The sequence below is a fragment of the Janthinobacterium sp. FW305-128 genome (genome assembly GCF_020858135.1).
Classification (GTDB): Bacteria; Pseudomonadota; Gammaproteobacteria; order Burkholderiales; family Burkholderiaceae_D; genus Janthinobacterium.
In genome coordinates this window covers 226,854-281,310 of record NZ_JACYMK010000003.1, presented here as the reverse complement: position 1 = coordinate 281,310, position 54,457 = coordinate 226,854, and the positions used below count along the sequence as shown (strand labels likewise).

Below are 54,457 nucleotides of genomic sequence, written 5' to 3'. Positions count from 1 at the left end.
CCGCAGGGCGTCACCACCGGCACGGCCTACGAGCTGATGCTCTACAAGCTGGCCGACGACCGCCGGCACCTGAAATCCATTCAGTCCGTTGAACGCAAGATCGAGGTCAAGGCCACCTTGCTGCCCGACTATGCGCAGTGGATCGACGGCGTGCTGGCCGGCGGCAAGGGCGCCCAGGATGACGTGTTCGCCACCCTGCTGGTGTGGCATATCGACACGGGCGAATACGCGCGCGCCCTGGTCATGGCCGCCTATGCACTGGAACACAAGTTCACCCTGCCCGACACCTACAGCCGCGACATCGCCACGCTGATGCTGGACGAATTCGCCGAAGGCTATTTGCACGGCAAGCTGGCCGCAGATCCGCAGCACGCGGCCCAGGTGCTGGGCACCGTCGAGCTGCTGACGGCCGCCAGCGACGCGCCCGACCAGGCGCGCGCCAAGCTGCACAAGGCCATCGGCCTGGCACTGATCGCCGTGCTGGATCAAGCCGACGACACGGACATCGCCCCGGCGCAGGTGGCGCAGGCGGAAAACGCCATGGCCCAGTTGAAGCGCGCCCGCTCCCTGTCCGAGTCGTGCGGCGTCAAGAAAGATATGGAACGGCTGGAGCGGCGCCTCAAGCGCGCGGCCGGTTCCACGTAAAGAGCATCCCCCGCAGCACGGCGGCACGGGGGGATTCTGGCTAATTCATTTGCCTGATGAACCCCGTCCACCGCCCCATTTTTGAAAGCTCCCGTATGTCCTTCATGGCCCTGCCCCCGTCCATCCCGCCCGGCACCACCCCGGCGGCGCCCGCGCCGGCCGTCGGCATCATCGAGAACGACGGCTGGTTTCCCGACATCATTCTCACCGATATGCGCGACGCCATGCGCCTGGATGGCACCGTCACCGACGCGCGCCTGGTGCAAGCCGTGGTCGATGCCATCCTGCAGGTCAACCGCGAGCTGGCCGACTGGCAGGGCAAGCAGGCCGCTGCCGGAGTCCCTGCCCTGGTGGACGTGCCAGCCACGCGCATCAACCGCGAATCCCGTCTGCTGGCGCAGTACCGGCGCGCCGTCTACAGCACGGCGAAGGCCGACCTGATCGAGCGTTACCGCGACTACGACAGCACGGCCACGTCCGTCAGCGACAAGAAAAGCATGGAGTGGCTGGACGAGGCGCCCGGCGCGCAGCGGCGCAACGCGCAATGGGCCATCGCCGATATCGTCGGGCGCACGCACCTGACCGTGGAGCTGATCTGATGCAGGTGCGCACGCGGCAGCACGACACGGTAGACGCCCTGGTATGGCGCTACCTGGGCGACGGCGCGGGATACGTCGAGCAGGCCTTGGCCCTGAATCCCGCGCTGGCGCGCCACGGCGCCGTGCTGCCGGCCGGGCTGGTCGTCACCCTGCCGGAACCTGCCGCCAGCGTGGCCGCCGTTGCCGATCTTGTGCAGCTATGGGACTGACTTTTTAAACAACACCTCTACTTATCCTCATCATGGAGAAACAAGCAATGTCCGCAGAATCGTTTGGTGGTTTCGCCACCCTGGTCAAACTGTACGGCTTCAAGGCGGCGCTGGGCATGGTCGGCGCGGCCATGCTGTACATCGTGCTGCCGCCGCTGAACAGCGACGGCACCTTCAACAAGGGCGAGTTCGTCGCCCGTCTGGCCTGCGCGGGCGTGTTCTCGTGCCTGCTGGGCGGTACCGTGTATCAGCTGCTGTGCGCCCAGCTCCCGGCCATCGGCGCCATGGTCAACGCCTCCGCCATCGACCTGATCGTCGGCGCGCCCGGCTGGTGGGTATCGCGTGCCGTGGCCCTGTGGTTCCAGCGCCGCAGCGACAAGGACATCGCCGAGCTGGTCAAAGACGCGAAGGAACACTGATGGCCACCCTCGACAATCCACTGATCGCGCGCACCATCGACGCCATCCTGCGCGCCGAAGGCGGCTATGTGAACGACCCTCTTGATGCGGGCGGCGAAACCAACTTCGGCATCACCGTGGCCGTGGCGCGCGCCAACGGCTATCAAGGCCCGATGCGCGATATGCCCGTGGCCATGGCACGCGCCATCTACACGGCGCGCTACATCACGGAACCCAAGTTCGACCAGGTGCTGGCCCTGCATGCCAGCATCGGCGCCGAAGTGATCGACACGGGCGTGAACATGGGGCCGCACCGCGCGGCCGAGTTCCTGCAGCGCTGGCTAAACGGGTTCAACGACACGGGCGCCCGCTATCCCGCCCTATTTGTCGATGGCCGCCTGGGCGCGCAGTCGCTGAGCGCGCTGGCCGCCTTCCTGAAATGGCGCGGCCAGGATGGCGCCGCCGTGCTGCTGCGCGCCCTGAACGGCCTGCAGGCGGCGCGTTACCTGGAAATCACCGAAGCCAATAAAACCCAGCGCCGTTTTCTGTTCGGCTGGATCAAGGAACGGGTGACCATGTGACCGCAACCACCTGGCGCCCGCTGGTCGCTGTTCTCCTGTGCAGCGCCATCGCGGGCTGGACGATGCAGGGCTGGCGCAAGGACGCGGCCATCGCCGCACTGCAGCGGGCGGCGGCCACCAACAAAACCACCGCCGCCACAGCGCTGGCCCAGGCCACCGCCCGCGTGCTCACGCTGGAGCGCGCCGCCGGCGCCGCCCTGGCGCAGCGCGCCGACCACCTCAACCAGGAGCAAACCCATGCGAAAACTGAACGTGACCGTTTTAACGCTGACGTGCGCAGCGGCGCTGTGCGCCTGTCAATCCCCGTTGCCAGCGGCCAATGCGCCGCAACTGCAGATACCGCCTCTGCCACAGGCCATCGGATTGAAGCGCGCGCCGAACTTGACCCGGCGACTGCGGCAGCTCTTGACGCCATTGCCGGCGACGGCGACGACGCCACCCGTCAGCTGAACGCCTGCATCGACGCCTACAACACCGTGCGAGAGACCTACCATGTACAAACCGAATAGCCTGCGCCAGCACCTGGCCGCCGCCATCCCCGACCTGCAGCGCGACCCCGACCGCCTGCTGGTCTTCGCCGACGAAGGCAACGTGGTGGCATCGGCCACCGCCTCCCTCTCATTCGAATACCGCTTCAAGCTCAACCTGATCGTGACCGATTACGCGGGCGACGCCGACGCCATCATGGTGGCCCTGATCGCCTGGCTGAAAGTCCACCAGCTCGACCTGATGGCCAACGAGGAAACGCGCAAACACGGCATCGCCTTCGAGGTGGATTTTAATAACCATGAGACGGTCGACATTTCCATCAAGCTGGACCTGACCGAGCGTGTGGCCGTCAAGGCCGGCGAAGCGGGCCGTCTCGACATCAAGCACCTGGCCGAGATACAGCACATGCCCGCCTACGCGGACGAGTTCTGGAAGCTGTATGACGGCGAGACCCTGCTGGCCGAATGGCGCACGCCCGAGGCCACACCATGAGCGAAGACCTGCACGCGTTGGCAACCTGGGCCGGCGCGCTGCTGGCCAAGCTGCAGCCAGCCCAGCGCCGCGCCATCAATCACAAGGTTGCCGTCGACCTGCGCCGTAGCCAGGCGCAGCGCATCAAGGCGCAGCAGGGGCCGGATGGAGCGGCCTACCCAGCGCGCAAGCGGCGCAAGGAATTCAAGGGAAAGGATGGGCGCATCAAGCGGCAGAAGGCCGCCATGTTCGCCAAGATCCGTACCGCCAAACACCTGAAGGTGAAGGCGACCGGCGACCAGATCGAAGTCGGCTTCTTTGGCTGGGTGGCACGCGTGGCGCATGTGCATCAGTTTGGCCGGCAAGACCGAGTGTCAAAAAAAGGGCAGGCGTACAAGTACCCTGAGCGGCCGCTGCTAGGAATTAACGAATCGGATCGTGCACTGATAAGAGAGTCATTAATTCGCCACATACAAACAAACTAAGCTCAGTTATGCAGTGGCAAGCTGACACTCAGTGGAGAATGAGTTAAAGTCATCTAACGCTGAGCATCATCGGTCAATATATTAAATATCTAGGCACTGACTGCTCGTATCCCAACAGAATAAATGACGGTAAAAAATCTCGATGACAGCAACACCCACTGACGATTTTTCAAAGCTGTTAGGCAAGCTTGGTACTCTCATCAATATACCGCCGAAAAGCATGCTCACTCGTGAAAACGGTTGGAAAAACCACGGACAGTTGATGGTTATCAAAGCCTATTGCCACTTACAGTCCATTGCACTATTAGCTGAAAGTACAGCTGGAGAAAAATCTTCACAGATAAGTCACATCGATCACGGATCGATTGCTGTGATCGCACGCGCGGCTTATGAAACCTTCGTGTTATTTAATTTCATATTCCTTGAAGAAGATCCCGAATTGCGGCAGTTCCGGCATCAGGTATGGCGTCTGAGTGGACTTATGAGTCGAATGAAATTGAACCGTGTACCGGGACTTCCTAGTGAGCGTTTAGAGCAAATCAAAATCGAAACTAATGAAATTGCTCGACTGCAGCCGATCATCGAAGGGAGCCGATACTTTACAATGCTCAGCAAGCAAGCCAAGAAAAATGTGCGCCAGGGAGATGGCGTCCGCCTCGGTGCCGCATTAATTGATTTAGCTGAACAGGCCGGATTGCCACGCAAATACGTTGCCGACATGTACACACATTTTTGTAACTCCTCTCACGCCAATGCTATTAGTGCATTTCAATTAAGCGAAACTCTTAAGGACGGCACATCTCCGATAGTAGCTCGTGGCATGATCGGTTTTTGTTGCATTTTGCTGACCCAAATGATTTTCGCTTATGCCAAATTTTTTGACGAGGTCCAAGATTACGTAGTTACAGACACCGAATTAGTAGACCTTCTTACAGTTTGGGCAACATTAGGCGAGGCATTCAGTGCGATGTATGAAGATTAGAAAGAACTATTACTTAAAACAAAATTGCCCCCACGAGGAATAATAAGCTATTCTTCAGAATATTATTCACAACGACAGACACCACCAAAAATAAATTGAGAGCCTATTTTGAATCAAACATTTACTGCCCTATTAAAAGAAAAAATTGAGCTTTTTAAATATTCATTCAGTTCTTCGGCAAGACAAGCCTTTGTCCATCCTGAGACTGGAAAGCTCTTTCATCCAGGCGAATTCGGCACATATAGAGAGAGTATTTTTCGTGAATTCTTAAAGTTATGTGTACCATCTAGACTCGAAATAGGATCGGGATTTCTAATAAATTCCAAAGGAGATGTCTCAACACAAGCCGATATTGTCATTTATGATCGCTCAGCAATTCCCCGAGTAGAATCCAATGAACACCAACGTTTTTTTCCAGTCGAGGGAGTATGTGCGATAGGTGAGGTAAAAAGCCGCCTTTCAAAAGCCGGTTTGCGCGAAGCACTTAATAAACTAGCAAGATTAAAAGCAATCGCTGATCATGTTTCATCGACCATTCCGATATTTCGAGACAGAACATACAATCAGCATGATTTCAATCGTGAAATGCTTTGCTACGATCAAATATTCTCATTTCTTGTATGTGAAAGCTTTGATTTCGACTCCACATCTTTACCCTCTGAAGTCTCAACGTGGTATGACAGCGATGTGAAAAATCATCATAAGCACAACATGGTTCTGAGTATAAAGGATGGATTACTACTTTACGTTGATGAAAAGAATAAAACTTGGATGTATCCTCCATCTCGTTACATTCCATCAAAGAATAGACTTCTAACCCCAGGAGATAACGAAGCAATCCATTTCCACTATTTTGTTTCTTACATGTTTATGTCAACAACAAGCACAACAATTTTATTTCCGGAAATGACTGAATACATGCCAAGCTTAGTTGGGGGGTTTAACTGCGACGAACAATAATATTATGTAGATTTACATGCAAAAGAATTTGTATCGCAGTAAAAATTCAAGAATAAAAAATATCATAATGAAAAGATCAACATAATATTTAGAACAGCATCATAGTTATTAAGCCACATATCAACCCGCCCCCGCGTGCATCCGCACGCGGACTTCGGCAACATGCATTGCATGAACGCCGACCTGTCCGACCTCCTCCGCTTGCTGCAAAACCTGATCCGCCTGGGCACCATCGCCGAGGTCAAAGGAGCCAAGGCGCGCGTGCGGCTGGGGCCAACCCTCACCACAGAATGGCTGAGCTGGGCCACACGACGCGCTGGCAATACGCGCACCTGGTCGGTACCTACCTTGGGCGAACAGGTGATCGTCTTTTCCCCCGGCGGCGACCTGACGCGCGGCATCATCGTACCGGCCGTGTACTCGCAGGCGTTTGACGCCCCCGAATCCAGCCCCACCATTCACACCACGCATTACCCTGACGGCGCCGTGGTGCAGTACGACCACGCGGCCCACACCCTGACGGCCACCCTCCCCGGGGGCACCGCCACCATCACGGCCGACAAGGTCACGTCGAACGCACCGAGCACCATCTGCACGGGCGACCTGACCGTCATGAAAAATCTGATCGTCAAGCAGTCCACCACCGTGGAAGGCGCCACCACGCTGAACGGCGGCGTGAACGCCAAGGCCGGCGCCGCAGGCGGCGTGGCCATGGCCGTGCAAGGGAGCATCAAAGCGACCGAGGACGTGCTGGCCGGCGCCATCAGCCTGGCCAAGCATCCGCACGGCGGCGTCAAGGCAGGCGGCGACCAGTCGGGCGGGCCGCTGCCATGATGGGCATGCACGCCGCCACCGGGCGCAGCCTGACGGGCCTGGGCCACCTGCGCCAGTCGGCCACCGACATTCTCACCACGCCCATGGGTTCGCGCATCCGGCGCCGCCGCTATGGTTCCGAAGTGCCCGAGCTGATCGACCAGCCCCTGAACAGCGCGACGCAATTGCGCATCTACGCGGCCACCGCCTTTGCCCTGCGCCGCTGGGAGCCGCGTTTGCAGCTCGCCAGCGTGCAGCTCACGCGCGACACGGACGGCGCCATCACCCTGCTGCTCGACGGCACGGCCAACGGCCAGGGCATCACCCTGTCCGTACCCGTCAAGCAAGGCGGCATCGTATGAGCACGCCCATCGACCTGACCCAATTACCCGCGCCCAGCGTGGTCGAGGTGCTGGACTTCGAAGCCATCCTCAGCACGCGCAAAGCCCACCTGGTGAGCCTGTTGCCGGAAGCCGAACGCGCGGCCGTCACGGCCCTCCTGGCCCTGGAATCGGAACCGGCCACCAAGCTGCTGGAAGAAAACGCGTATCAAGAAACCATTCTGCGCAACCGCGTCAACGAGGCCGGCAAGGCCGTCATGCTGGCGTTCGCCCTCGATGGCGACCTCGATCAGCTGGGTGCCAACGTCAACGTGGCGCGCCTGACCATCACGCCGGCCAATCCCAACGCCCTGCCGCCTGTGGCCGCTGTCATGGAAGACAACGACGCCTACCGCCTGCGCATCCAGGAAGCACCGGATGGCCTGTCCGTGGCCGGCCCGAAAGCGTCCTACGAATTCCACGCCCGCAGCAGTGACGGCCGCGTCAAGGATGCGAGCGCCACCAGCCAGGCGCCGGCGCATGTCACCGTCACGGTTTTGGCGAACAATGACACCGGCATCGCCGACGACGCGCTCTTGGGCACCGTGGCGCGCGCGCTCAACGCCGAGGAAGTGCGCCCCCTGGGCGACCGCCTCACCGTGCAGGCCGCTCAGGTCATCGACTACCAGATCGAGGCCACCTTGTTTATCGGCGTCGGCCCGGAAGTGCCGATTCTGCTGGACGCCGCGCGCGCCAACGCCGTGCGCGTGTCGCAGCCGCGCCGCCCGCTGGGCCACAGCATTTATCGTTCCGCCTGCAGCGCGGCCGTCCACGTCGAAGGCGTGCGCAAGGTCGTCTTGACCAGCCCGGCGGCGGACATCGAACTGAACGCCACCCAAGCCGCGCGCTGCACCGCCATCCATTTGAATGTGGTCGTGCTCGATGAATAAGACCGTGCCGACCCTGCCGCCCAACACCACGGCGCTGGAGCGCGCCATTGCCGTGGCCTGCGCCGAGCTGGTCAACGTGCCCGTGCCGCTGCGCGAGCTGTGGAACGCCGACCGCTGCCCCGTTGCCCTGCTCCCATTCCTGGCCTGGGCCTGTTCCGTCGACCGCTGGGACGATGCCTGGCCCGAATCGGTCAAACGCGGCACGATCAAGGCGTCTTACTTCATCCACAAGCACAAGGGCACGATTGCCTCCGTGCGCCGCGTGGTCGAGTCCCTGGGCTATTTGATCCGCATCACCGAATGGTGGCAGACCACGCCGCCAGGCGTGCCGGGCACCTTCCGCCTCGACGTCGGCGTGCTGGACTCCGGCATCACGGACGCCATGTTTCAGGAAATGGAACGCCTGATCGCCGACGCCAAGCCCGTCAGCCGGCATTTGACGGGCCTGGCGCTGTATCTGGAAACCCGTGGCCAGGTGCGGATCGGCTTGAGTACCTATCACGGCGATGCGATGACGGTCTATCCATGGATCGCCGAAGAAATCGAAGTGCGCGGCACGCTGGTACAAGGCGGCGCACCCCATACCATTGACACCATGACCATCTATCCATGAGCACATACTTTGCCATTCTGACGCAGGTGGGCGAGGCCAAGCTGGCCAACGCCATCGCCCTGGGCCACACCCTGAAACTGAAAAAAATGGGCGTGGGCGACGGCAACGGCGCCCTGCCGATCCCGGACCGCTTGCAAAAGGCGCTCGTGCATGAAGTGCGCCGCGCCGACCTGAACCAGCTCGCCATCGACCCGGCCAACGCCAGCCAGATCATCGTCGAGCAAGTCTTGCCCGAGGACGTGGGCGGCTGGTGGCTGCGCGAAATCGGCCTCTACGACGAGGCGGGCGACCTGTGCGCCGTGGCCAACTGCCCGCCCAGCTACAAGCCCTTGATGGTCGAGGGCAGCGGCCGCACGCAGGTTGTGCGCGTGGTGCTGATCGTCGCCAGCACGGCCGCCATCGAGCTGAAAATCGATCCGGCAGTGGTGCTGGCCACGCGCCGCTATGCCGACGAGCAGGATATCGAAGTGCGCGCCGAGGCGCGCGCCTATGCCGACACGCTGCTGGCCCAGCACCTGGCCGCCGCCGACCCGCACCCGCAGTACAAGCCGAAAGAGCTGGCCATGTTGAACAAGTCCGTTGCCGGCAAGGTCGACGTGGTGCTCACCGAGGCGGAAGCAAAGGCCGACGTGCTGCAGTTCACGGGCGCGCTCACCGGCAATATCAACGTCATCGTGCCGGCAGCGGCGCGCAGCTGGACCGTCCACAACAAGACCACGGGCGCTTTCACTCTGACATTCAAGACGGCAAGCGGCAGTGGCCTGGCCATCGGCCAAGGACAAACGCGCGCGCCCTACTGCGATGGCGTCGACGTGCTCTCACGCATCAGCGAGGTGAATACCGCGCCCCAGTTTGACGACAGCACCAGGATCGCCAGCACCGCCTTCGTGCGCCGCATCGGCTTGCAGGCCGCCGCCCTGTACACCCTGGGCGCGGGCGCCATCAAGCTGACGCCTGCCGACGTGGGCAAGACGATCGCCTGCGATGGCGGCAATGCGCCTGCCGTCACTCTGCCCAACGTGGCGCTGTGCCCGCCTGGCAGCCGCCTGGAATTTGTCTGCGGATCGACGCATCAGGCAGGCATGACCATCAATACCCTGGGCGGCGACCTGCTGGGCATGAGCAGCGTCAGCGTGGCCGCTATCACCCTGCTCGATGGCGACACGCTCACGCTGGAATCGAATGGCGTCGGTGCCTGGGTTGCCGTGGGCGGATCGGTGCAGTTGCGCTATTCGTCCATGTTTTCCGCTTCCCTTGACCAGAGTGGCCATCAGCGCCTGCCCAGCGGCTACATCCGGCAATGGGGCGTGGTCGGCAGCGTGCCGCAAGGCGGCAGCGTCTACGTAGCCTTTCCGATGGCATTTCCACGCGAAGTCTTTGTCGTGATTCCGGCAGTGGCGGGCCAGGGCGTGGCGTCGCCAACGCCGTTCTCACCGGGCGCCAGCACGCCCAGCCTGAGCGGCGTCACCCTATTCAACAACGGATCGAATGGCGCCATGCAGGTCGCCTACGAAGTCACCGGGAAATAACCATGCAAAAACTGTTCTCTCTGACCCAAATGGGTTTCTACCCGGCCGACATGCGCGCCGAATACGTCGCCGCCGGTAGCTGGCCCGACGATGCCGTCGAAGTCAGCCAGGAGGTCGAGGCCGCCCTGCGCAAAGCCATTGAATCGGGCTGCAGCATCAACCAGGGAAAAGGCGGCGTATGGAAAATGACGCCCCCGGCGGCGGCGCCGTTTGCGGCACTGGCGGCGACCTATCTGGACACCGTGCGCAAGACGCGCGACGCCATTCTGAACCGCCTGGCCGGCATCGGCTTTGCGGCGATGTCCGATGGCGACAGCGCCACCGTCGCCGCGATTGCCGCCGCGCGCCTGCGCCTGCTCGACATCACCGCCTGCGCCGGCGTGCTGGCCGCTGGCGACCTCGACGCGCTGCGCCTGGCCATTGCCGACGAATACGCGCAGATCGCCGCCACCCTGCCGGAAGAGGCGCAGCGCGCCTTTGCCGAAAACCTGCAGTAACCACCCGAAACTTTTTTCTACCAGGAGAGCCACATGGCCACCGACTACCACCATGGCGTGCGCGTCATTGAAATCAACGAGGGTTCGCGCCCGATCCGCACCGTCTCCACTGCCGTGCTGGGCCTGATCGCCACGGCCGACGACGCCGACCCGGCCGCTTTCCCGCTCGACACGCCCGTGCTCGTCACCAACGTGCTGGCCGCCATGGGCAAGGCCGGCAAGACGGGCACCCTGTACCGCGCGCTGGAAGCGATTGCCGCGCAAACAAAACCCCTGACCATCGTCGTGCGCGTGGCCGAGGGCGAGACGGAAGCGGACACCACCAGCAACGTGGTGGGCGGCGTGTCGCCGGACGGCAAGTACCTGGGCGTGAAAGCCTTGCTGGCCGCGCAAAACAAACTCGGCGTGAAGCCGCGCATCCTGGGCGCGCCGGGCCTGGACACCAAAGCCGTCACCAACGCCCTGGCCAGCGTGGCGCAGCAACTGCGCAGCTTCGTGTACGCCTCCGCGTATGGCTGCAACAACGTGGTCGCCGCCACCACCTATCGCGGCCAGTTCGGCCAGCGCGAGGTCATGATCATCTGGCCCGATTTTGTGAACTGGGATACCGCCATCGACGAGGAGGCGAGTATTTCCGCCGTGGCCTACGCCATGGGCCTGCGCGCCAAGATCGACGAGGAAACGGGCTGGCACAAGACGCTGTCGAACGTCGTCATCAACGGCCCGACCGGCTTAACCCAGGACGTATTTTTCGACCTGCAAGACCCGGCCACCGACGCCGGCGTGCTCAACGCCAAAGAAGTGACCACCCTGATTAACATGGGCGGCTACCGATTCTGGGGTTCGCGCACCTGCGAGGCGCCGGGCGGCTTCTTCTATTTCGAGAACTACACGCGCACGGCCCAGGTGCTGGCCGACACCATCGCCGAGGCGCATTTCACCTTTGTCGACCTGCCCTTGCACCCGTCCCTGGTGCGCGACATGCTTGAAAGCATCAATGCCAAGTTCCGCGACCTGAAATTGCAGGGCTACATCATCGACGGGCATGCCTGGTATGACGAGCAGTACAACGACAAGGACACGCTCAAGGCGGGCAAGCTGGCCATCGATTACGACTACACGCCCGTGCCGCCGCTGGAAAATCTGCGCTTCCAGCAGCGCATCACCGACCGCTACCTGGCCGACTTCGCCTCGCGCATCGCCGCTTAACCGACCCCGTGCCCGCCGTGCGCGGGCGCAACTGACCACTGGAGAACGCTATGGGCATGCCCCACAAACTTAAACAATTCAACGTATTTCAAAACGGCGTGCTGTTCATGGGCATGGTGCCCGAAATCACCTTGCCCAAGCTGAGCCGCAAGATGGAAGAGTACCGCGCCGGCGGCATGAGCGGCCCCGTGTCCGTCGACTTCGGCAATGAAGCACTGTCACTGGAATGGAGCGCAGGCGGTCTGATCGCCGAAGCCTTAAAGCAGTACGGCGCGCATGCGCACGGCGCCGTGATGCTGCGCTTCGCCGGCGCTTACCAGAACGACGAAGACGGCAACGTGGCCGCCGTCGAAGTCGTCGTGCGCGGCCGCTACAAGGAAATCGACATGGGCGGCGCCAAGATGGGCGACGACACCACCCACAAGTACACCATGGCTTGCAGCTATTACAAGCTGATGATCGACGGCGCCACCGTCATCGAACTGGACTTCATGAGCGGCATCGAGAACATCGGCGGCGTCGATACCAATGCGGCCATCCGCAAGGCCAGCGGCCTGTAATCCCCCTTTTACTTTTCACCACCACCCTACAAGGACAACACCATGAACAGCGAAAACAACAATCAAGCCGTCATCGAACTGGACGAGCCGATCAAACGCGGCGACACCTTCATCACCGCGCTGACCGTGCGCAAGCCCAAGGCGGGCGCCCTGCGCGGCATTTCCCTGATCGAGCTGGCCAACCTGAACGTGTCGGCCTTGCAGATCGTGCTGCCACGCATCACCGAACCGACCTTGACCGCGCATGACGTCGCCAACATGGACCCGGCGGACCTGCTGGCCGTGGGCGCCGAGGTTGCCGGTTTTTTGGCGAGCAAAGCCGATCGCCTTTCGGTATCCCCGGCGAAGTAGAAGACGCCATGGCCGACATTGCCGGCGTCTTCCACTGGACGCCGGCCGCGATGGACGGTTTTACGATTGATGAACTGATGGCCTGGCGCGAACGCGCCCGGCAACGAAGCGGAGCGGAATAGATGGCTGGTCGGGATCTGAAATTACAGGTGGTATTTGCGGCACTGGACAAGATTACCGGCCCGCTGAAAAAAATCATGGGCGGCTCGAGCGACACGGCCAAGGCCTTGAAGGCGACCAGCGACCGCTTGCGCGACCTGAACGCGCAGCAAAAGAACATCGGCAAATTCCGCGAACTGCACGGCGGCCTGGACGCCACCCGCGCCAAGCTGGAAGCGGCCCAGCAGAAGGTGGCCAGCCTGGCCACCAAAATGAAACAGACGGAAGCACCCACGCGCGCCATGACGCGCGAGTTGAACGCCGCCGTCAAAGCGGCCGCCGCCCTCAAGACAGCCGGCCAGCAGCAGGCCCAGCAACTGCAGGTCATGCGCGAACGCCTGGCGGGTGCCGGCATCGGCACCAAAGACCTGGCCAACCACGAGCGCACCTTGCGCCGCGAGATCGAGGCCACCAACAAAAGCATGATATTGCAGCAGCAGAAGCTGGCCAACGCGGCGGCCAAGCAGCAGCGCGTCACCAATGCCACTCAGCACGCGGACAAGCTGCGCAACAAGGCGGGCAATCTGGCCATGGCCGGCGCCGGCGCGACCGCCACGGGCGCCGTGCTGGGCGCGCCCATCGTCAAGGGGCTGGACGAGGCCAAGCACTATCAAACGGAAGTGGGCCGGGTCAATGCGCTGGGCCTGGGCGACAAGGTATCAGCCGAGGCCGTCGCCTTCGCGCGCAACATGAAAACCTACGGCACCAGCCAGCTCGACAACCTGCAGTTGATGCGCGACGGCATGAGCGCCTTTGCCGACGTGCACCACGCGGAAATGGTCGCCCCTACTCTGGCAAAAATGAAATTTGCCAATCATGCCTTCTTCGGCGAGGCCGAGGGTGCCGACAACGAACGCAAGTTCATGGACATGCTCAAGGTCATCGAGCTGCGCGGCGGCCTGGAGAGCAAGGAAAAGTTCGAAGCCCAGGCCAACATCGTGCAGCAGGTCATCACCGCCACCGGCGGGCGCGTCGGGCCGAATGAATGGCTGAACATGATTAAAACGGGCGGCATCGCGGCCAAGGGCCTGAAAGATGACGCCTTTTACTACCAGATGGAACCGCTGGTGCAGGAGATGAGCGGCAACCGCGTCGGCACGTCCCTGATGAGCGCCTACCAAAACTTGTACCAGGGCCGCACGACCAAACGTTCGGCCAAGAAACTGGAAGAATTTGGCTTGATCGGCGACAAAAGCAAGGTCACGCATGATAAAGCGGGACAACTTTCCTTCCTCAATCCTGGCGCGCTGCTGGGTTCTGAGCTGTTCCGCGAAAATCAGTTTGAGTGGATGGAAAAGGTGCTTTTGCCGCAACTGGCCAAGAAAGGCATCAAAGACAAGAATCAGGTGCTCGACGCCATCGGCAGCATCTTTTCGAACCGCACCGCGTCGAACTTGTATTCGCAGATGTACCTGCAGCGCGGGCAAATCCACAAGAACGAAAAGCTCAACCGTGGCGCCGCCAATATTGGCCAGCTGGAAAAGCTGGGCCGCGACTCGGCCGCCGGCAAGGAACTGGAAGCGCAGTCGAAGCTGGCCAACTTGAAACTGACCATGGGCGAAAAAATCCTGCCGCTGTATGCGCAGGGACTGGAAATGGCCATCAGTGCCATCACACGCCTGAATGCCTTCATGGAACGCAACCCGACCGTGGCCAAGATCATGATTACCGCCTTTGCCGTGCTGGCCGGCATGCTGCTGGTGCTGGGGCCGCTGATGCTGGGCATTGCCGCCATGATCGGCCCGTATGCCATGCTGCACGTCATGTTCGCCAAGATGGGCGTGACCGGCGGCGTGCTCACGCCCATCCTGCGGGGCCTGGGCGGCGCCTTCATGTGGGCCGGGCGTGCCGTGCTGTGGCTGGGCCGTGCCTTCATGCTCAACCCGATTGGCCTGGCCGTGACGGCCATCGCCGGCGCCGCTTACCTGATCTACAAATACTGGGAGCCGATCAAGGCGTTTTTCAGCGGCATCTGGTCGCACATCAAGACTGCCTTTGCCGGCGGCATAGGCGGCGTCAGCAGTCTGATCGTCAACTGGTCACCGCTGGGTCTGTTCTATCGCGCCTTCGCGGGCGTGCTGGGCTGGTTCGGCATCGCGCTGCCGGCCAAGTTCACCGACTTCGGCGCCAGCATCCTGCAGCGCATCACCGCATCCTGGCAACCTATCGCCGCCTTCTTTGCCGACATCTGGTCGCGCCTGCGCACGGTCTGTGCCGGCGGCATGGGCAGCATCACGGCCCTGATTATCAACTGGTCGCCGGTCGGCGTGTTCTACCAGGCGTTCGCAGGCGTCATGAGCTGGTTCGGCATCAAGCTGCCGGCCCAGTTCACCGAGTTCGGCGCCAACATCCTGCGCGGCCTGGTCAACGGCATCACCGGGTCCATGGGCGCCGTCAAGGACGCCATCAGCAATGCCGGTTCCAGCACCATTGCCTGGTTCAAGGAAAAGTTGGGCATCCACAGCCCGAGCCGCGTGTTTGCCCAGCTGGGCGACTACACCATGCAGGGCCTGGCCGTGGGCCTGGACCGCAGCGAAGGCGCGCCGATTGCCAAGGTATCCGGCCTGGCGCAGCGCCTGACGCAACTGGGCGCCGGCATCGCCATCGGCACGGCCACCGCCCTGCCCGCCAGCGCCTTCGACACGCGCGCCCCGCTGTCACAGGGCGCGTTCGGCGCTGGCATGACCATCCAGGGCGACAAGATCGAAATCACCTTCCATGTACAGGCCGGCACCGATCCGCAGGCCATCGCGCGCGCCGTGAGCGTGGCGCTCGATCAGCGCGACCGCGAAAAGGCGGCACGCATCCGCTCGTCCCTGCGCGACCACGATTAAGAAAGAAAAGCACCATGATGATGATTTTAGGAATGTTCGTGTTCAGCCTGCCGACCCTGGCCTATCACGAGCTGCAGCGGCAAACGGAATGGAAGCATGCCAGCACGGCGCGCGTGGGCCTGCGCGACGCGCACCAATACGTGGGGCCCGGCGACGACACCATCACCCTGTCGGGCTGGGTGGCGCCGGAACTGACCGGCTCCCTGTATTCGCTCGATGCACTGCGCATGATGGCCGACACGGGTAAATCATGGATTTTGATCCAGGGCACGGGCCGCATTCTCGGCTCCTACCGCATCACCAGCATGACGGAAGGCCGCACCATCCTCGACGGCAGCGGCGGCGCGCGCCGCGTCGAGTTCTCGATTGCGCTCAAGCGCGACGACGACGGCGTGCTGGCCATGCTTGGCCTGGGCGATATCGGCGACCTGAAAAACATGCTCAGCATCGACGGCATGACCAGCAGCATTGCCGGCGCGGCCAGGAATGCCGTGGGCAGCGTGGTCGGCAATGTGGTCGGCGGCATCACGTCGAAATATGGCGGCGTGGTCAGCGAGATGAAAGACAAGATCGGCGGCGGCATCAGCGGCGCCATCGGCAGCGCGGCGGGCAAGTTCAAATGAGCGAGCATATCCCCGCCTTCAAGGTCAGCATCGAGGACAAGGATTTGACGGCCATCGTCTCGCCGCGGCTGATCAATCTGACGCTGACGCTGTGCCGTGGCGACGAGAGCGACCAGCTCGATATCTCACTCGATGACAGCGACGGCAAGCTGGCCATGCCGCCGCGCGGCGCGCAGATCGCCCTGGCGCTGGGCTGGCAAGCGTCCGGCCTGGTGGACATGGGCAAGTTCACCGTGGACGAGGTGGAGCACAGCGGCGCGCCCGACACCATCACCCTGCGCGCCAGGTCGGCCAACCTGATCGACACCTTCAAACAGCAGCAGGAACACAGCTTTCACAAGACCACCCTGGGCGCCATCATCGAGGCCATCGCCTTCCGCAACGAGCTGGCCTCTAGCGTTTCCGCGCGCCTCCGCGACACCGCCGTCGAGCACATCGACCAGACCCACGAAAGCGATGCGGCTTTCCTGCGCCGGCTGGGCAGGAAATACGACGCGGTGGCCACCGTCAAGAATGACACCTTGCTCTTCATCCCGATCAACCAGAGCCGCACCGCCAGCGGCAAAACGCTGCCCGTCATCCCCATCACGCGCGCCCTGGGTGACGGCCACCGCTACCACAGTGCCGAGAGCGACGCCTACACGGGCGTGCGCGCCTTCTGGCACGACGAGCGCTACGCGCGGCGCCGCAGCGTTGTGGCCGGCGTGCCCGGCAACAGCAAGCGCCTGCGTACCACCTTCGCCAACGAAACAGACGCGCGCGCGGCGGCCGTGGCCGAATGGCAACGCATCCTGCGCGGCCTGGCCACCTTTGAAATGAGCCTGGCCCTGGGCAACCCGGCCGTGTTCCCGCAATCGCCCGTGACCGTGACAGGCTTCAAGCCCGAGATTGACGCCACCGAATGGCTATCGGTCAAGGTCACGCACACCCTGGGCGGCAACGGCTTTACCACGCGGGTGGAGTTCGAAACGAAGACGGAAGCGGTCGAGGCCGAGCGCGAGGAAGAGAAAGACCCGGACGAAGGCGTCACGGGCGTGGTGGCCAAGTGGAAGGACGTGGCGGCGAAAAAGAAAAAGTCGGGGCAGGAAATGGCCGGGGCCAAAGACACACTCAAGACGCTGGAGCACACTTACAAGAGTAAGCAGGCCGCGAAGCGGGCGGCACTGCATGCGTGGCAGCATATCGAAGAGGTGCGGGACATCATCCGCGAGAATAGCGAGGAGCCTTGGATGCCTACGCATGCCGTAGCCGGCGCAGAAGCGACATGAAAGTGCGTTTTCTACGTCTGCTCAACGGCTGCTATCGCCCCATAGCAGAGGCATTCTCCAACTAGTTTCAGGGATTTACCTCTGGCAACAATCATTTCGGGAAAAGTTGCCAACCACAGGTATCAAGAGCGCGCATAAAAATATTTATTATCCATCTCTTCCTTCATACCCTGAACAGAGAAAATATAATTTAACACATAAAAAGCTTCGTCTTCAATGTACGAAGCCAAATATGAAAGACTGTCTTCAATACTGAACCTGTAGTAACTATGAACAAGGACATTTCGAATATCATATAACATAGCTGACTTATTGGTTGAAGTGTAATAAACCTCCTCCTTCAGGTCTTCAAAAATACTCTTTGCTACTGCTGCCAAAGATGGATCATTTTTATCCATACCCATTTCGGCATACAATACTGCAATCAACTTCCCTTCAGAATTATATTCCTCAATTTTTTTTCTAATAATACCCAGATGACTCCTAGCTATCTTTAACTCATTGACTTTTTTATAAAAAACCATTTCCATCGCAAGCTCATAAATTTGATAGAAAAACATAAACCTTGCGTAGCCATTTCGTTCAGCCGGAAGTAAATCATCTACTAAAAATTTAAAAAAACCTACTGAAAAATCAAAGTTAAAACTTTTTGCAACCACCAACTTACTTATAACCTTAATTTTATGCTGAACATCAACAATCGATCTATACTTGCAATACGGATAGATTCCATACAGCACGAATGAAAAAGACAACTCCCCATCGGACGTCACATCTGCCGCGTCGAGCAGACGCTTACTATAAACCAGAACGTACATACTCTCATGAAGCTCCTTCCCATTAAGAAACTTCATGGCTTCATATACATGCTTTCTAAAATAGACATTCTCAGAATACTCATGCTCTAAAGAAATCATTGAGAGAACAGGAATCATCCACCCAACACGTATTTCCGAATGATTATTTATATAAACCTGCGCAATTTCCTTCTCATCAGGCACAGATTTGGTATAAAGCTTCACACCATACAAAGTCTGCACGCCAGGTAAGGAATCCTCCCGATATGATAAAGGTACGCTTTCTTCCGAAAGCGTTATCAGTTCATCCATAAATCAGACCTCAGCCATTGCACGATTTTTCGCTCTCTCCAGGGAATCCGAGACTTTTAAAAATGAACTACCATCATGATCAAGTAAGTACTTGAAGAAAAGCTTAAAAAATATCCTCTGTCCATTACCAATCTTTTTAGCCTCACCTCGAATATCGTCCAAGAACTTATTTATACGGATTAGATCATTTTCTTCAAATTCCAGATTTGGAACCAGTGATTTTATATCGTCAAGCCCTTTAATAGTTCCAGAGCTAATCAACTCAGCAATAGCAGCACCGAACCCGCTCAATGGTTGACTCTTGTTGAAAATTTTATAAACTTCACGACCGAATGGGTTGGCAGCTGTACGCATATCCTCATCCACATCGTCAGGATAACTCCATCCAGAGAAGCGAACGTCAAATGCAAGAGACAACGCGCGGTATGAATTTACAAAGTCAGAAAACTCCATTTTTTCAAAACCTTCATCCGAAATAAATTTTATAGTCCTTACTGTCTGCAGAATATCAACTCGATCAATCGGAAGCTCATTCTTTTCCAAAAACGAAGTATAGCCATCAATCAAATCGGAAAACCTGTAGTCATTTATAGACCTTACCGACGAATCATCCACCTCACGCAAAATTTTGACACCATCAAACTCGCCATCTGCATACTTTGAAAAAAGTATCTCCAACTGATGACGCAGCGTCATAGGAGTTTGCCCGGTATTAAGAGTCAACATGCGATACAAAATACCCGAATCACTTATTGAAAGATATGCCTCAATCCTAATAAAATATTTCTCTGTAAGACCATCAAAATGAGCACGATTATTGTTATACACATCAATAATCGATAGTGTTCTCTGCAGGCCGTCTAGAATCTTTAAATTTGCATAATCGGCCAATACCTCTTCCAATAAATCATCTGGAGAACTTCCCGGCATTAATTTCGAAGTGGATGCCAAAACAATAGGAGGAATAATACATTCCTTAAGAATATCCTCTTTCAGCAAATTATATATACTGCCACTTTTACTCACTCTGTTTCGCTGATAAGGATTATTATTAATAATATTTCCCGCAAGCTCTGCATAGCTTCCTATATCCATCACAAATTGGATATTCTGAGAATTGACCTTCTTATCCAGTAAAACGTACGTAATAAATTTCATAATTTTCCTCAAATATTAGAAAATAAAATAGATAACTTTTTATATATTTTATCTTAGTCCGGTTTTTAGCACATATTTACTGGATGACGGAAATTTCCATCGAGCACAAAACTATAATCTGCCGTAACGAATGTAGTTAACTCCATTTCCCGCTCACCCATGTCGGAAAACCATCAGAAACAGCGGTGACACACTCGCACTTGACACCTTGCGCCGTCTCGATGACGATACCGACGGTGTAAGCTTTCCCATCGTAATAGCAGGAATTTCTGATGAACCTGCTGGCAACGACGGTCATAATTTCGCACCTATATTGCGGCCAGCAACAAGCAAAGAGCAATGGGGCGAGAGCGGCAACTTTCCAATTGCCGACACTTTTTAGCAACGAGAAATGCCCTTTCCGCCAGGATTTACGTCGGTGATTTTTTTTTGCGACCAACGTTGATCGTTTGGGGTGCAGTAATATCGCCATGAATCTGCTGGCCAACTTTGCCGTGGAAAACCATTTGCGTATTGCGTTCGACTGATCTGGATGCAGGGGCGGCTGTAGGCTCAAGACTTCCCTCAACTACACCAAGGACCCTCGCTTTCGCACGAATATCCAGCTTGCGATAGCCAGTCAACAGTTCATGCTCGTCCGCAGGCAACGCAGACAGCGCATGTTCTCCTGTCAGCAAATACAACACATCAACTCCAGCCGTAGCAACGGCCGCCAAATAGTCAGAATCTGGCGTTCGGGAGCCGTTTTCATAGTTGAACTGGGCCCCCTTTTTTACCCCACCAAGGGCAGCGAACTCGTCCTGATTGAGGCCGAGGCGCTTCCGTTCTTCCTTGAGACGATCAAAAAAATACTTCATTTGAGTACAAATACCTTTCCAAATCACTCAAATGAGTGATATATTTACGCCATTCCGTAGCGATTACAGATCATAACATTATGAATAATTTGTCAAAAGTCGGTCGTACTGCCAAGGGCGTCACGTCACGCCCCCTTGGCGTCCGCTTGACCCCTGCTGAGGTGGATGAGGTCGAAGGCTATGCAGAGAAACTTGAACGCTCCCGTGCCTGGTTTCTCCGCTTCCTGATCCTGCGCGGCCTCGCCGACTACAAGCGCGAACTCGCCTCCAAACCCACCCACTAAGGACAACGTCATGTACCCCGATGCAAAACGTATCCGCAGCCACCGCGTCATGCTGCGCCTGGACGATTACGAGCACCAGCTCGTTTCCTCGATCGCCAACTACCAGGGCGAAGAGCTTGCGGTGCTGGTGCGCCAGATCGTGATGCGTGAAGCCTTGGCCGTGATCGCCTTGGATGACGCCACCATCGACAGCGTACAGCGTCGCAGCGTTTAAACCGAGTCACTTTTGAGCAACTCTAAAGTTACAGAAAATGCCAGACCATCAAATTAACCTCAATGACGAAGAGCGCGCGGTGCTGGAACTCGTGCGCCAACGCCAGGGGCTGGCAAGTATCGATCAGGCGGCTGAATGGCTCGTCAAGTCGCGCTTACGCATACAGTCGAAAAACATGACAGGTCGCGGTCGCGCCCTGTACCAAGTGGAAAGAAAGCTGAAATGAGAGTCATCGGCCTGCCCTGCCCGCATTGCACCTACACCGTCCGCGCCGTCAAAAGCCGCATGATGTCCGCCATGTTCAAGGAAATCACCTATATGTGCCAGAACCCGGACTGCGGGCACGTCTTCGTGGCAGGCCTGGAAGTACTGCGCACCCTCTCGCTGTCCGCCAAGCCCAAGCCGGATATCCGCATCCCGATGTCCCAGCATGCGCGCACGGCAGCCACCAGCCAGCTGGCCCTGGACCTGACTGCGGGCTGCTGATGATTATCTCGATCCTCGCGCCGCCATAACCCGGCAGCCGTAACTCCCCTCTTTTGCTGTGCCCTGCAGCGCTCCCTTTTGAGCGTGAGGGATTCGTTCAACCTGAAATAAGGAAAATCGATGGAAAACACGCTGCACGCCACCAGTCATGCCGATAATTCCCCGGCGCCAACCACGCCCCGCCCGGCCCTGCAAAAATGCGTCGTGCCGGTGGCGCCGACCTGCTTCCTTCTGCACGCCAACGCTGGCACCAGCGTCAAGGAACTGTCCGCCTATATCCGCGAGATTGCCAAAACCTACCACGCCTATGGCGCGGTCAATCTCACCTTCATCATCAGCGATCCGCACGCGCTGCAGCATGGCGGTTTCTTCTTGCCAGACAGCCAGCGCGCCCTGGTAGGTGGCTTGCCCATCGAGCTGCGCTACCTGTTCGCCAGCGAATCCGGCGTCGTGCAATGCACCAGCTCGTCGCGCACGCTGACTTACTGGGCCAAGTATTTTGCCAAGAAAGGAGCACGCTGATGCTGCGCCTGGCCAAAACCTGCGGCATCTGGCTGCTGTCGCTCCTGATCGTCATCACCCCTGCCGTGCTGCAGGCCATCGGCGCCATCAAGGACTGAACCATGCCGGCGTCCCTTATCGACAATCACCTGTCCTTCCAGCCTGCCGCCGAGATTCTGGCCGCACGCGACAAGGATATGCCGACGCCACCAGGCGCCGGGCATGCGCTGGCCGCCATCGCCGAAGCCAAGGCCCAGCTACGCAGCATCAAGCCGCGCAACCTGGCGCCCTTCATGGCCCAGGCCTGGGGATTGTCGCCGCGCGGCGCGCGCCGCTCCGTGCTGATCGCCGCCGGCATGGACGCCGACCGCTGGGAATCGCCCATCCATTCATTTACCGAGGAAGAGCGCATCGAGCTGCGCGCCGCTACCTCTGCCGCTATCCGTGTGTACGAAAGACTGTTGAATGCAATCTAAACAAATCCTGCTGCCTGCCCCGCAACGCCACGAAGCCTTTTTACGATCCGCCCAGTTCGCGCCCGAGCTGGCCCGCATCCCCTACAAATGGCGCAACCGCGTCATCACGGCCGCCCTGGCAAAGATGGCCTGGTCGTCCTGGTACAAAGTCTATGAGTCCGTCGCTACCAGCTTTGTGCGCGAGTTCGCCGAACAGTACGTGCCGGCTGGCGTTGACCTGTCGCAGAGCGATGCCGATATCGTGGCCACCGCCGAACGCGCGGCGGCCGGCGTGACCAAAATGCTGTGGATGGCCATATCCGACACGCACGCCCTGCAGATCTTGGAAGACGAATGCGCCTCGTATGGCATCGAGCTGCCCGAATTTGACGCGCTGACCGACACCATCGCCCGCCTGGTGGATGCCCGCTGGTGGCGCCGCCAACTGCGCAAGCGCGTCAAGCGCGCCTTCGAGGCCGGCAATATCCGCCTGGGCTATGTGAACTATCGCGGCGAACCCTACGCCAGCAATGACGCAGTGCTGTCGCGCCTGGCGCAAAACCGCCGCAACGCGGCGGCGCTGGCCGCAACGCTGGTGCAAAACGAGAACGGCCAGCAATTCAGCATCGCCGAGCTGGCCGAGAAAACCACAGCCAACAAGGCCATCCGGCGCGGCGAACTGATGTTGCGCATCAACGGCTTTGAGCAGATCGCCCGCGAGTGCGGCGACCAGGGCATCTTTGTCACCTGGACGTGCCCATCGCGCTTCCACGCCATGCAGCACAGCGGCAAGCCAAACGACAAGTTCGACGGTTCGACGCCGCGCGAGGCAAATGCATATTTAGGCAAGATGACATCGCTGTGCCGCTCCGCACTGGCGCGCCGTGGCATCGGCCTGTACGGCTTTCGGATAGCCGAGCCGCACCACGACGGCTGCCCGCATTGGCATTTGCTGCTGTTCGTGCGCCCGACCGCGAAATACAAGACGGCCCACCTGCAGGATGTGGCCGGCCGTGCCATCCGCATCATGAAGCGCTACGCCTGGCGCGTAGACCGTGGCGAACCGGGCGCCTTCGCGCGCCGCCTGGACGTGAAACGCATCGACTGGGCCAAGGGTAGCGCTGCAGGCTACATCGCCAAGTACGTGGCCAAGAACATCGACGGCGTGGCCGAGCACAAAACCAAGGAAGGCTATGTCGTCACGGCCGACACCGAAGGCGACATCGAGCTGACGCCATCGGCGCGGGTCGAGTCCTGGGCCGCTTGCTGGGGCATCCGTCAATTCCAGCAATGGGGCGGCGCGCCCGTCACCGTCTGGCGCGAACTGCGCCGCATCGAGGAAAGCATGGTCAATGAAGCGCCGGCCGCCATGCGCCGCGCCTGGAATGCCGTGCAAAAGATCGACGGCGAAAAGCGCGCCTGCTGGGCCGAATACCTGCGCGCCCAGGGCGGCGCCCTGGTGCCGCGCAAGGAACTGGTCGTCACGCTGGCCAAGGACGAAAAGACCGTCATCGGCCGATACGGCGAAACGCTGCGCACCACGCCCTACGGCGTGCGCTGCAGCGACCTGATAGGCGTGGTCTTCAAGTCCGTGCGCCATACGTGGACGCCGGTACAGGCCACAGGCGGGCGCGCGGTGGCTGTTGGGGTTGCCGTTCCTCGGACTCGTGTAAATAACTGTACGCAGACCGTTCAAGTCACGCCAGAAACGCTACAGGCGCTGGCGATCCCTGACCTGCCCGACTGGGCAAAAACCGAAATTATCAACGCCTGGGCGGCAGTCGATGCCTGTCCATATCCCCGGCTGATCGTCCCCGACAACCCACCCAATGAAGGAAATGGCACATGAGCACCTATGCCGTGATCGTTCGCACGCAAACCGAACGCTTTGAATACGCCGCAATTGCCGCTTCCAGCGGCGACGCGATCCAGGCCGCCCTCGACCACTTCGGCGTGTGCGGCGTTACCGCCAAACTGAAAGGAGCACCGTAATGCTGAACACCCTGACCGATTCACCGCGGCAAATCGCCCTGGGCGACCGCGTGACATTCGATACCGACGAGGGCTACCAGGCCGGCACCGTCAACGACCTGCGCCGCGACGTGGGCAATGGCGAGCTGCACGCCTGGGTGGAGCTGGACCACCAGTGGCCGGGCATGTTCCGCGCGGTGCCGCTGGGCGCCATCGAGGCGGTCAAGAAAGCAGCCGCGCCTGTCGGGTGCCCAGCATGACAACGGCCTGCTCATTACCTGCCGTGGCGGCCTTGTTCGTGCGCGCCAATTCGATCTACAAGACCATGCCGGCGGTTGACGCGTGGGACGCGGAGCGCGACGCCCGCGCCTGGCCGGGTGGCGTGCCGGTAGTGGCCCATCCACCGTGCCGCTCCTGGGGTACGCTGCGCCACCTGGCCAAGCCGCGCCCGGACGAAAAGGACCTCGCGGTGTGGGCCGTCGCCCAGGTGCGCAAGTTCGGCGGCGTGCTCGAGCACCCGAAGCGCTCGACCCTGTGGCCACACTGCGGCTTGCCAGCGATCGGCGAGCGGGACAAATTTGGTGGCTGGACGCTGCCCATTTTCCAAAGCTCCTTTGGCCACCGCGCCGAAAAAGCCACCTTGCTGTACATCGTCGGCTGTGCGCCGGCTCAAATACCGGCCATGCCCATTGTCCTGGGCGAAGCCTCGCATGTGATCGCCCCGTCCGGCCGCAACCGCGCCGGCGAGCGGCGCCGTAAAGGCGATCCGGGCTGGCGCCCGGAATGCGGCAAGGCGGAACGCGAGCACACGCCGGCCGAGCTGGCGCATTGGCTGGTATCCCTGGCGCGACGCTGCATGGTGCCGACATGAACAGTCCATTCCTGTTCGATGGCCCGGGCGTCATTTCGTTCAGCGGCGGCCGCACCAGCGGCATGATGCTGTGGATGACGCTTCAGGCCTACGGCGGCACGCTGCCGGCTGACGTGACAGTGTGCTTCGCCAACACCGGCAAGGAAGAGGAAGCGACCCTTGAATTCGTGCGCGACTGCGGCGACCGCTGGGGCGTTCCCATCGTCTGGATAGAAAACCGCCCTCGCAATGAAGCGCGCGGCAAGGAATTTGCCATCGTGGACTTTGCTACGGCCAGCCGCCGCGGCGAGCCGTTCGCCAATCTGCACGACGAAAAAAAATTCCTGCCAAACCCGGTCGCACGCTTTTGCACGGCGGAACTCAAGGTACGCCCGATGCAGCGCTATTTGAAGTCGATAGGCCTGGTCGAGTGGACCACGTTTATCGGCATGCGCGCCGACGAGCCCGTGCGCGTGGCGCGGCTGGCGAACCAGGATTACGGCAAGCACGAGGTGAAAGAGGCGCCCTTGGCGGCGGCCGGCCTGACCGTGGCCGACGTCAGCGCGTTTTGGGCGGCACAAGATTTTGACCTGGGCTTGCCGAATATGAGCGGCAAGACGATGCACGGCAACTGCGATCTGTGCTTCCTGAAAGGCGGCAACCAGGTGTTATCCCTGATCCGGGAAAAGCCCAGCCGCGCGCTGTGGTGGATACAGCAGGAAAAGAATGCCCAAACAGCCGGATCGGGTGCTGGCGGCTGGTTCCGCAAGGACAGGCCCAGCTATCAGGCAATGTATGACATGGCGATGAATCACGGTGAATTGTTCCCGTTCGATGATGCGCTGACGGATTGCGGCTGCACGGACTGATGATGTGCTCACAAAACGATACCAGTTTGAAAAGGAAAAGCGAATGCTTCGCTACATGACCATACCGAAGTTCTCTACCGAGTCGGGTTACACGCCCGACGCGATCAGAACAAAGATCCGGGACGGGATCTGGCCGAAAGACGCCGTCTGGATCAAGGCGCCAGACAATCGAATTTTAATTGACGTGAAAGGATATGAATCATGGGTAGAGACGGGCGAGGTGTTAAAGCTGCATCGGAAAGCAGCATCGAAATCACCTTCATGTATCGCGGCACCAGGTGCAGGGAAAGGATCGCGCTCAAGCCCACCTCCGCTAATCTGAAACGGGCCGAGAACCACCGGGCGGCGATCCTGCACGCGATCGCCACCAACAGCTTTGACTATACAGCCACCTTCCCGCAATCGTCCAATGCGGTGAAGTTTGCCGACCAGGTGGGCGACGTGCAGACCATCGAGGCGTTTTTGGACAAGTGGCTGGACAGGCAGAAAAAGCACCTCAAGGCCAGCACGTACAACGGCTATCGCAAGATCGTCGTTGGCCAGCTGATCCCCTGGTTCGGCACGATCATGCTGTCGGCGCTGCGAAAAAAAGACGTGCGGGCGAAGCTGGAGCCCATGAACGCGACCAACAAGACCATGGCCAACATCCAGAGCGTGCTGCGCAAGGCGCTGGACGACGCCATAGAAGACGAGCTGATCGAGGTCAATCCGCTGGCGCGCTGGTGCTATTCCAAGGTCGAGGCGCCGCAGTCGAAGGACGATATCGACCCGTTCACAAAGGAGGAACAGGCGGCGATTCTCACGCAGGCAACCGGCCAGGGGCGCAACCTGCTGCAGTTTGCCTTCTGGACCGGCATGCGCACGTCCGAACTGGTGGCCCTGGATTGGGCCGACGTCGACTTCGTACGCGGCGTTGTGATGGTGACGCGTGCCCTCACGCAGCATTCCAAAGCGGCAGAGAGCACGAAAACGAACGCCGGTCGCCGCGAAGTCAAGCTTCTAGAGCGTGCCATGCATGCGCTGCAGGAGCAAAAGGCATTCACGTGGGCGAAGGGTGAGGAAGTCTTTCAAAATCCGCGCTTAAAACGGCGCTGGGAAGGTGACCAGCCGATCCGCAAAACATTGTGGACCGGCGTGCTGCAAAGCGCTGGTGTGCGGTATCGCAACCCATATCAGACACGGCACACATATGCCAGCATGATGCTATCGGCGGGCGAACATCCGATGTGGGTGGCGAAACAAATGGGGCATGCAGACTGGACAATGATTGCACGGGTGTACGGGCGATGGATGCCAGATGCGAATCAGTTTGCTGGCTCAAAAGCGGAAGCAATTTTCGGCTCTTGACTACCGTTTTAGTTCTGTCGCCGGCCCCTTTCAGAGTGCATTTTACTCATCACAGCCGACGAATACTTGGAGGAAAATTCTGCCAGATTAAATATTTCCAACTGATGCAGGTTATAGTCAACCTCAAGAAAAATTGGAAAATTCGGTTGATGAGGCAAGTTTTCCGCCAATACAATATGGATGAACGCCCCACCAAAAATTCTCATAAACATTGATAGCTTGTTGGTGCCGCTCTGCATAGGCACCAACATTATCGAAACAAAATGTTTTGACTTTTGAACAAGATCGAAAATTTTCAAAAACTCAGCTGACTGCTCGTCCAATAAAATATTTTGCAGCGCAATTTCCTCCTGTCCAAGCAAGATCTTTTTTTTCATATCAGAAAAACCTTCCTTACAAACAAAGTTTTTCCCCATAACGAAAGCACATAGATTTATGCCAATCTTCGCCAAAACTCTTGATCTCGCATCCAAATTTGATTGAACAGAAATAGAAACCAGCGGATTCACAACCGTGTCGCCATCCACTTTCTTTCCTGCTATCTGCTCAAAAACAAATATATTTTTCCGTAATCTCCCAAGTAAGCCGCTCAGTTCACCTTCATTTTTAAGACGGACGACTGTATGTCCGTTTGAATTTCTCACCAATTCCGTTCGCCGCATCTCTTCTGGCTCAAGTTCGCCACCAGAACATTCTATCCAAAAGCCCGTTTTGGGAGCTTTTCTCAAAACAGAGGAAGATGACTCAATGTATTTATCACAAGAAAAAATGTAAGTTGTAACGACAAAGGATGCGCCACCAGACGCATGCTCTTTCCTGATAGCTACCAACTCGTCAGCAGATAGGTAAGAAATCAACTCATGACAGAAGACTGCGAGATCCTCCGAGGTCGCTGCCCTGCTGCCCATGTTGTTGCCGGTCAAGATAAATTTGGGCAATATTGATACCACGCCCCCTCGACCAAATACGGCCTCTACAGGTTCGTCACTATCTGGTAGGAGAACGCTTGTAGTAGTGCACTGAAGAAGTGGGGCCTCCGTGGCTCTTGCTTTTCCACTTCTCTTTCGGCCATGAGTCTGTAAAAAAGCACGCCCGATTGCCTCAGGCGATGCGCGAAGAAACGCTGCCTCCAATGGCGAAAAAGTCTCCTCATTGCATTTTTTGCAAACTAGCTCGCGCAGTAAAAAAGTATTATCATCACCTCCGAGACCAGCACAAAACACATGTTCGTCAGTGAAAGGGCCAGGGCGGCTGCAGTAAATGCAGGTATCGGGCATATGGCTGTCAAATCCGGAATGGCTCATCAGTAGGAGTCGGTCAAACGTCTATAAATTAGGTGCATGGTAGTCGCTCCAGGCAGAATCTCAAGATCATCGACCAAGATGACTTTGCTCAATATATGGCGGCATATTGACAGCTTTTCGATGAAAATGTGCGAAAAATCGTCGTTTACGGTAGGTTCGATTCCCGCCGTCTCCACCACTGAATAAATAAAAGGGCTTCCCCGTTTTGGCGGGGAGGCCCTTTTTATTTATTCCATGCATGCAGAACGCGAGCATCGAATCCGCGTCCGGTACGGCGCGGGGGTTGTGCGGGGCCTTCGGCGAGCGCAGCTCGGCGCCGCACAACCGGGTTGCGCTTGCAAGCGCAACCCTCTCCGATTCTTCTGGCTAGCTCTTGCGTCGCAGGCGGTTTTTCCTAACAACAACATTAGCTGATCAAGCTGTGTGCGAATGCTGGACCTGCCCCCGACCTATGACCCTCGCCCTGATAGTTGTCAATATTTTGGCTACGCGGGAATATGCTTTGATATATAAATCTTCGGCTTTAATCCGAAGCTTTTTACAAGTGCTTGCCAAGACTCAATTGCCAATAAAAATTGAATTGAATTCACATCGATTATCTCTTTGACATCACCATCAAAAACAAACCATAATGCTGCCCCAGTCAACTCATGGGGAAATTCTATTTCATTTCTCTTAATAAGAATAAGAGAATCTTTAGATTGTTCTATATTATAAATCAACTCATGATTTGCTTCTGATATTTTTACTGATATTATCTCATTATCCTTATATAAGTCTGCTATTTCTACCTTATACTTAGATTTTCCTGCTTTCAATGTTTTAATTTGTGTAAGCTGACGATCCAATAATAAATAACCATGATCTTTGCATAGCTTTTTATTGAAGTAGCTCTCCCTATAAAGCAGCTTATCATCGACATCTACACCAGCAGCAATTGCTAATTCCTTATCAGATTTCCACTTTATAAAATCTTTCTCAATTAAATTTTGCTGCAACGATATCTCTATACTACCAATAGAACGTTTCAAATAATCCATAAAAGTCTGATTAAACCTATACCAACTTCCATTTCGCAAGAAATAATGTGATTTATTGTAGTCTATTGGCGAATCTATTACTTCCTTTATCCCCTTAGTAAATGAACCCCTCTCCTCATTAGAAAATTGAATTTTAATAGAATTGACATTATTAACTCCTGGATTTTCAACAAGGAATTCAGTGATATCACTAATATCAAAGCTATTCCCAAGATTTTTACTACATGAAGAACCTTTTACGGGTAATTTAGCAGAAATACGATAACTGTAGTCATGAAATGCAAAGCAAATTGCGATGCCGTAAACTGTAAATTCGTCTATTACTACTTTCCCGCCTTTATTTTTAAGCGAATTAAATAGCATAACATCAAGATCATCAACGATATTATCATCGACTTTTTCGAGTTTTGGGAGCTGTATTATTTCATTTTGCTTTAGATGTGCTTCAATATTATCAAAAATCCCTGCCAAATCCTTGGGAGACTTATCGATATCCATTTGAATGGAATCTGCAAAAATAATGTTTCGATTCCCCCAAATTTTTTCATTAGATGCTTTTAACTTAAGATGATCTACAGACTCTCCAGGTTCGTAACTATTAATTTGAAAATTCTCATACGATGATACGTCTTGACGCTTTATCCCAGAAAAGTGGCGGCTTTTCTTTAAAAGAATAGTTTTTTCTTTTGCCATTCGCACAGCCAACGTAATTCCAAAATCTGGCTGTATAAATTTTGATAAATAAAAGTGTGACTTCCCCAAACTAACTGCATATATAGTATTTTTATTGTTTTTATTGCAGCAAAGCAAAACTGCGAAATGGAAGAAATTTTCAGGTTCTTTTATCTCTTCCAAGAAAAAATCCTTATAAGTCTGCCACCACCAAATCTTATTCCCTTCGACTTTTGATGAAAAATAAAAAGTCATAATGTAATCCCCTGAAATGCAAGTTTTTTGCTCTTTCAATCCAACATTTTCAAGTTTTATTTTTAATAAATCTATTTTTGATTCTTGGATTTTATATATGTTGTACGTATTAGACATAGCTTCCTTATTTTTAAATATTGATTTTTATTATGTATTTTCATGACGGAATATTAGTCGCAATAAATCCCCAGCAAATCCTGCTTAAGAAATTTTATTTTCTAGCACAACAAACTTTACATTGAGAACTGAAGCTTAAAATACACCAATTGTCACAGAACACACTTTCAGAAATAGCTGTGTCTATTTTTCTACAATTTTAGGGGAATAAATGAAATTATCAGTATGGGAGATGCTTTCGCAAAGATTGAGTTTTACGGAGCTTGAACTGAGATAATTTGTCAAATACAATGTTGTATTACGATTAAGAACATGCGGAAAAGAGATCAAGTCTGCCATTTGGACACGAATCTAGACCTTTATCTGCCATCAAACATGCAGCGGTATCAAGTACAAACTAGGGTGGCGTTTGGGTACTGCGAGGATCAAGTCCGCCATTCGGACACGATTCACCACTCAAGAATCATTCCTACGACATTAGCCGTTTAACAGCCTTCCGATATTTCTCTATCCTCTCCAGATCCTTCTGCGTCGGCTCCCCTATCCGCGACAGATCGCTATTCTCAGCCAGATCAGCCAGCTTGACGGCCTTGCCGACCGGGTTCAAGGCCGCGCGGGCGATGAAATCCTCGTACGACTCGCCCTCGACCTTGGTCACGGCGCGCACGCCGTCGATGACTTCCTGGGAAAAACCTTCGCGCGCCAGGTCGTCGAAGGTGACTTTACCGTCGCTGTCTTCCACCACGTCATGCAGCACGGCAACGATCTGCTGGGCGCCGGGGGCGACGCGCAGCATTACGCGCAAGGGGTGCAGTATGTAGGGCGCGCCGCCCTTGTCCGTCTGGCCGGCATGGGTGGCAGCGGCGATTTGAATGGCGCGCTCCAGGCTGCCGCGTCTTGCGTGTTCACTCATGTTCACTCCTTGTTCACTCCACTGTGATTGACGTTCCCGTGGCGCGCCAGCCGCGGCGCTGCAAATGGCAAACGCTGCTGCATAGCAAGGCTGGCAACAATAAATTGAGGACCGGCACGAGCATCAGCAAACACAGCAGCAGTCCCAGGGCAAAGATCGCCGGATGCTGGGCGCGGCGCAACACCGCTTGCTGTTGCTCGTCGAGCACATCCTTTGCCGCCGCGCCATAGATCGCCTGCACGTTCCAGGCCAGCAGGCAAGCAATCAGCACGCACATGGCCCACACAGGGATCAGCAGGGAGAGCAGCAGCAACAGGCGCCGCCGCCAGGCGGGGCGCGCGGCGCATGCATCCAGGCCGGCCGGCGCTTGCCACATGGCATAGCGGCGCGCCACAACGGCCTTGGCGCGCTCCAGCAACAACCAGCGCAGCGGCAAGCGCACCGTGCCGATGGCGCCGACGACAAAGACCATCACATAGAAAAATGCAGCCAGCGCCAGCAGCGCCAGGGCGATCTGGCCGATCGACAGCATGGCCTTGGCGGCACTGCCCAGGCCGCCGGCGATATTGCCCATCTGCGTGACGGTGGCAGGCCCGTTGGCCAGTGTCCCGACGCCATCCATCACGCCCAGGCCCAGCAAGCCGGTAACGGACACCAGCGCCAGCATGGCGCTGAGCTCGACAAAAAAACGGCCGAAGCTGCTATACAGTCCCAGCCACAGCGCCACGACCGCCATGCACCACAGCGCGGAACGCCACCACAGTCCCGCATGACGGGCATCGCGCAGCCCCAGCCCCACGCACGTGAAGGCTTCCCGCCAGGCCAGCAGCCAGGTTTGCAATGTTTTTGTCACCTTCGGGCAGACTCCGCAATCAAGGGGCGGATACGTCGATCCGGATGTTGCCGATTGTACATGGGCCAGGCTGGCGCACGCGCCGCCGAGAGCAAGGGACAAACCCGGCGCCAGCTTGCCATTGTTTGCGATCCCGCAATTCCAGGCGGAAAGGAATGCGAAACAATGCAAACTCCCCCCATCGTCGCACCTAGCGGAGTCGACCATGCTTGAAGTTCAGCCCAGGGACAAGCGCGGGTTTTTCATCCTGCCCCAGGCTCCGGAAGACGCAGGGTATTACGTCTATGGCACCCCGGGCAGGGGCGCAGGCCAGTACGCGCATCCAAACATGATGATGGCGCTCCTGTATGTGGAACGCGAATGGCAAGCAATCGATGACCGGCAATTCGGGATTGGCAACATCAGTCTGGCTAACGGCACCGCCTACGGGGAACATTCAACGCACAAATCCAGCCTGGAGGTAGACATTCGTCCACTGCGCAGGGGCGGCCTTCAACTCCCTGTTTATTGGTACGACAAAGACTACGATCAAGCCGCGACGGCAAAGCTCATCGCACTTTTTCGGGCCCATGCCAGTGTGCGCAGGGTGCTGTTTAACGATACCGGCATTCCATTCGTGACACCATTCAAAAATCACGACCATCATTTCCATCTGGAACTGAGAGCCTGATATGAAAAAACTGTGGGCTGTGGCCTTCGGCGCCATCACCGTATTCTCGCTGGCCTATGCAGGCGGCAGCAGCGACTGGGGCGAATACAAACAGTTCAAAGGGGCTTATCTGATTTATTCGAATACCTTGGGCGAGCAACAGCCGCCCACACCGCATGACCGCAAGATTTCTTTCGTGGTCACGGGGGCCGTTGCCAGGGACATGTTTGACTCGATGGCTCCGGATTCGAAAGAGCGCTGCAGTTTGGAGAAAGGCTATCGGCAGCGCGACAAGGAAAATGTTTCCTGTCTCCGGGATGATGACGGCTATAGGTGTCACTTCGGCTTTAACTTGCGCAGTGGCAAAAGCATTGCTGGATCGATTTGCTAGATCGCGTGGGGTGACCGGAGCCTTAGCCCAGCCAATCCTGCACGGCTTCCAGTCCCTGCAAGCGTACTCCGCAATGAAGAGGCGGATACGTCGATCCGGATGTTGCCGATTGTACATGGACAAGGCTGGCGCACGCGCAGCGCAGGGCAAACCCGACGCAGCGCCATCAGCCTTCAACAATGGCTATCGAAACGCCAAAGCCGTCGCAGCCTGATCGGCATGATCGCAAGCTGACGCATGGCAGACCCGGTTTCTCCCCGCTGCCTTGGCCTTGTACAGTGCCTTATCCGCGAGTTCAACCAGCTCGACCGCCTGGTTTTTCAGGTACGTCGGCATCAACGCCGCCACACCGACGCTGGCCGTCACCACGCCAAGAGGATAGCCACGATGCTCGATTCCCAGCGATTGCACAGCCTGGCGGACGTCTTCCGCCACCGTCAAGGCACCCGGCAAATCCGTCCCCGGCAATAAAATGACCATTTCCTCGCCGCCATAGCGCGCCGCAAGGTCGCCCGGCCGGCGCATGCTGTAAGCCACCACCTTGCCAAGTTTTCTCAGACACTCGTCGCCGGCCACATGGCCATAGATATCGTTGTATTGCTTGAAGAAGTCGACATCGATCAACACCAGTCCAAGTGAGCTATTTTCACGCTGCGCACGGCTGAACTCGGCAAGCAGCGACTGGTCGAAGTGGCGCCGGTTCGCCAGCCCCGTCAACCCATCCTGATTGGCAAGGCGGGCCAGGGTTTCATTGATCAATTCCAGCTCGTTGCGCGCTTCAAGCAGTCCCGCCTCGCTTTTCACCCGCAAATCGATCAGCCGCACCACGCGGTATCCGATAAACGCGATCAGCAATACCAGCACCCCGCCCACGGCGTTTTGTATCACGGTATCGAGGCGCCATGCAGCGAGGACTTCATCCTGTGACAATGCGGCAGAGACCACCAGCGGATATTCTTCGACTCTTCGATAGCTGTTGATGCGCGTCACGCCATCGACCCGCGACTTGATCACGGCCGTGCCTACGGGACTTTTCGGTAAATAATCATGAAATAAGGGAAACTGCGAAAGATCGCGCCCCAGCAAACTCTCATCGAACGGCCTGCGCAATAAAAGAATGCCTTTTCCATTCGCGATGAAAATGGCGCCTTTTTCTCCTATTGAAAAACGTTCGTAAAACTGCCTGAAATAATGCATATCGATGGTCGCCAGCGCCACGCCGCCAAAGCTGCCGTCAGGCAAATTGATCCGCCGCGATACCGTGACTATCCAGTCCCCCGTCGATTTGCTGCGCACGGGCGGGCCGACATAAGGCCCCCGATCATCATGCGTTCGATGGTAGTTGAAATAATCTCGATCGGAATTATTCAGATTACTCAACAAGGTTTTCTGAGAGTTCACAAGCCAGCTGCCATCCCTGGCATAGACGAAGATGCCGTGCAGCTGCCGCAGCTCGGCTACGCGGGTGACCAGCAATTTATGGAGACGGGCCAGTTCAAGGTCGGAGACACCGTCCGCCTCCAGCCGCTCCACCAAACCGACCAGCACCGTATCGGCCTCCTTGATGGTGTCATAGGCATGCTGGGCAACAGATTGCGCCAGGTTGGCGCTTTCACGGCCCGCTTCATTCAATTGCACCTCGCGTGCACGCAAGGTCATCCATAACTGGGTCGCCAGGAGCGACAGGCACACGAGCACGACAAATGAGATCGCCAGCGGCAGCAAGGAAAATCCCCGGAAGCCCGCTCCCAGCAATCGTGGCGGCAAGCTGCGTGACCTGGTCATGGATACACTCCCGGTTTGATATCCGGCAAAGTGTGCACGAAATAGGCAGCGACATACTCACACTTGGTAACAAACATGATATAAAAAAGTCACCATGACACTTGCTGGGCCACGTCTCCCCTCGGCCATGGCATCGGTGAGTGCTATATCGGAGAGCACTGATGCATACTCGGCTTGCATGCTGCGCCATGGCGCTCGCTGTATTCTTACCTTCCCAAGCCGCGGACAAGCCGCCGGCATGGACTGGTGAACCACGCCCCTTGCGGGGTGACTATCAGATCTATGGCGGAACGCTGTCCGAAATGCTGCCGCCCACGCGAAACGACCGGAAAGTGGCAATCATGGTCAAAGGGGAATTGGCGCGGGAACTGTTTGCCCGGCTCGGCCCCGATGTGAAACAGGAACAGGCATGCAGTTCCTCGGCAGACTACCGGGAGCGGCGCAGGGGGGACATTCGCTGCGTTCATACAAAAGAGGCGGGATACGCATGCTATTTCGGACTCGATTTACGTACGGGAAAAGGGATGTATGGAGCGATCTGCTAGCCTGGACGCCGCCCGGCACCGTTAAAACCAGGGGCCGCCTCATTCTGCCGGCGCACAGCCTGCCGGATGCTTCTGCCTGAGCGACTCTGCCTGCATACGGCACCCGGAGCAGAACCCGATCCCCCATCCCTCACCGCAACAGCGTACACTGGCTCCTCTTCCATCAACACATCGGTCCACAGTGAAATTATCGCGCTTTATTACCGGCCATCTGGAGCCGATCCTGGAAGAGTGGGAACTTTTCGCCCGGTCGCTTCCTATTCCGGGCAACGCCATTTCGAAGGCCGAATTGCGCGATCATGCGAAACAGATGCTGGAAACCATTGTGCGCGACATGGATGTCATCGAAAGCGCGGCGCAGCGAAAAAAGAAATCGACCACGGGCGTGTCGGAAATCACGGGCAAGGAGACGGCAGCCGCCACGCATGGCTCGCTGCGCCAGCAGATCGGCTTCACGCTGCCGCAGCTGACGGCGGAATTTCGCGCGATGCGGGCCAGCGTCCTGCGCCTGTGGATGGCACAGGTATCGGTGACGACGAAAACGGCGACGCAAGACATCTTGCGCTTCAATGAAGCGATAGACCAGGCGCTGCAGGAATCGGCCATACGCTATTCGCAGCAGAGCGACCGGACCCGCAATACCTTTCTCGCCATCCTCAGCCACGATCTGCGCAGTCCGCTGAGCACGATGACGATGGCCGGTGCGCTGCTGAGCAGGCCCAGCGCGAGCTCTTCTTCCACGGTACAGATCGGTGCGCGGGTCGCCCGCAGCGCAGCGACCATGACAACCATGGTGAACGATCTGCTGGAATTCGCCAGGACACAGCTGGGGGGACGCATGCCCATTTCACCCACCTTGGGCGATCTGGGGGAAATCTGCAAGACGGCCGTCGAAGATGCCTCGGCCGCCCACCCGCAGTGCAAATTCGAGCTGAGCACCACGGGCGAGATGATCGGCGACTTCGATGCGGCCCGCCTGGCCCAGCTGTTTTCGAATTTGCTCAACAATGCCGCGCAATATCGCAGCGACGACCAGCCGGTGACCATCACGGCCTGCGGCGATGCTGATACGGCCGTGGTGCAGGTGAAAAATTTCGGCCGCCAGATCCCGGAAGCCTCGCTGAAGAGCATTTTCGATCCCCTGGTGCAGCTGGCCATTTCCGACGATCACAAGGCACCCAACGCCACCAGTATCGGCCTGGGTCTATTTATCGCGCGTGAAATCGCCAGCGCACACGGCGGCACCATCGGCGCCGAGTCGAGCCTGGAGTCCGGCACGGTATTTACCGTGCGCCTGCCCAGGGTGGCGCTGAATGACAGAGGGAACGGCGGCTAGGGACTATCCCGGCAGAAAGCGGCATCCCACCGGGACAGGCTCGCCTCACCTGCGGCTGAGCGGCACATACTCGCCCGGCAAGCTGGCCGCTTCCAGCGCATCGGCAAAAGCCAGCAGGAACTTCGCCGGGCCATGTTCCGACACTAGCAGCGACGCGCCCTTGTGGCGCAGCAGTTTCAGCACTTCCTGCTGGTGCACCTGGTATTCCTGCGAATGGCCATAGAAGGTCTGATACATCTCCAGCGTTTCCATGGCTTTCGCGGCCAGGATGAATTCGGGTTTGTCCATGATGTCTCCTCGTTGTCATTGCTGCCAAAAACACGAAAAAAACCTGCAAGATGTGCGGTCCATGCCCGTCGCACTGCCTTGCGGCAACCACATCCGTATTTCCATCATACGCCTCAAGCCGGCCATTGCGCCGTCCTGTCGTGCATCTTTTTCTATTCCGACCGTCCGGCGTCAATTGCTGCTCGTTCACCTTGCGCGACTTCGCGTGTGCGCTAGCCGCCGGGTCCCGCGCATGGCATCATGCGCGTTGGCCACTCGCTCAGGGAACAAGCGGCCGCGCGCGCCGGGCTGCTCGCGCACGCCATACCGGGCGCCCTCATCGACCATTGACATCCATGACCCCACATTTATCGCTGCACTGCTACCTGCAAGACGAGGCCGCCGAACGTCCGCTGCCCTGTTCCGACGTGACCATCCAGGCCGATCCGGCCACCCTGCGCGCCATCGCCCGCTTCCTGCTGGCCAGCGCGGATACATTTGAGCAAGCGCAGGAGCGCGCCGGCATGCACGCCCATCTGCAAGACGAGTGGGAAGGCTGGCAGGACGACTTCCCCGACCTCGTCGTCGTGGCCGCCTGAGGTGCGGCGTAGCATGGCGCTCCGGCTGGCGCGCGTCGGGTAACATACGCCACCTTTGCAACAAGAGAACAACGATGCCCGATTTCCGAACCGCCCTGCCGCCGCTGCGCGCCGCCGTGCTGGCCGCCGCGCTGGCCAACCTGTCCGCCTGCGCCAGCCCGCCCGCGCACGAGGCGCTGTTCCTCGCCACCACGCTCACGCCCGCGCATTCCTTTACCAAGGGCATCGAAGGCCCGGCCGTGGATGCGGATGGCAATATCTATGCCGTCAACTTTGCGCGCCAGCAAACCATCGGCAAGGTCAGCCCCGGCGGCACTGGCGAGGTGTACCTGACCCTGCCCGGCACCAGCATCGCCAACGGCATCCGCTTCGGCAGCCGGGGCCAGATGTACTTGGCCGACTACATGGAACACACGATCTACCTAGTCGACCTGGCCACGCGCGCGCTCACCATCCACGCGCGCGAGCCGCGCATGACGCAGCCGAACGACATCGCCATCACGGCCGACGACGTGCTGTATGCGAGCGACCCGAACTGGAAGGAAAACACGGGCCGCGTGTGGCGCATCGCGGCCGACGGCACGGTGACCCTGGCGCTCGACACGATGGGCACGGCCAACGGCATCGAGGTCAGCCCCGACGGCAAGATCTTGTATGTAAATGAAAGCGTGCAGCGCAATATCTGGATGTACGACATCGCCGCGGACGGCAGCCTGAGCGGCAAGCGATTGCTGATCAAGTTCGACGATTTCGGCATGGACGGCATGCGCGTGGACGTCGACGGCAACCTTTACGTGACGCGCTACGGCAAGGGCACGGTGGTGAAATTGTCGCCGCAAGGGCGCATCCTGCGCGAGATCAGCGTGCCCGGCGCCAAGCCCAGCAACATCACCTTCGGCGGCCCCGATGGCCGCACGGCCTACGTCACGGAAGTGGTGCAGGGCCGCTTGCTGCAATTCCGCGTCGACCGCCCGGGCCTCGAATGGCAGCGGGCGCAGGAGCGCCGCAAGGCCGAATAGCAAGCCACATGGTGCTGGCTGCGCATGACGCGATGTCGGCTTACGCGCTTGCGCGCTAAGCCGACCTACTCTACGCCACGATGCATGCGCAGGCCGGGCGGGCCGGGTAGGTCGGCTTAGCCGGAACGGCGTAAGCCGACAAAACAAATAGACATGGCCCTGGCTGCGCATGACGCGATGTCGGCTTACGCGCTTGCGCGCTAAGCCGACCTACTCTACGCCACGATGCATGCGCAGGCCGGGCGGGCCGGGTAGGTCGGCTTAGCCGGAACGGCGTAAGCCGACAAAACAAATAGCAAGCCCACGTGATCCTGGCGGCGCATGGCGCGATGTCGGCTTACGCGCTTGCGCGCCAAGCCGACCTACTCTACGCCACGATGCATGCGCAGGCCGGGTAGGTCGGGTAGGTCAGCTTAGCCGGAACGGCGTAAGCCGACGAACCAAATAGCAAGCCGACGTGGTCCCGCCATGCCACGATTGCTCAAGGAATTGAAGCAGCGCCTGAAGATCGGCTGAGGCTCAATATAAAACGTTCTTCGCTTCCGGCAGATCGACATTGGCCTTGGTGACGATCACCACGCCCGTGTTGACGAACGGCGCAACCTTCTTGCCTTCGATCAGGCTGACCAGGGTTTTCACGCCCAGCGCACCCATCGAGTACGAACCCTGCACGGCGGTCGCATACAGGGTGCCGTCCTTGACGAAGTTTTTCAGGTCTTCATTGCCGTCGAAGCCCACGGCGATCACCTTGCCGGCCTTGCCCGCCTGGGCGATGGCGCGGCCCATGCCCACGGCCGTCGGCTCGTTGGCGCCGAAGATGCCCTTCAAGTCCGGATTCGAGGCCAGCACGTCGGTCGTCTGGTTCAGCGCCGTGGCCATCTGCGACTGCGAGTAATACGTGCCGACGATCTGCAGCTGCGAGTTCTTTTCGATATAGCGCTTGAAGCCGCCCACCCTGCCCGTCTCGGAACCGGCGCCCGCCACGTACGACATCACGGCGATCTTGCCCGTCTTGCCGACCTGCGAAATGAGGGCCTTGGCGCTTTGCTCGCCGGCCGCTTCATTGTCGGTCGACAGGAAGGACTGGTAATAGCGCTTGCCGCTGTCGGCCACCAGCGAATCGATCAGCACCACGGGAATCTTCGCTTCCCACGCCTTCTTCAGGGCCGGCACCAGCGCGTCCGGGTCCGACGCGGCCAGCACGATGCCGGCCACCTTGCGCGTGACGGCGTTTTCCACCATGCTGACCTGGTCGGCGATGGCCGATTCCGAGGCAGGCCCCTGGAAGGTCAGGCTGTAGCCTTTGGCATCGGCGGCGCTGGCCGTGGCGCCCTTCCTGACGTTTTGCCAGTAGTTGGAATTGGTCGTCTTGACGATCACGGCGATCTCGCCCGGGGCGGCGAAGGCAGCGCTGGCGCTCAGGGCAGAGGCTGCGGTCAACAGACCGAGCAAGACGGTGTTGAAGGCTTTGAAGGTGTTCATTGTCGTCCTCATTTAATTATAGATTTGGTGGATTGACTTCATGGCGTACTGCTTGCTGCTTCAGGCGCGGTTGCGCTTCTGATCGATCCAGACGGTCAGCAGGATGACCAGTCCGATAATGATTTGCTGAATAAAGCTCGATACCCCGTTCATGTTCAAGCCGTTGCGCAGGATGCCGATGACGAAGGAGCCGATGACGGTGCCGGAAATGGTGCCGATGCCGCCGATCAGCGAGGCGCCGCCGATCACGGCGCTGGCGATCGCATCGAGTTCGTACATCACGCCTTCGTTCGGCTGCGCCGTCACCAGGCGCGACATCAGCACGCAGCCCGTCAGGCCCGACAGAGCGCCGGACAGGGTGTACACCAGCAGGGTCACGCGGCCCACCTTCACGCCCGACAGGCGCGCCGCTTCCGCATTCGAGCCGACGGCATAGATATGCCGGCCGAAGGTGGTGCGGCTGAGCATGATGGACACGGCCACGGCGATCACCACCATCAGCACCACGGGATACGGAATGCCGGGAAAGACGACTTCGGGAAAGGTGCCGCCCGTGTCGCGCTCGATGCGCCACAGCACGCCATTGCCCAGTTCGCCGAACGACTCGCCCAGACCGGAAATGGCGCGCGCGCCCGTCACCTGCAGCGCCAGGCCCCGTGCGATCAACATCATGCCGAGCGTGGCGATGAAGGGCGGCAGTTTTAGCTGCGTGATGCAAAAGCCGTTGACGGCGCCGCACATGGCGCCCACCACGACGCCGCCCAGCATGGCGACCGGCACGGGCACGCCGCTTTTCACCAGCAGCGCGGCGGCCACGCCGGCCAGCGCCAGCACGGAGCCGGAACTGAGGTCGATGCCGCCCGTGATGATGACGCAGGTGGCGGCTATGCCCAGGTAGGCGATCGACGTGACTTGCAAGGCCACGCTCATGCCGTTGCTGACGGAGAAAAAGGCGTTGCTGGTCAGGGAAAACACCAGCAGCAACAGCGACAGGCTGCCCAGCGCGGCGAATTTTTGGATCAGTTCTTTGTTCATTTTTTTAAAGCTTTCTGTTTTTAGTGGACTGCCGCCTGGCCAGGGATTGAAGCGACGACGCGCCCCGACGCCAGCTGCATGATCTCTTCCTGCGACGACTCGCGCGTGTTGACGATGCCGCTGATGCGCCCTTCATGGAACACGGCCACGCGGTCCGTCATGCCCATGATCTCGGGCAGTTCGGACGTGATCAGCACCACGCCGATGCCTTCCGACGCGAGCTTGTCGAGCAGCTGGTAGATGGCGAACTTGGCGCCCACGTCGATGCCGCGCGTGGGTTCGTCGAAGAAGATGATTTTCGATTCGCGGTACAGCCATTTGCTGATGACGATCTTTTGCTGGTTGCCGCCCGAGAGGTTGCGCGCGATCTGTTTCGAGGTCGGCGTCTTGATGCCCAGCGCCGCGATGTACTGCTGCGCCACCGCCTCTTCCCTGGCAAAATCGATGAAGCCGAATCGGTTGGCCAGCGCCGACACATTCGTCAGGGTCAGGTTGGCCGCCACCGACATGCGGATCGCCAGGCCTTGGCTCTTGCGGTCTTCCGACAGGTAGGCGATGCCGTGCCCGATGGCGTCGATGGGACTGGCGATCGTCACCGCCACGTCGCCCAGGTGGATGGCGCCGCCGGTGAGCGGGTCGGCGCCGAAGATGGCGCGCGCCACTTCCGTGCGGCCCGCGCCCATCAGGCCGGAAAAGCCGAGGATCTCGCCGCGCCGCAAATCAAAGCTCAGCGGGCCGAAGACATCCTTGCGGTGCAAATCGCTCACGCGCAGCAGCACTTCAGCCGTCGGCGTCGAGACGCGGTCGGGAAATTTTTCATCGAGGGTGCGGCCCACCATCCTGGCCACGATGGCGTCCAGGGTGGTGGCGGCAAAATCGTCGGTGCAGACGAATTTCCCGTCGCGCAGCACCGTCACCCTGTCGATGATGTGCTGCATCTCTTCCAGGCGGTGCGAGATGTACACGACGCTCACGCCGTTGCGCTTGAGTTCATTGATGATATCGAACAGCTGGCCCGTCTCGCTTTCCGTCAGCGAGGACGTGGGCTCGTCCATGATCAGCACTTCCGTATTGAGCGACAGCGCCTTGGCGATTTCCACCATCTGCTGCTGGGCGCAGGACAGGTTTTTCACCAGCTGGCGCGGGTCGATGCGCAGTTTTAAACGGTCCAGCAGCGCCTGCGCATCGGCACGCATCTTCTTGCGGTCGATGAAAATGCCGCGTATCGGTTCGCGCGCGAGGAAAATATTCTCCGCCACGCTCAGGTGCGGGATCAGGTTCAGTTCCTGGTGGATGATGGCGATGCCGGCCGCCTCCGCATCCACGCTGCTGGCAAAACTGCACACCTTGCCCTTGTAGACCAGTTCCCCCTCGTCGGCCTGGTACACGCCGCTCATCACCTTCATCAGGGTGGACTTGCCGGCGCCGTTTTCGCCGCACAGCGCATGCGCCTCACCCTTGCGCAGGCTGAAACTGACGTTGTCCAGGGCCAGCACGCCGGGAAAGCGCTTGCTGACCTTGTTCAAGGCCAGTATCTCTTCGGATTGATTCATGGTGTGTCTCCTCCACTCCACTGCCATAGGCCGGCGCGCCGATGTCTGAGCACCTTGACGGCACGCCGGTCTGCTACTCGTTTAACTGTCGATCAGTTGCGGATTCCAGGCATGCACGGTCTGGTTCTGCTCACCGAGACCGTCGATCCCCAGGCGCATGGTGTCGCCCGGTTTCAAATACACGGCCGACGGTTTCTGCCCCATGCCCACGCCCGGCGGCGTGCCGGTGCTGATGATGTCGCCCGGGTACAAGGTCATGAAGCGGCTGATATAGCTGACCAGATTCGCCACGCCGAAGACCATCGTTTGGGTATTGCCGTCCTGGACGCGCTTGCCGTTCACTTCCAGCCACAGGCCAAGGTTTTGCGGGTCCGCTACTTCATCGGCGGTCACCAGCCAGGGGCCGATCGGGCCGAAGGTATCGCAGCCCTTGCCCTTGTCCCACTGGCCGCCGCGCTCCAGCTGGTATTCGCGTTCGGACAAATCGTTCACCACGCAGTAGCCGGCCACGTGCGACAGCGCCTCCGCTTCGCTCACATAGCGCGCGGTGGTGCCGATCACCACGCCCAGCTCCACTTCCCAGTCGCTTTTCTGCGAGTCCTGCGGCAGCACGACGGCGTCGTTGGCGCCGATGGTGGCGCTGGTGGCCTTCATGAACAGCACCGGCTCAGCCGGCACGGCCATGCCCGATTCGGCCGCATGGTCGGCATAGTTCAGGCCCACGCATAAAAACTTGCCCACGCCCTGCCACGGCGGCGCGATGCGGCCGGGGTTGGCCACCACCGGCAGGCTGGCGATGTCGATGGCGGCCAGGGTCGCCAGGCCATCCTTGCCCAGGGTCGCGGCCGTAATGTCCGGCAGCACGCCTGACAGGTCGCGCACGGCGCCGTCAGCATCGATCAAGGCAGGTTTTTCAGCGCCCTTGGCGCCATAACGCATCAGTTTCATGTGGTTCTCTCGTTGTAGTAATCAGTTGGACCAGCCGCCATCAATGACGTGAGTCATGCCGGTGGTAAAGGCGGATTCGTCGGAAGCCAGATACACGGCCAGGGCGGCGATTTCCTCTGCCCTGCCCACTCGTCCCATCGGCTGGCGGGCCACGAAAGCGGCTTGCACTTCATCAACGCTCGCGCCCGTCGCTGCCGCCTGCGCAGCAATGCGTTCCTTCAGCGACGGCGACTCGATGGTGCCGGGGCAGATCGCATTGCAGCGGATGCCGCGCGTGACGAAATCGGCGGCCACCGACTTGGTCATGCCCACCACGGCCGCCTTCGAAGTGCCGTAGATAAAGCGGTTTGGCGCGCCCTTCACGCTCGACGCCACCGACGACATATTGACGATGGAGCCGGCGCCCCTTGCCAGCATCCCGGGCAGCACGGCGCGCATCAGCCGGTACATGGAACGGGCGTTGATGTCGAAGGAACGGTCCCAGGCAGCATCGTCGCAATCGAGGATGCTGCCGCCATCAACGAAGCCGGCGCAGTTGAAGAGGATATCGACGGGACCGATCTCGCCGGCCAGCGCGGTGATCGCCGCGCCATCGGTCACGTCGAGCAGGCGGATGGCGCAGCCCGTCGCTTCCTTCAGCGCGTCGAGCTGGGCCTGGTTGATATCGGTGGCGATCACGGTCGCGCCTTCGCGCACGAACGCTTCGGCGGTGGCCCGGCCGATCCCCTGGCCGGCGGCGGTGAGCAAGGCGATTTTTCCTTCTAGTCTGGCGGTCATGTTGTCTCCTTTTATTTTTTTAACCCAACACCTTAAGTGCTGGGGTCAGACCCGGCGGGTCTGACCCCGGATTCTTGCTAAGCAAGGTAAAAAACCTGCTCCATCATCGCCCAGTGCTCGCCCTCGGCGCGCGAGGCCAGCGGCTGCTGGCAGGGGGCGCAAAAGGTCCACCAGCGCTGCGTTTCCGGGTCGGCGGCGATGGCCGCCATGTCGGCTTCAAAATCCTCGCCGTGGTATTCCCAGTAACCGAACAACAGGTTTTCCGGTTCGCGCAAAAAGATCGAATAATTGCCGACATGCGCCGCCGACAGCTTGGCCAGCACCTGCGGCCAGACGGCGGCGTGCAGGGTCTTGTATTCCGCGATGCGGTCCGGCGCGATGCCGATGACCATGCCCATTCTTTGCATTTCAGCTCCTTTTTGTTGGCTTACGCCGTACCGGCTAAGCCAACCTACAGTTGGCATCGAGGTGTTTCGTAGGTCGGCTTAGCCGGCACGGCGTAAGCCGACAAGCCAGCCACCTCATTTAAGCCCATAAAACCGGCACGCATTGAGGCCGAAAATATCGTCCCTGTCCTGCTGCCCCAAGTGCGACAGCAGCGCTTCGCTCGCCAGCAGCCAGGCCGCATAGCCGCCGGCCAGGTCGACTACCGGCCAGTCGCTGCCCCAGATCACGCGCCGGGGGCCGAACACGTCCAGCACATGCGCCACATACGGCTGCAAATCGTCGACGCGCCAGCCGGGCCGCGCTTCCGTCACCAGCCCGGACAGCTTGCAGTGCACGTTCGGCAGCGCCGCCAGTTGCGCCATGTGTTCGCGCCAGTGGCCGAAGGCGGCATCGGCGATCGGCGGCTTGGCCGCATGGTCGATCACGATGGGAAGCGCTGGAAAATCGCGCGCGCATTGCAGCAGCGCGGGCAAGTGGCGCGGCAGCACCAGCGCGTCAAAGCGCAAGCCGTGTGCCGCCATGGCCGTCAACGCTGGCCTCAGCGCCGGGTTAGCGATCCACTGATCGTCGTCGAGGTCCTGCAGCATCGGGCGCAGGCCTTTGAGCTTGCCGTGCGACGCCAGACGGGCAATCGCCGCCGGTGCGTCTTTGGCCAACAAGTCGGTCCAACCCACGACGGCACGGATAAAGCTGGTCTTTTCCGCCAGCGCCAGCAGGTAATCGGTATCGGCGGACGACGGCAGCGACTGCACCAGCACCGTTCCAGCGATGCCATGTTCGGCCAGCAGGGGCGCCAGGTCGGCGGGCGCGAAATCGCGGTGGATGGCGGCCAGGGATGGCGGCGGCCAGTTGCCGCCGCGCGCGGCCAGTTGCCAGCAGTGCTGGTGGGCGTCGATGCGCATCATGCTGCTCCCTTGGGCACGGGTGCGCGCGCATCGATCAGGCCTGCTTCCTGCAAGGCCGTCCACAAGGCGTCCGGCAAGGGCGCGGCGAACCAGTCGAGGTTTTGCCGCAGCTGCGCCAGGTCCTGGCCGCCCGGGATGCAGGATGCGACGGCCGGATGCGCGAGCGGAAACTGCAGGGCGGCGGCCTGCAGCGGCACGTTGAATGCGCGGCAGATGGCGTCGAGCTGCGCCACGCGCTTGAGTATGGCCTCCGGCGCATCGGCATAATTGAATTTGCCGTTCCCTGCCAGCACGCCCGAGTTGAACGGGCCGCCGATCACGATGGCGTTGCCGCGCTCCACGCACAGGTCCAGCAATGGCGACAGCGAAGCCTGTTCCAGCAAGGTGTAGCGGCCGGCCAGCAGGGTGCAGTCGAGGTCGAATTCCGCCATCGCCCGCAGCACGATCTCGCATTCGTTGACGCCGAGGCCCACGGCCTTCACCTGGCCGCCGGCGCGCAGCTGGTCCAGCGCGCGAAAGCCGCCGCCGTCAGTCAGCTGGCGCCAGTATTGCTGCTCGTGTTCGCCATGCGTGGCCGTGCCGATATCGTGCACGAACAGGATATCGATGCGCTCGAGCCCCAGCCGCTGCAGGCTGTCGTCGTGCGAACGCAGCACGCCGTCATACGTGTAGTCGTAATGGGGGCGGAACGGCAGCGGCGCGGCAAAGCCGTCGTCGCCGGGGCGCACGCAGGGGTCGGGCCGCATCAGCCGTCCCACCTTGGTGCTGATCACGAACTCGTTGCGGGGCCGCTCGCGCAGCGCCGCGCCGAGACGGTGTTCGGACTGGGTATAGCCATAGAACGGCGCCGTGTCGAAGAAGCGCACGCCCGCGTCCCAGGCGCCATCGAGGGTGGCGCGCGCCTGTGCATCGCTGACCGGCTGATACAGGCCGCCCAGCGGCGCGCAGCCCATGCCGATGCAAGGCAGCGACAGGCCGCCACGCGGCAAGGTACGCAATTGTGTGACATCCATGAACCCGGTCCTCAAGCAGCGCGCAAGGGGAAGCAGCCTGGCCCCACCGCGTCGAATTGTTTATAGGTCAGCACGAACTCCTGGTGGCCCAGGTCTTCCGAGCGGCTCAGTTCTCCGTTGGCCACGTTCAGCACGGCGGCGACGATCTCGGCGCCCACTTCTTCCAAGGTGGCTGCGCCCGTGAGGATCTTGCCGGCGTTGATATCCATGTCGTCGGCCAGGCGCTCGAAGGTTTGCGGATTGGCGCACACCTTGATGACGGGCGAAATCGCCGATCCCACCACGGAGCCGCGTCCGGTAGTGAACAAGGTGATGTGGGCGCCGCAGGAAATGAGTTCGACGATTTCCGCGTTGTCCGACACGTTCGGGAAACCGAAGCGCGGCTCGCCGTCCGGCACCACGTCGAGCAGGTAGAGGCCGCCGCCGGCCGGCTGGTCGCCCGGTTTCAGAATGCCGACGATGGGCGAGGAGCCGCTCTTGGCGTAGGCGCCCAGCGATTTTTCTTCCTGCGTGGTGAGGCCGCCATCGGCGTTCCCCGGCGAGAAGCTGCCATGGCCCATGATGGTGTAGTAGCGCGCGGCCTTGGCCACGGTGTCGACGATGGCGTTGCCCAGCTCCGGGCTGACGGCGCGCCGCTGCATGTGGTATTCGCAGCCCACCAGTTCGCCCGTCTCCTCGAAGATGCAGGGGCTGCCGGCCGCGATCAGCGTGTCGAAGGCTACGCCGACGGCCGGGTTGGCGCTGATGCCGCTGGTGCTGTCGGAGCCGCCGCAGATGGTGGCGACGACCAGTTCCTCGATCCCCATCGGCACGCGCTCCTGCCGCGCCAGGTGTTCCAAAGCCCAGCCTATCCATTCGACGCCGCTGCTCACGCTGGGGCGCGTGCCGCTGTTTTCCTGGATGGTGATCGTGTGCACGGGGCGGTCGCTGTCGGCCACGGCGCTGGACAGGCCATATTTGTTGAAGCCTTCGCAGCCGAGAGACACCAGCAGCACGGCGCCCACGTTCGGGTGCGTCAGCAGGCGGCGCATCACCTGGTCCGCGTATTCGTTGGGGAAGCAGCCCGTAAAGCCGATCAGGTGCACGGGCTGGCCGGGAAAGGCGTTGACCATCAGGCGCGCCACATGGTGCGCGCATTCGACCATATAGGCCACCACCACGATATTGCGGATGCCCTTGCGGCCATCGGCGCGCAGGTAGCCCGACAGGGCGGGTGTCGTTACGGGAGCGTTCATGCTTGGTCGTCCTTGTGCAGGAAATGGTGGCCGTCCTGGCCCAGGGTAAACGTGGGGATGTAGTCGCTTGCCAGGTTGTGCGTGTGGATATGCTCGCCGATGGCGACGGGAGCCGTGATGCTGCCGATCAGGGCGCCGTAGCGCAGCACCTTGTCGCCCACGGCCAGCGCGCGGCGCGCCACCTTGTGGCCGATCTGGATGTCTTGCGCCAGGGTGACGGGCAGGCCGTCGATGGCGACGACGTCGCCGCTGGCCAATGCCGTCCTGGCGATCAGGCAGTTATCCTCGGGCGACATCAGCAGCAGGCTGGCAGGCCGGGAAGCGAGGCTCATGGCGCACCCTCCCCGGCAAAGACGGCTAGGCGTCCGGCTGGCTCAGTTTTTCGCGCGTGCCTATCGAGGACAGCATGGTGCGGCGCGAGGAATCGAGGTGCGAACGCATGCACTCGAGCGCCTTCGGTATGTCGTGCTCCGCCAGCGCATGCAGGATCGCCAGGTGCTCCTGCACCGCGTACTGGTTGCGGCCCTTTTCCTCGCCCTTGTCCCACTGGTAGTGATAGTGGAAGACAAACGAGACGATATCGTAGAAGCCCTGCGCGAAGCGGTTGTTCAGCAGGCCGATCAAAAAGGTGTGGAACTCGCGGTCCAGCGCCGGAAAGGCGTTGTGGCGCGTGTCTATCCTGGCCGCCAGCTTCTCGTGCTGTTTGATCAGCCGCGCCAGTTCCGCATACGCGGGGTCGCCATGCGGCAGGTGCGCAAACTGCTCCACGGCCGCCATCTCGAACATGCGCCGCATGTCCGCCAGTTCGGTGGCGAACGAGCGGTCGAACGCGCACAGGCGCCAGCCGCCGCGCGGCTTCTTCTCGATCAGGCCGAAGCGCGAAAAGCCGATCAGAAATTCGCGCACGCTGACGGTACTGGCGCCCGCCTCGCGCGCCAGTTCCGCTTCCGAAAATTCCGCGCCGGGCGGCATGTCGCGCTGGTACACGCGCTCCATCAGCACTTGCTGGATGCGCTCGGCCCCCGACTGCAATTCGGAGATATCGAAGTAGTCGCCCGGTATGGGTTTGCGCAGCAGGCGCCGGTCCGCCGGGCTGGCGATCAGCCGCCGCGTCGACAGATACGCGATCGCGCTGCGGACCGCCGTGCGGCTGCCCTGGCAGATGGTGGTCAGGAACTGCTCCGTCGGCAGCGTCTCGCCCACTGCGACATTCTCGGCGAGAAATTGCAACAGCAGATTGGTACTGCGCTTGAAGACGGTGGCGGGTTTGGACATGGATGAATGAACGCGCTATGCCAGCGAAAGGGAAAGTGGATGAGTGGGCCATTTTAGTCGATATCGGATTGGATCGGCATGCCGAAAAAGAAACAACTGCGGTGGCGGGGGCGTTCATGGCTGCGCTCCCGGCGCCAGCATGGCGCGCAGGCGCGGCTGCCCCAGCGCGGGACAGAGCCGCCGCGCCAGCGCCACCACGGGCGCCACGCGGCGCTCGATCTTGCCGGCGTGGTGCTGGGCGATGTCGGCCAGGCGGTGCGCGAGAAAGGGATTGCAAAAGCGTTCCCTGACCTGCGTCACGTAGGCCAGCGCGGCGTCGCCGTGCGGCGCGCCCATGGCGGCAAATACGGGCAGCACTTCCTCCTGCCACAGGGCTTCCAGCGCGGCGCGCATGGCGCCATCGTCCATCGCCTCGCGCACCGTCATGCCGGCCGGGCTGCCCCGCTCCATCCACAGCTGCGCCAGATAGGTGTGACCGAGGTTCAGCAAGAACAGCTTGCGCTGTTCATAGTCGCGCAGGCTGCTGGTCACTACCACCTGCCGGTGGCGGCATGGCAGCAGCATGCCTTCCTGCGCCTCGATGGCCCACAGCGCATAGGGCTCGGCCACGGCGCCTATCGGTTCGATCGGCTCGGAAACGATGCGGTCGACGAGGGAATTGATCCACAGGCAGCCCGTTTCCAGGTAGGCGATGAACGCGGCATCGCAGCGCCACTGCCGCGCCAATGCCACGATCACCTGGCGCAGCACCGTGCCGTTGTCGGCCACCAGTTCGCACGGAAAAATCGAGAGGGGCGCGGCGCCGGCCAGGAAGCGGTCATGCAGCAGCACCAGCAGCTTGGCGGGAAAGCTGGCGGGGACGGTATCGCCGTCGAGCATGCCGGCGTGGTCGGATTCGTCCAACTGATAGCCCGTGTCGCCCGTATTCGACAAGATCACGCGCGCGGCCACGGCCGCATCGCGTACCTGCCGCCAGTCGCTGCCCGCTTGCCACGCCTGCGTGACGGCGTGGGCGCGGCGCTCTTCATCGACCTGCACGCCGTCCTGCCAGCCGCGGATGCGCACGGGATAGCCGCCGGGCCGGCGAAACGCCGCCACCCTCGCCGCGCCCTGCGCGCTGCCGGTCGTTTGCACGATGGTGATCTGGCCCAGCGCCTCGCCGACGCTGGCCGCTTCGCTGACGAACAGGTCGGCGTGCGCCTGCAGGAAGCGGCTGGTGCCAAATTGAAGTATGGGGTTGAGATCGCTCATCTCAGACCTCGACGATGGCCTTGATGACACCCGCCTCGGGCTGCATCCAGCGATCGAGCACGCCCGTAAATTCATCGAGCGTGGTGCGGTGGGTATTGAGCAGCGCGGTGGGTACTTTCCCCGCCTTCATGGCCGCCACCACGTCCTCGAAATCGTCGACGGTGGCATTGCGGCTGCCCAGCAAGGTCGTTTCGCGCTTGTGAAATTCAGGGTCGGAGAACGACAGGCGATCGCGCACGATCGATACCAGCACATAGGAGCCGCCGTGCGCGACGAAGTCCAAGCCCCGCTCCATGGCGGCGATATTGCCGGTGGCGTCAAACACCACGTCGAAGAATTCGCCGCCGGTGGCATCGGACAGCTGCTCCTTGTCGCCGTCGCCCAGCTGCACCGTGCGGGCGATGCCCAGCGCGTCGCGGCAAAACTGCAGGCGGTCGGCGCGGCCGTCGAGCACCGTCACGTCGGCGCCCTTCAACGATGCGAACAGCATCACGGCCATGCCGATCGGGCCGGCGCCCACCACCAGCACGCGCTTGGCCGCATCAACCGCGCCGCGCTTGACGGCATGCGCGCCGATGGCGAGAAATTCGATCATGGCCGCGTCGTCGAGCGAGATGCCTTCCGTCTTGAAGACGAAGCGCTCGGGCAACGCCAGATATTCGGTCATGCCGCCGTCGCGGTGCACGCCCAGCACTTCGATGCGGGTGCAGCAGTTGGTCTTGCCTTGGCGGCAGGCCACGCAAGTACCGCAAGACAGATAGGGCATCACGTAGACCTGGTCGCCCACGGCCAGACGCGAGCCGGCCGGCGCGCTGTGGATATGGCCGGACAATTCATGGCCCATCACGCGCGGATAGCTGAGGAATGGCTGGGTGCCGCGGAAGATATGCATGTCGGTGCCGCAGATGCCGACGCGGCGTATGCGCAGCAGCACTTCGCCCTCGGCGGGCACGGGCACGGGACGCTGCTCCATGCGCAAACTGCCGGGCGTATCGCAAACGATACTTTTCATCATGGTCGTCTTTCTCGCCGTCCGGATCTTGCCGGCGGCATATTATATTTAACGTACAAACCAACTGTGAAAAAAATCCGTCTGCGCGGATTGTCTTTCCAGCCCTGCCAGTGGCGCGTCTTGCTGCGCCGCACAACGATCATGCCGTCATGCCGCCTGGCCGCCTGGCCCGAACCTGTTTGTTTTGCTGAAGCCGTCATTCGGTTTTATAAATATACCGTACAAAAAAATGAAGGTCAACGGATTCTTTTTCCGGTTTTTTCGGCTCCTCTGCTACATTCCTGCTTGACCCTGACGTAACGTCAGGCGCCATCGTGGTAGCACGCACTGAAGACAAGGAGAAGACGATGCTGCTGAAAATCGGTGAACTGGCCAGGCTCACGGGCCTGACCATCCGCACCCTGCACCACTACGACAGCATCGGCCTGCTCTCGCCTTCGGCGCGCACGCAAGCCGGCTACCGCCTGTACCAGCACAGCGACATGGACCGGCTGCACCGGATCATGGCGCTGCGCAAGTTCGGGCTGTCGCTGGCCGATATCGCCAACGCCCTCGCCGGCCCGGACCTGCCTTTGCATTCCATCGTGGCACGGCAAATCGCCATGCTGGAGCGCCAGATCGCGCAGGCTTCCACCCTGCGCGAGCGCCTGCGCACCCTGCAGGCGCAACTGGCGCAGGGACAAGCGCCGGAACTGGCCGAGTGGCTTACCACTATGGAGTTGATGACCATGTACGACAAATACTTTACCCAAGAAGAACTGCAGCAATTGCCGCTGCTCTCCGATACGGCCGTGGAACAGGAATGGAAGGCGCTGGTGGCCAGAGTGCGCGCCCTGCAGGCGACGGGCGCCGGCCCCGGCGACGCGCGAGCACAGGCGCTGGCCACGGAATGGATGGTCAAGCTGGTGCGCGACACGGGCGCCCACCCGGGCCTGTTCGCGCGCCTGAACGACATGCACGAGCAGGAACCATCGATGCAGGCCACGACCAGCATCGATGCGGAACTGATGCAGTTCATCCTCGCCGCCTTCAACGCCTCGCGCATGGCGCTGTACAAGCCTTTCCTCGATGAGCAGGAATACGCGTATTTACTCGCCAACTACGGCAAGCGCTCGGGCGAGTGGCCGGCCCTGATCGCCGCCGTGCGCGCCGCCATCGATGCGCGCACACCGCCCACCGACCCGGCCGTGCTGCAACTGGCGCGGCAGTGGCTGGATCTGTTCCGTTCGTATGCGGGCACGAACCCGGCCACGCAGCTGAAATTCCGCCAGGCGCACCAGCAGGAACCGCGTCTGATGGAAGGCAGCTTCGTCGACGGGGCCATGGTGCAATACCTGGGCGCGGCAATGGCCGTGGTGGCGCAGGAAAAACAAGCGTAAAAGTTGGCGTGCGGCATTTCCAGGCGGTGGCCATGTAGAATCGGCCATCGCCAATCACAGGAAAATCCGATGCGCCGCTTTTTGTTGATATGTCTGACCCTGCCCGCCCTGAATTCCGCCATGGCGGCCGAGCCGCCCGTGCAAGGCGTGTGGCAGGGTACGCTGGGCAAGGCCAATATCGTCGCCTGCTTCAACCAGCCCAGTCCCACGCAAGGCGCTGACCGCAGCGGCAATTACTACTACACGCGCTACAAGACACCGATCATGCTGTCCATGGCGAACGGCAAGAGCGACTGGAGCGAATCCGACGCCAAGGGCGATACGACGGGCACGTGGCGCCTGGGTGCGCCGCAAGGCGGCAAACTGGCCGGCACCTGGACCGATCCGAAAAGCGGCAAGACCCTGCCCCTGGCCTTGACCCTGCTGGAAGCGGCGGGCGACCGCGAGCATCCATCCTGCGCCAGCGATGCCTACAACCTGGCGCTGGAAGACTTTCCCAACACTAAGGTCAGCAAACCCGTTACCTTCGAAGGCAAGCAATACCGCAACCTGCAAGTGGGCGACACCATCACCGTGGAACTGATGGCGCCTGGCGACGGCATCGCGAAAATCAACGCGCAGCTGCGCGCCGTGCTGGCGAAGAACAAGAAAGACCTGGAAGACTTTTATGCCACGCGCCGCGAATACCTGGGCCGCAACGGCTTCACGACGGAAGACGAAGTGTATGCGGAGCCCACCTACTGGTCGCCGCGCT

The 54,457-nt window shown here is 59.6% G+C and carries 65 protein-coding genes (2 of these 65 only partly in view); 43 read left to right on the top strand and 22 right to left on the bottom strand.

All coding sequences use genetic code 11. The annotated features are described in order from the left end of the window. The 23 genes from gpM to IGS60_RS08805 all read left to right on the top strand — a co-directional run. Window positions 1–645 carry the 3' portion of a phage terminase small subunit gene (gpM, locus tag IGS60_RS08915; protein ID WP_230503839.1) on the top strand. Its footprint begins 72 nt before the window's first position, so the window shows 645 of its 717 coding nt (coding positions 73–717); the start codon falls outside the window, past its left edge; its stop codon occupies window positions 643–645. A 95-nt stretch (window positions 646–740) separates the two neighbouring features. Continuing rightward, entirely contained in the window at window positions 741–1,244 is a 504-nt protein-coding gene (locus tag IGS60_RS08910) for a head completion/stabilization protein (protein WP_230503837.1), read from the top strand. Continuing rightward, complete coding sequence (locus tag IGS60_RS08905; RefSeq protein ID WP_230503835.1) at window positions 1,244–1,453, top strand: tail protein X; 210 nt, start codon at window positions 1,244–1,246, stop codon at window positions 1,451–1,453. Before IGS60_RS08910 ends, IGS60_RS08905 begins: the two co-directional genes overlap by 1 nt. Before the next feature lie 47 nt (window positions 1,454–1,500). Then, window positions 1,501–1,872 (top strand): hypothetical protein, encoded by a 372-nt coding sequence (locus IGS60_RS08900; RefSeq protein WP_035820867.1) that lies wholly within the window; start codon window positions 1,501–1,503, stop codon window positions 1,870–1,872. Further along, window positions 1,872–2,432, top strand: coding sequence for a glycoside hydrolase family 108 protein (locus tag IGS60_RS08895; protein WP_230503833.1), 561 nt, complete (start codon window positions 1,872–1,874; stop codon window positions 2,430–2,432). The genes IGS60_RS08900 and IGS60_RS08895 overlap by 1 nt, the downstream gene beginning before the upstream one ends. Further along, entirely contained in the window at window positions 2,429–2,941 is a 513-nt protein-coding gene (locus tag IGS60_RS08890; protein ID WP_230503831.1) for a lysis system i-spanin subunit Rz, read from the top strand. Before IGS60_RS08895 ends, IGS60_RS08890 begins: the two co-directional genes overlap by 4 nt. After that, window positions 2,925–3,413, top strand: coding sequence for a phage tail protein (locus IGS60_RS08885; RefSeq protein ID WP_070301026.1), 489 nt, complete (start codon window positions 2,925–2,927; stop codon window positions 3,411–3,413). The genes IGS60_RS08890 and IGS60_RS08885 overlap by 17 nt, the downstream gene beginning before the upstream one ends. Beyond that, window positions 3,410–3,877 carry a phage virion morphogenesis protein gene (locus IGS60_RS08880; RefSeq protein ID WP_230503829.1) on the top strand — a complete coding sequence of 156 codons (468 nt, stop codon included), beginning with the start codon at window positions 3,410–3,412 and terminating at the stop codon, window positions 3,875–3,877. The genes IGS60_RS08885 and IGS60_RS08880 overlap by 4 nt, the downstream gene beginning before the upstream one ends. Window positions 3,878–4,019: 142 nt before the next feature. Further along, complete coding sequence (locus IGS60_RS08875; protein ID WP_230503827.1) at window positions 4,020–4,859, top strand: DUF5677 domain-containing protein; 840 nt, start codon at window positions 4,020–4,022, stop codon at window positions 4,857–4,859. A 108-nt stretch (window positions 4,860–4,967) separates the two neighbouring features. After that, on the top strand, window positions 4,968–5,819 hold the full coding sequence (locus IGS60_RS08870) for a DUF6602 domain-containing protein (protein ID WP_230503825.1): 852 nt from the start codon (window positions 4,968–4,970) through the stop codon (window positions 5,817–5,819). 171 nt (window positions 5,820–5,990) lie between these two features. Next, window positions 5,991–6,653, top strand: a complete 663-nt coding sequence (locus IGS60_RS08865; RefSeq protein ID WP_230503823.1) for a phage baseplate assembly protein V — start codon at window positions 5,991–5,993, stop codon at window positions 6,651–6,653. Next, on the top strand, window positions 6,650–6,994 hold the full coding sequence (locus tag IGS60_RS08860) for a GPW/gp25 family protein (RefSeq protein ID WP_230503822.1): 345 nt from the start codon (window positions 6,650–6,652) through the stop codon (window positions 6,992–6,994). The genes IGS60_RS08865 and IGS60_RS08860 overlap by 4 nt, the downstream gene beginning before the upstream one ends. Then, on the top strand, window positions 6,991–7,902 hold the full coding sequence (locus tag IGS60_RS08855) for a baseplate J/gp47 family protein (protein WP_230503820.1): 912 nt from the start codon (window positions 6,991–6,993) through the stop codon (window positions 7,900–7,902). Before IGS60_RS08860 ends, IGS60_RS08855 begins: the two co-directional genes overlap by 4 nt. Beyond that, window positions 7,895–8,515 (top strand): phage tail protein I, encoded by a 621-nt coding sequence (locus IGS60_RS08850; RefSeq protein WP_230503818.1) that lies wholly within the window; start codon window positions 7,895–7,897, stop codon window positions 8,513–8,515. Before IGS60_RS08855 ends, IGS60_RS08850 begins: the two co-directional genes overlap by 8 nt. Further along, on the top strand, window positions 8,512–10,044 hold the full coding sequence (locus tag IGS60_RS08845) for a phage tail protein (RefSeq protein ID WP_230503816.1): 1,533 nt from the start codon (window positions 8,512–8,514) through the stop codon (window positions 10,042–10,044). The genes IGS60_RS08850 and IGS60_RS08845 overlap by 4 nt, the downstream gene beginning before the upstream one ends. 2 nt (window positions 10,045–10,046) lie before the next feature. Beyond that, a complete protein-coding gene (locus IGS60_RS08840; protein ID WP_230503814.1) occupies window positions 10,047–10,541 on the top strand; it encodes a hypothetical protein in 495 nt (164 codons plus the stop codon). Window positions 10,542–10,574: 33 nt separating this feature from the next. Further along, on the top strand, window positions 10,575–11,750 hold the full coding sequence (locus IGS60_RS08835) for a phage tail sheath protein (RefSeq protein ID WP_230503813.1): 1,176 nt from the start codon (window positions 10,575–10,577) through the stop codon (window positions 11,748–11,750). A 50-nt stretch (window positions 11,751–11,800) separates the two neighbouring features. After that, window positions 11,801–12,310, top strand: coding sequence for a phage major tail tube protein (locus IGS60_RS08830; RefSeq protein WP_070289540.1), 510 nt, complete (start codon window positions 11,801–11,803; stop codon window positions 12,308–12,310). A 42-nt stretch (window positions 12,311–12,352) separates the two neighbouring features. After that, on the top strand, window positions 12,353–12,661 hold the full coding sequence (locus tag IGS60_RS08825) for a phage tail assembly protein (protein ID WP_230503811.1): 309 nt from the start codon (window positions 12,353–12,355) through the stop codon (window positions 12,659–12,661). A gap of 8 nt (window positions 12,662–12,669) precedes the next feature. After that, window positions 12,670–12,783 (top strand): GpE family phage tail protein, encoded by a 114-nt coding sequence (locus tag IGS60_RS08820; protein WP_071650284.1) that lies wholly within the window; start codon window positions 12,670–12,672, stop codon window positions 12,781–12,783. Then, on the top strand, window positions 12,784–15,654 hold the full coding sequence (locus IGS60_RS08815) for a phage tail tape measure protein (RefSeq protein ID WP_230503809.1): 2,871 nt from the start codon (window positions 12,784–12,786) through the stop codon (window positions 15,652–15,654). Window positions 15,655–15,668: 14 nt separating this feature from the next. Then, the gene (locus tag IGS60_RS08810; protein WP_230503807.1) at window positions 15,669–16,277 is read left to right on the top strand and encodes a phage tail protein; all 609 of its coding nucleotides are present in this window, start codon (window positions 15,669–15,671) and stop codon (window positions 16,275–16,277) included. Continuing rightward, entirely contained in the window at window positions 16,274–17,545 is a 1,272-nt protein-coding gene (locus IGS60_RS08805) for a phage late control D family protein (protein WP_230503805.1), read from the top strand. The genes IGS60_RS08810 and IGS60_RS08805 overlap by 4 nt, the downstream gene beginning before the upstream one ends. A gap of 122 nt (window positions 17,546–17,667) precedes the next feature. On the opposite strand, the gene IGS60_RS08800 is transcribed toward IGS60_RS08805, so the two are convergent. From IGS60_RS08800 to IGS60_RS08790, 3 genes are all read right to left on the bottom strand, one after another. Further along, window positions 17,668–18,654 (bottom strand): hypothetical protein, encoded by a 987-nt coding sequence (locus tag IGS60_RS08800; protein WP_230503803.1) that lies wholly within the window; start codon window positions 18,652–18,654, stop codon window positions 17,668–17,670. A gap of 3 nt (window positions 18,655–18,657) precedes the next feature. After that, window positions 18,658–19,812, bottom strand: coding sequence for a hypothetical protein (locus IGS60_RS08795; protein WP_230503801.1), 1,155 nt, complete (start codon window positions 19,810–19,812; stop codon window positions 18,658–18,660). 410 nt (window positions 19,813–20,222) lie between these two features. Continuing rightward, on the bottom strand, window positions 20,223–20,669 hold the full coding sequence (locus tag IGS60_RS08790) for a helix-turn-helix domain-containing protein (RefSeq protein ID WP_230503799.1): 447 nt from the start codon (window positions 20,667–20,669) through the stop codon (window positions 20,223–20,225). An 80-nt stretch (window positions 20,670–20,749) separates the two neighbouring features. Here IGS60_RS08790 and IGS60_RS08785 point away from each other — a divergent pair, with 80 nt between their 5' ends. From IGS60_RS08785 to IGS60_RS08730, 12 genes are all read left to right on the top strand, one after another. Next, complete coding sequence (locus IGS60_RS08785) at window positions 20,750–20,953, top strand: hypothetical protein (RefSeq protein WP_230503798.1); 204 nt, start codon at window positions 20,750–20,752, stop codon at window positions 20,951–20,953. Between the two features lie 10 nt (window positions 20,954–20,963). Next, a complete protein-coding gene (locus IGS60_RS08780; protein WP_035820909.1) occupies window positions 20,964–21,167 on the top strand; it encodes a hypothetical protein in 204 nt (67 codons plus the stop codon). A 37-nt stretch (window positions 21,168–21,204) separates the two neighbouring features. Beyond that, window positions 21,205–21,393 (top strand): hypothetical protein, encoded by a 189-nt coding sequence (locus IGS60_RS08775; protein ID WP_046682347.1) that lies wholly within the window; start codon window positions 21,205–21,207, stop codon window positions 21,391–21,393. After that, on the top strand, window positions 21,390–21,653 hold the full coding sequence (locus IGS60_RS08770; protein ID WP_230503796.1) for an ogr/Delta-like zinc finger family protein: 264 nt from the start codon (window positions 21,390–21,392) through the stop codon (window positions 21,651–21,653). Before IGS60_RS08775 ends, IGS60_RS08770 begins: the two co-directional genes overlap by 4 nt. A gap of 120 nt (window positions 21,654–21,773) precedes the next feature. Next, the gene (locus IGS60_RS08765) at window positions 21,774–22,175 is read left to right on the top strand and encodes a hypothetical protein (RefSeq protein WP_230503793.1); all 402 of its coding nucleotides are present in this window, start codon (window positions 21,774–21,776) and stop codon (window positions 22,173–22,175) included. Window positions 22,176–22,276: 101 nt separating this feature from the next. Continuing rightward, window positions 22,277–22,630, top strand: a complete 354-nt coding sequence (locus IGS60_RS08760; protein WP_034745810.1) for a hypothetical protein — start codon at window positions 22,277–22,279, stop codon at window positions 22,628–22,630. Next, entirely contained in the window at window positions 22,620–24,458 is a 1,839-nt protein-coding gene (locus IGS60_RS08755; protein ID WP_230503792.1) for a replication endonuclease, read from the top strand. Before IGS60_RS08760 ends, IGS60_RS08755 begins: the two co-directional genes overlap by 11 nt. After that, entirely contained in the window at window positions 24,455–24,601 is a 147-nt protein-coding gene (locus IGS60_RS08750; RefSeq protein ID WP_230503790.1) for a hypothetical protein, read from the top strand. The genes IGS60_RS08755 and IGS60_RS08750 overlap by 4 nt, the downstream gene beginning before the upstream one ends. Continuing rightward, complete coding sequence (locus IGS60_RS08745) at window positions 24,601–24,840, top strand: hypothetical protein (RefSeq protein WP_230503788.1); 240 nt, start codon at window positions 24,601–24,603, stop codon at window positions 24,838–24,840. The genes IGS60_RS08750 and IGS60_RS08745 overlap by 1 nt, the downstream gene beginning before the upstream one ends. Continuing rightward, entirely contained in the window at window positions 24,837–25,451 is a 615-nt protein-coding gene (locus IGS60_RS08740) for a hypothetical protein (protein WP_230503786.1), read from the top strand. Before IGS60_RS08745 ends, IGS60_RS08740 begins: the two co-directional genes overlap by 4 nt. Continuing rightward, window positions 25,448–26,299 carry a phosphoadenosine phosphosulfate reductase family protein gene (locus IGS60_RS08735; RefSeq protein ID WP_230503783.1) on the top strand — a complete coding sequence of 284 codons (852 nt, stop codon included), beginning with the start codon at window positions 25,448–25,450 and terminating at the stop codon, window positions 26,297–26,299. Before IGS60_RS08740 ends, IGS60_RS08735 begins: the two co-directional genes overlap by 4 nt. Before the next feature lie 201 nt (window positions 26,300–26,500). Continuing rightward, window positions 26,501–27,646, top strand: coding sequence for a DUF3596 domain-containing protein (locus IGS60_RS08730; RefSeq protein WP_230503781.1), 1,146 nt, complete (start codon window positions 26,501–26,503; stop codon window positions 27,644–27,646). An 8-nt stretch (window positions 27,647–27,654) separates the two neighbouring features. On the opposite strand, the gene IGS60_RS08725 is transcribed toward IGS60_RS08730, so the two are convergent. The 4 genes from IGS60_RS08725 to IGS60_RS08710 form a co-directional block, all read right to left on the bottom strand. Beyond that, window positions 27,655–28,950: an HNH endonuclease gene (locus IGS60_RS08725; RefSeq protein ID WP_230503779.1), complete on the bottom strand. Its 1,296-nt coding sequence runs from the start codon at window positions 28,948–28,950 to the stop codon at window positions 27,655–27,657. A gap of 485 nt (window positions 28,951–29,435) precedes the next feature. Next, window positions 29,436–31,034, bottom strand: coding sequence for a DUF6119 family protein (locus IGS60_RS08720; RefSeq protein ID WP_230503777.1), 1,599 nt, complete (start codon window positions 31,032–31,034; stop codon window positions 29,436–29,438). A gap of 469 nt (window positions 31,035–31,503) precedes the next feature. Beyond that, window positions 31,504–31,947 carry a GTP pyrophosphokinase gene (locus IGS60_RS08715; RefSeq protein ID WP_230503775.1) on the bottom strand — a complete coding sequence of 148 codons (444 nt, stop codon included), beginning with the start codon at window positions 31,945–31,947 and terminating at the stop codon, window positions 31,504–31,506. A 13-nt stretch (window positions 31,948–31,960) separates the two neighbouring features. Beyond that, a complete protein-coding gene (locus IGS60_RS08710) occupies window positions 31,961–32,800 on the bottom strand; it encodes a hypothetical protein (protein ID WP_230503773.1) in 840 nt (279 codons plus the stop codon). A gap of 205 nt (window positions 32,801–33,005) precedes the next feature. Here IGS60_RS08710 and IGS60_RS08705 point away from each other — a divergent pair, with 205 nt between their 5' ends. Both IGS60_RS08705 and IGS60_RS08700 read left to right on the top strand, forming a co-directional pair. Next, window positions 33,006–33,470 (top strand): hypothetical protein, encoded by a 465-nt coding sequence (locus tag IGS60_RS08705; RefSeq protein ID WP_070292060.1) that lies wholly within the window; start codon window positions 33,006–33,008, stop codon window positions 33,468–33,470. 1 nt (window position 33,471) lies between these two features. Further along, window positions 33,472–33,840, top strand: coding sequence for a hypothetical protein (locus IGS60_RS08700; protein WP_230503771.1), 369 nt, complete (start codon window positions 33,472–33,474; stop codon window positions 33,838–33,840). Between the two features lie 183 nt (window positions 33,841–34,023). Here IGS60_RS08700 and IGS60_RS08695 read toward each other — a convergent pair whose 3' ends face one another. Next, complete coding sequence (locus tag IGS60_RS08695; protein WP_230503769.1) at window positions 34,024–35,625, bottom strand: sensor domain-containing diguanylate cyclase; 1,602 nt, start codon at window positions 35,623–35,625, stop codon at window positions 34,024–34,026. 188 nt (window positions 35,626–35,813) lie between these two features. Here IGS60_RS08695 and IGS60_RS08690 point away from each other — a divergent pair, with 188 nt between their 5' ends. Then, window positions 35,814–36,170, top strand: a complete 357-nt coding sequence (locus IGS60_RS08690; RefSeq protein ID WP_230503767.1) for a hypothetical protein — start codon at window positions 35,814–35,816, stop codon at window positions 36,168–36,170. 310 nt (window positions 36,171–36,480) lie between these two features. Beyond that, window positions 36,481–37,506: a sensor histidine kinase KdpD gene (locus IGS60_RS08685; protein WP_230503765.1), complete on the top strand. Its 1,026-nt coding sequence runs from the start codon at window positions 36,481–36,483 to the stop codon at window positions 37,504–37,506. A 45-nt stretch (window positions 37,507–37,551) separates the two neighbouring features. On the opposite strand, the gene IGS60_RS08680 is transcribed toward IGS60_RS08685, so the two are convergent. Then, window positions 37,552–37,794, bottom strand: coding sequence for a hypothetical protein (locus IGS60_RS08680; protein ID WP_230503764.1), 243 nt, complete (start codon window positions 37,792–37,794; stop codon window positions 37,552–37,554). A 335-nt stretch (window positions 37,795–38,129) separates the two neighbouring features. On the opposite strand from IGS60_RS08680, the gene IGS60_RS08675 reads away from it, so the two are divergent. Continuing rightward, entirely contained in the window at window positions 38,130–38,372 is a 243-nt protein-coding gene (locus tag IGS60_RS08675) for a hypothetical protein (RefSeq protein WP_230503762.1), read from the top strand. A 74-nt stretch (window positions 38,373–38,446) separates the two neighbouring features. Then, window positions 38,447–39,391, top strand: coding sequence for an SMP-30/gluconolactonase/LRE family protein (locus tag IGS60_RS08670; protein WP_230503760.1), 945 nt, complete (start codon window positions 38,447–38,449; stop codon window positions 39,389–39,391). 519 nt (window positions 39,392–39,910) lie between these two features. Here IGS60_RS08670 and IGS60_RS08665 read toward each other — a convergent pair. The 13 genes from IGS60_RS08665 to IGS60_RS08605 all read right to left on the bottom strand — a co-directional run bounded on the left by IGS60_RS08665 (window position 39,911) and on the right by IGS60_RS08605 (window position 52,324). Next, entirely contained in the window at window positions 39,911–40,873 is a 963-nt protein-coding gene (locus IGS60_RS08665; RefSeq protein ID WP_070292077.1) for an ABC transporter substrate-binding protein, read from the bottom strand. A 60-nt stretch (window positions 40,874–40,933) separates the two neighbouring features. Next, on the bottom strand, window positions 40,934–41,908 hold the full coding sequence (locus IGS60_RS08660) for an ABC transporter permease (RefSeq protein ID WP_034759656.1): 975 nt from the start codon (window positions 41,906–41,908) through the stop codon (window positions 40,934–40,936). A 20-nt stretch (window positions 41,909–41,928) separates the two neighbouring features. Further along, window positions 41,929–43,461: a sugar ABC transporter ATP-binding protein gene (locus tag IGS60_RS08655; protein ID WP_230503758.1), complete on the bottom strand. Its 1,533-nt coding sequence runs from the start codon at window positions 43,459–43,461 to the stop codon at window positions 41,929–41,931. An 81-nt stretch (window positions 43,462–43,542) separates the two neighbouring features. Further along, window positions 43,543–44,409, bottom strand: coding sequence for a fumarylacetoacetate hydrolase family protein (locus IGS60_RS08650; RefSeq protein WP_230503757.1), 867 nt, complete (start codon window positions 44,407–44,409; stop codon window positions 43,543–43,545). A gap of 21 nt (window positions 44,410–44,430) precedes the next feature. Beyond that, on the bottom strand, window positions 44,431–45,186 hold the full coding sequence (locus tag IGS60_RS08645; RefSeq protein WP_230503755.1) for an SDR family oxidoreductase: 756 nt from the start codon (window positions 45,184–45,186) through the stop codon (window positions 44,431–44,433). Window positions 45,187–45,263: 77 nt separating this feature from the next. After that, complete coding sequence (locus tag IGS60_RS08640) at window positions 45,264–45,593, bottom strand: L-rhamnose mutarotase (RefSeq protein WP_230503753.1); 330 nt, start codon at window positions 45,591–45,593, stop codon at window positions 45,264–45,266. Window positions 45,594–45,707: 114 nt separating this feature from the next. Then, a complete protein-coding gene (locus tag IGS60_RS08635; protein ID WP_230503750.1) occupies window positions 45,708–46,538 on the bottom strand; it encodes an amidohydrolase in 831 nt (276 codons plus the stop codon). Then, complete coding sequence (locus IGS60_RS08630; protein WP_230503748.1) at window positions 46,535–47,551, bottom strand: aldo/keto reductase; 1,017 nt, start codon at window positions 47,549–47,551, stop codon at window positions 46,535–46,537. Before IGS60_RS08630 ends, IGS60_RS08635 begins: the two co-directional genes overlap by 4 nt. An 11-nt stretch (window positions 47,552–47,562) precedes the next feature. Next, a complete protein-coding gene (locus IGS60_RS08625; RefSeq protein WP_230503746.1) occupies window positions 47,563–48,786 on the bottom strand; it encodes a UxaA family hydrolase in 1,224 nt (407 codons plus the stop codon). Further along, window positions 48,783–49,118: a UxaA family hydrolase gene (locus IGS60_RS08620; protein WP_070221792.1), complete on the bottom strand. Its 336-nt coding sequence runs from the start codon at window positions 49,116–49,118 to the stop codon at window positions 48,783–48,785. Before IGS60_RS08620 ends, IGS60_RS08625 begins: the two co-directional genes overlap by 4 nt. 25 nt (window positions 49,119–49,143) lie before the next feature. Then, window positions 49,144–50,061: a GntR family transcriptional regulator gene (locus IGS60_RS08615; protein WP_230503744.1), complete on the bottom strand. Its 918-nt coding sequence runs from the start codon at window positions 50,059–50,061 to the stop codon at window positions 49,144–49,146. 114 nt (window positions 50,062–50,175) lie between these two features. After that, the gene (locus IGS60_RS08610) at window positions 50,176–51,312 is read right to left on the bottom strand and encodes a mannitol dehydrogenase family protein (protein WP_230503742.1); all 1,137 of its coding nucleotides are present in this window, start codon (window positions 51,310–51,312) and stop codon (window positions 50,176–50,178) included. A 1-nt stretch (window position 51,313) separates the two neighbouring features. After that, a complete protein-coding gene (locus IGS60_RS08605) occupies window positions 51,314–52,324 on the bottom strand; it encodes a zinc-binding alcohol dehydrogenase family protein (protein ID WP_230504066.1) in 1,011 nt (336 codons plus the stop codon). Window positions 52,325–52,671: 347 nt separating this feature from the next. Here IGS60_RS08605 and IGS60_RS08600 point away from each other — a divergent pair, with 347 nt between their 5' ends. Further along, window positions 52,672–53,703: a MerR family transcriptional regulator gene (locus IGS60_RS08600; RefSeq protein WP_070313717.1), complete on the top strand. Its 1,032-nt coding sequence runs from the start codon at window positions 52,672–52,674 to the stop codon at window positions 53,701–53,703. Window positions 53,704–53,772: 69 nt separating this feature from the next. Then, window positions 53,773–54,457: the 5' portion of a hypothetical protein gene (locus IGS60_RS08595; protein ID WP_230503739.1), read on the top strand. The gene runs 395 nt beyond the window's last position; only the first 685 of its 1,080 coding nucleotides appear in the window; it begins with the start codon at window positions 53,773–53,775; the stop codon falls past the right edge of the window.

What these genes read in the sequence shown, in the direction of transcription:
- IGS60_RS08850 (WP_230503818.1), top strand. Translation starts at nt 7,895, where the DNA reads ATGAATAAGACCGTGCCGACCCTGCCGCCCAACACCACGGCGCTGGAG.
- IGS60_RS08620 (WP_070221792.1), bottom strand. Translation starts at nt 49,118, where the DNA reads ATGAGCCTCGCTTCCCGGCCTGCCAGCCTGCTGCTGATGTCGCCCGAG.
- IGS60_RS08680 (WP_230503764.1), bottom strand. Translation starts at nt 37,794, where the DNA reads ATGGACAAACCCGAATTCATCCTGGCCGCGAAAGCCATGGAAACGCTG.
- IGS60_RS08690 (WP_230503767.1), top strand. Translation starts at nt 35,814, where the DNA reads ATGGCGCTCGCTGTATTCTTACCTTCCCAAGCCGCGGACAAGCCGCCG.
- IGS60_RS08865 (WP_230503823.1), top strand. Translation starts at nt 5,991, where the DNA reads ATGAACGCCGACCTGTCCGACCTCCTCCGCTTGCTGCAAAACCTGATC.
- IGS60_RS08635 (WP_230503750.1), bottom strand. Translation starts at nt 46,538, where the DNA reads ATGATGCGCATCGACGCCCACCAGCACTGCTGGCAACTGGCCGCGCGC.
- IGS60_RS08745 (WP_230503788.1), top strand. Translation starts at nt 24,601, where the DNA reads ATGCTGAACACCCTGACCGATTCACCGCGGCAAATCGCCCTGGGCGAC.
- IGS60_RS08820 (WP_071650284.1), top strand. Translation starts at nt 12,670, where the DNA reads ATGGCCGACATTGCCGGCGTCTTCCACTGGACGCCGGCCGCGATGGAC.
- IGS60_RS08860 (WP_230503822.1), top strand. Translation starts at nt 6,650, where the DNA reads ATGATGGGCATGCACGCCGCCACCGGGCGCAGCCTGACGGGCCTGGGC.
- IGS60_RS08670 (WP_230503760.1), top strand. Translation starts at nt 38,447, where the DNA reads ATGCCCGATTTCCGAACCGCCCTGCCGCCGCTGCGCGCCGCCGTGCTG.
- IGS60_RS08875 (WP_230503827.1), top strand. Translation starts at nt 4,020, where the DNA reads ATGACAGCAACACCCACTGACGATTTTTCAAAGCTGTTAGGCAAGCTT.
- IGS60_RS08645 (WP_230503755.1), bottom strand. Translation starts at nt 45,186, where the DNA reads ATGACCGCCAGACTAGAAGGAAAAATCGCCTTGCTCACCGCCGCCGGC.
- IGS60_RS08785 (WP_230503798.1), top strand. Translation starts at nt 20,750, where the DNA reads ATGAATAATTTGTCAAAAGTCGGTCGTACTGCCAAGGGCGTCACGTCA.
- IGS60_RS08880 (WP_230503829.1), top strand. Translation starts at nt 3,410, where the DNA reads ATGAGCGAAGACCTGCACGCGTTGGCAACCTGGGCCGGCGCGCTGCTG.
- IGS60_RS08705 (WP_070292060.1), top strand. Translation starts at nt 33,006, where the DNA reads ATGCTTGAAGTTCAGCCCAGGGACAAGCGCGGGTTTTTCATCCTGCCC.
- IGS60_RS08675 (WP_230503762.1), top strand. Translation starts at nt 38,130, where the DNA reads ATGACCCCACATTTATCGCTGCACTGCTACCTGCAAGACGAGGCCGCC.
- IGS60_RS08730 (WP_230503781.1), top strand. Translation starts at nt 26,501, where the DNA reads ATGGGTAGAGACGGGCGAGGTGTTAAAGCTGCATCGGAAAGCAGCATC.
- IGS60_RS08825 (WP_230503811.1), top strand. Translation starts at nt 12,353, where the DNA reads ATGAACAGCGAAAACAACAATCAAGCCGTCATCGAACTGGACGAGCCG.
- IGS60_RS08780 (WP_035820909.1), top strand. Translation starts at nt 20,964, where the DNA reads ATGTACCCCGATGCAAAACGTATCCGCAGCCACCGCGTCATGCTGCGC.
- IGS60_RS08805 (WP_230503805.1), top strand. Translation starts at nt 16,274, where the DNA reads ATGAGCGAGCATATCCCCGCCTTCAAGGTCAGCATCGAGGACAAGGAT.
- IGS60_RS08810 (WP_230503807.1), top strand. Translation starts at nt 15,669, where the DNA reads ATGATGATGATTTTAGGAATGTTCGTGTTCAGCCTGCCGACCCTGGCC.
- IGS60_RS08625 (WP_230503746.1), bottom strand. Translation starts at nt 48,786, where the DNA reads ATGAACGCTCCCGTAACGACACCCGCCCTGTCGGGCTACCTGCGCGCC.
- IGS60_RS08840 (WP_230503814.1), top strand. Translation starts at nt 10,047, where the DNA reads ATGCAAAAACTGTTCTCTCTGACCCAAATGGGTTTCTACCCGGCCGAC.
- IGS60_RS08600 (WP_070313717.1), top strand. Translation starts at nt 52,672, where the DNA reads ATGCTGCTGAAAATCGGTGAACTGGCCAGGCTCACGGGCCTGACCATC.
- IGS60_RS08715 (WP_230503775.1), bottom strand. Translation starts at nt 31,947, where the DNA reads ATGAGTGAACACGCAAGACGCGGCAGCCTGGAGCGCGCCATTCAAATC.
- IGS60_RS08885 (WP_070301026.1), top strand. Translation starts at nt 2,925, where the DNA reads ATGTACAAACCGAATAGCCTGCGCCAGCACCTGGCCGCCGCCATCCCC.
- IGS60_RS08755 (WP_230503792.1), top strand. Translation starts at nt 22,620, where the DNA reads ATGCAATCTAAACAAATCCTGCTGCCTGCCCCGCAACGCCACGAAGCC.
- IGS60_RS08765 (WP_230503793.1), top strand. Translation starts at nt 21,774, where the DNA reads ATGGAAAACACGCTGCACGCCACCAGTCATGCCGATAATTCCCCGGCG.
- IGS60_RS08695 (WP_230503769.1), bottom strand. Translation starts at nt 35,625, where the DNA reads ATGACCAGGTCACGCAGCTTGCCGCCACGATTGCTGGGAGCGGGCTTC.
- IGS60_RS08605 (WP_230504066.1), bottom strand. Translation starts at nt 52,324, where the DNA reads ATGAAAAGTATCGTTTGCGATACGCCCGGCAGTTTGCGCATGGAGCAG.
- IGS60_RS08790 (WP_230503799.1), bottom strand. Translation starts at nt 20,669, where the DNA reads ATGAAGTATTTTTTTGATCGTCTCAAGGAAGAACGGAAGCGCCTCGGC.
- IGS60_RS08700 (WP_230503771.1), top strand. Translation starts at nt 33,472, where the DNA reads ATGAAAAAACTGTGGGCTGTGGCCTTCGGCGCCATCACCGTATTCTCG.
- IGS60_RS08655 (WP_230503758.1), bottom strand. Translation starts at nt 43,461, where the DNA reads ATGAATCAATCCGAAGAGATACTGGCCTTGAACAAGGTCAGCAAGCGC.
- IGS60_RS08815 (WP_230503809.1), top strand. Translation starts at nt 12,784, where the DNA reads ATGGCTGGTCGGGATCTGAAATTACAGGTGGTATTTGCGGCACTGGAC.
- IGS60_RS08660 (WP_034759656.1), bottom strand. Translation starts at nt 41,908, where the DNA reads ATGAACAAAGAACTGATCCAAAAATTCGCCGCGCTGGGCAGCCTGTCG.
- IGS60_RS08640 (WP_230503753.1), bottom strand. Translation starts at nt 45,593, where the DNA reads ATGCAAAGAATGGGCATGGTCATCGGCATCGCGCCGGACCGCATCGCG.
- IGS60_RS08735 (WP_230503783.1), top strand. Translation starts at nt 25,448, where the DNA reads ATGAACAGTCCATTCCTGTTCGATGGCCCGGGCGTCATTTCGTTCAGC.
- IGS60_RS08900 (WP_035820867.1), top strand. Translation starts at nt 1,501, where the DNA reads ATGTCCGCAGAATCGTTTGGTGGTTTCGCCACCCTGGTCAAACTGTAC.
- IGS60_RS08830 (WP_070289540.1), top strand. Translation starts at nt 11,801, where the DNA reads ATGGGCATGCCCCACAAACTTAAACAATTCAACGTATTTCAAAACGGC.
- IGS60_RS08750 (WP_230503790.1), top strand. Translation starts at nt 24,455, where the DNA reads ATGAGCACCTATGCCGTGATCGTTCGCACGCAAACCGAACGCTTTGAA.
- IGS60_RS08910 (WP_230503837.1), top strand. Translation starts at nt 741, where the DNA reads ATGTCCTTCATGGCCCTGCCCCCGTCCATCCCGCCCGGCACCACCCCG.
- IGS60_RS08630 (WP_230503748.1), bottom strand. Translation starts at nt 47,551, where the DNA reads ATGGATGTCACACAATTGCGTACCTTGCCGCGTGGCGGCCTGTCGCTG.
- IGS60_RS08650 (WP_230503757.1), bottom strand. Translation starts at nt 44,409, where the DNA reads ATGAAACTGATGCGTTATGGCGCCAAGGGCGCTGAAAAACCTGCCTTG.
- IGS60_RS08855 (WP_230503820.1), top strand. Translation starts at nt 6,991, where the DNA reads ATGAGCACGCCCATCGACCTGACCCAATTACCCGCGCCCAGCGTGGTC.
- IGS60_RS08770 (WP_230503796.1), top strand. Translation starts at nt 21,390, where the DNA reads ATGAGAGTCATCGGCCTGCCCTGCCCGCATTGCACCTACACCGTCCGC.
- IGS60_RS08845 (WP_230503816.1), top strand. Translation starts at nt 8,512, where the DNA reads ATGAGCACATACTTTGCCATTCTGACGCAGGTGGGCGAGGCCAAGCTG.
- IGS60_RS08610 (WP_230503742.1), bottom strand. Translation starts at nt 51,312, where the DNA reads ATGAGCGATCTCAACCCCATACTTCAATTTGGCACCAGCCGCTTCCTG.
- IGS60_RS08760 (WP_034745810.1), top strand. Translation starts at nt 22,277, where the DNA reads ATGCCGGCGTCCCTTATCGACAATCACCTGTCCTTCCAGCCTGCCGCC.
- IGS60_RS08775 (WP_046682347.1), top strand. Translation starts at nt 21,205, where the DNA reads ATGCCAGACCATCAAATTAACCTCAATGACGAAGAGCGCGCGGTGCTG.
- IGS60_RS08685 (WP_230503765.1), top strand. Translation starts at nt 36,481, where the DNA reads ATGCTGGAAACCATTGTGCGCGACATGGATGTCATCGAAAGCGCGGCG.
- IGS60_RS08835 (WP_230503813.1), top strand. Translation starts at nt 10,575, where the DNA reads ATGGCCACCGACTACCACCATGGCGTGCGCGTCATTGAAATCAACGAG.
- IGS60_RS08905 (WP_230503835.1), top strand. Translation starts at nt 1,244, where the DNA reads ATGCAGGTGCGCACGCGGCAGCACGACACGGTAGACGCCCTGGTATGG.
- IGS60_RS08740 (WP_230503786.1), top strand. Translation starts at nt 24,837, where the DNA reads ATGACAACGGCCTGCTCATTACCTGCCGTGGCGGCCTTGTTCGTGCGC.
- IGS60_RS08795 (WP_230503801.1), bottom strand. Translation starts at nt 19,812, where the DNA reads ATGAAATTTATTACGTACGTTTTACTGGATAAGAAGGTCAATTCTCAG.
- IGS60_RS08665 (WP_070292077.1), bottom strand. Translation starts at nt 40,873, where the DNA reads ATGAACACCTTCAAAGCCTTCAACACCGTCTTGCTCGGTCTGTTGACC.
- IGS60_RS08725 (WP_230503779.1), bottom strand. Translation starts at nt 28,950, where the DNA reads ATGAGCCATTCCGGATTTGACAGCCATATGCCCGATACCTGCATTTAC.
- IGS60_RS08720 (WP_230503777.1), bottom strand. Translation starts at nt 31,034, where the DNA reads ATGTCTAATACGTACAACATATATAAAATCCAAGAATCAAAAATAGAT.
- IGS60_RS08615 (WP_230503744.1), bottom strand. Translation starts at nt 50,061, where the DNA reads ATGTCCAAACCCGCCACCGTCTTCAAGCGCAGTACCAATCTGCTGTTG.
- IGS60_RS08895 (WP_230503833.1), top strand. Translation starts at nt 1,872, where the DNA reads ATGGCCACCCTCGACAATCCACTGATCGCGCGCACCATCGACGCCATC.
- IGS60_RS08800 (WP_230503803.1), bottom strand. Translation starts at nt 18,654, where the DNA reads ATGGATGAACTGATAACGCTTTCGGAAGAAAGCGTACCTTTATCATAT.